The following is a 57,671-nucleotide window of genomic DNA, read 5'->3' as shown; positions in this document are numbered from 1 at the left end:
TCTTCAAATTTTAAGTAAAGCAGGAATCGGAATGCCCAAAACAGTGTTTACAAACTACTCTAGAGATGTTGAAGAAGTTGTCGCGCATGTTGGGGGAACGCCTTTAATTATAAAGCTATTAGAAGGAACGCAGGGTTTAGGTGTGGTTTTAGCTGAAACAAAAAATGCTGCCGAATCTGTTCTAGAAGCATTTAATGGCTTACAAGCCCGCGTAATTGTACAAGAGTTTATAAAAGAAGCAAAAGGTGCCGATTTAAGAGCTTTAGTCGTAGACGGGCAAGTTGTAGGCGCTATGAAACGCCAAGGAAAAGAAGGGGAATTTAGATCTAATTTACACCGTGGTGGATCGGCAAATATTATAAATTTAAATGATGCTGAGATTGCCGTGGCTATGAGAGCATCGAAAGCCTTAAAACTACCTGTTTGTGGTGTCGATATGTTACAATCTGCTCGTGGACCACTGTTATTAGAAGTGAATTCTACCCCTGGCTTAGAAGGTATTGAAGCCGCAACAGAAAAAAACATCGCTCTAAATATTATTAGCTATATTGAACAAAATCATATACAATAAATGAAGGAAAGCGGTACCGTTTTAAATATTCTTGGGGAATCTATTTACCCCGGTGAAAGCAGAGAAGCCGCGTTTAACATTGCTAAGCTGCACACGCAAACGCCTGTAGATGTTCCTGTAATTATAGAACGCTCTAAAAAACCAGGGCCCACAATTTTATTTACTGCAGGTATACATGGTGACGAGGTTAATGGTGTAGAAATAGTACGACAGCTTATCGCTAAAGGTATTAACAAACCCAAAAAAGGAACTATAATTTGTATTCCAGTTATTAATATTTTCGGCTTTATTAATATGAATCGGTCGTTTCCCGATGGTCGCGATTTAAACCGCGTGTTTCCAGGTGTAAAATCGGGATCGTTGGCAAGTCGTGTGGCCAACCAATTGATTACTGAGATTTTACCCCACATCGATTTTGTTTTAGATTTTCACACCGGTGGGGCTTTACGTTTTAATGCCCCTCAAATTCGCATTGCAAAAGGAAACCCCGATTACGACGCTATGGCCAAGGTATTTGGTGCTCCTTTTATTGTGTATACAAAAAACATAAGTCGCTCGTTTAGAAACACGTGTAACCAAATGGGCAAACCTATTTTGTTATACGAAGGAGGGAAATCGTTACATATAGACGCGAATGTTACGAACACCGGTGTCAATGGCGCAAAACGTGTTTTGCATCATTTCGGAATGCTTAGAAGTAATTTTAAAGTCTCTAAACCTAAAAAAGAACCGTTATACGTTAAAGAAAGTAAATGGATTCGCGCTACGTTTTCTGGGATGTTTAAGTCTACAACACATATTGAAAAGCTAGTAGAAAAAGGAGAGGTTTTGGGCCATATCACAGATCCCTACGGTAAATTTAATCATTTTGTAAAAGCGCCAAATGCAGGATATATTATCAATATAAATGATGCGCCTTTAATTTATCAAGGGGATGCATTGTTTCATATTTCGATAGAACACGATAAATAAGAGGGTTATGGTAAAAGCCGAATTAAGAAAAAAATATAAAGAACTTCGCAAAAATTTATCCGAAGACCAAAAAGAAGAATTCAGCTTAGCGATAGCAAATAATCTGCTATCACTTTCAATTTGGGAAAAGGACTTCTATCATATTTTTCTTTCGATTGAAACACAAAAGGAAATAAACACCGATTATATTTTAAATATTTTAGCTGGAAAAGATAAGAATATTGTAATTTCTAGAAGTAATTTTGATACGATTACCTTAGAAAATGTTTTGTTAACGGATAGTATTACAATTACGTTAAATGCCCATAATATCCCTGAGCCTATTGGTGGCATTCCAATACCCGCAAATAGTATAGATGTGGTGTTTATACCACTATTAGCCTTCGACGAGAAAGGTAACCGGGTTGGATATGGCAAAGGTTTTTATGATGCTTTTTTAGCGGATTGCACACCCGACACCTTAAAAATAGGCCTTTCGTTTTTTGATGCTGAGCCCGAAATTAAAGAGGTGTATTCTGGAGATATTCCTTTAGACTTTTGTGTAACGCCAAACAAAACGTACCGCTTTTAATACTATTTTAAGGGCATTAGCCTACACTAAATGTTTTATGACATACATTTTTAAAGTGTTTCTTACACCGTCTCTGGCTTAGGAAATGCTTGCTTATTGAAGAAGATTAAAAGCACAAAACCAATACTAATAGCGACATCGGCGATGTTAAAAACCGGTTCGAAAAAGGTAAAGAATTCTCCGCCATAGCCAGGAATCCATTCCGGTAAATAGCCTTTCCACAGTGGGAAATACAGCATATCTACTACCTTACCGTGAAATAAGCTATCGTAGCCGCCTGCTTGCGGTAAAAAAGTAGCCACTTGCGCATAGCTATTATCAAAAAACACACCGTAGAATACCGAGTCTATAATATTACCTAATGCCCCCGAGAAAATAAAAGCTAACGCTATAATAAGTACACGAGAGCCTTCTTTTTTAAGTGTTGAAATCAACCAATAGCCAATACCAAAAATGGCTGCTATTCTAAATAAGGTTAAGCTTAATTTCGCAACGCGATCACTTATAAAGGGAAAAATATCGCTTAATTTTGTGCCCCACGCCATACCATCATTCTCTATAAAATAAATTCTGAATTTATCGAAAACAGCAACACTTTCTCCCAGCTGAAAATGGGTTTTTATATAAACCTTACTTATTTGATCGATAATCAAGATGATAATTATAAGAAAAGAGGCTTTTTTAAGAGTCATAACAGGTATTTGAGGCAAAAATAGCGTTATTTTTCGATTTTTTTTAGATTAATATCGCCATTAATACTATTGATTTCGATGGTATTATCTCCATAGATTAAAGACTCTTTCGTTAGCGTTCCGTATTTTGTATGCGCTTTTACTTGGGCGTAATTAGTTTCAATAGTTACATTTCCGTTAATAGTATTAATAAGTCCACTTCCTATAAAATTATTTAAAAAGCAATTGCCTTGAGATAATTCGGCAGTAATAAAGGCATATTTCCCTTTAATCTTTGCTGAACCAATATCGCTTTTTAAATACACTTTTAAGCCCTCAGGAATTTCTAATACAATTTCTATAGACACCACTTTGTGAGCGCTTAACTTGTCGTTGTGTAAGGCAAAAGAGGGTCTAAAAACACTTCCTATATATAAGGTGCTATCTTTAATTTCATGCGCTACAGTTATTTCTGGCGTATACTCCCCTTCAATTTTTGTAATTAAATGAATGGAATTTGATCGTCGCGTTTGTAAATCAATTTTAAAAATATAATTCCCATTAATTACTACATTGTTTATTGCTGTCGCACTAAAAGTTTCTTCCACTTTCTTTTGAGCTGAAAGTTGAAGACTGATAAAAAGAAATAATAAGATAATTACGGGCTTCATTGCTAAATGAGAAATTTACGTTTTAAAAAGATAATCAAACACAAAACGCCTCAATAAAAGTTGAAGCGTTTTGTGATAAATAAATTTAAAAATGATGGTGTGTTTTACTTCTGCATATTTTTAGCTTCTATACTAAGCGTTGCATGTGGCACTAACTCCAATCGGTTTTTATTAATTAGTTTTCCCGTTACACGGCAAATACCGTAAGTTTTATTTTCAATTCTAATTAACGCATTTTTAAGATCGCGAATAAACTTTTCCTGTCTAATCGCTAATTGCGAATTAGATTCTTTACTGTTTACGGCACTACCCTCATCGAACGATTTAAAGGTTGGCGACGTGTCGTCGGTACCATTGTCTTGATCGTTAATGTAAGCACTTTTAATAAGATCTAAATCGCGTTTCGCTTTCTGGATTTTATCTAAGATTAATAGTTTAAATTCTGCTAAATCTTTATCTGAATATCTTGATGTATTTTGTGTTATCATAATTCTTAAATTTTTTGAATAAATAGCTTGGTCTGTACTGTATCGAATTCAATATCTATACCACTATTTAATTCGTCCATAATTTCAAGCTCATTGGTTAATGTTTCTGCTTTGATATAAGCTTCGTTGGTTTTAACCGCTTCGTTTACTTGATCGTTTTTTAATAACTTAACATTAATTCTATCTGTAACTTCAAAACCAGAGTCTTTTCTTAAATTCTGAATGCGGTTTACGAGCTCTCTTGCAACGCCTTCTTTACGTAATTCGCTAGATATTGTAACGTCTAAAGCTACTGTATAAACGCCTTCATTTGCGACTAGCCAACCTTCTATATCTTGTGAGGTAATCTCTACATCACTGACCTCTAAAGTAATAATTTTTCCGTTACAATTTACATCATGTTGTCCTTTTTGCTCAATATTTTTAATATCTTCGGCCGTCATTTTAAGTATCTCACTAGCAATCAGCTTCATATCTTTACCAAAACGGGGTCCTAAAGTTTTAAAATTAGGTTTCACCTGCTTAACTAAAATATCTGAAGCATCGTCTAAAAGCACAACTTCCTTAACATTAACCTCGTATTTTATTAAATCCGCAACCCCTAAAATTTCTTCTCTTTGCTGTTCGTTAACAATAGGAATCATAATCTTTTGCAGCGGCTGGCGTACTTTTATTTTTTCTTTCGCTCGCAGTGATAACACTAAGGAGGATATGGTTTGTGCTGCTTCCATTTTTCGCTCTAAAGCTTTATCTATAAAACTTGAATCGCTTTCAGGAAAATGTGCCAAATGTACACTTTCAAACCCTTCTGAATGTGTCGTATTTGTTAAGTCTAAGTACAATCTATCCATAAAAAACGGAGCGATAGGCGCACCTAATTTCGCAATGGTTAACATACAGGTATACAACGTTTGGTAAGCCGATATCTTATCTTTCTGATAATCGCCTTTCCAAAATCGTCTTCTACTTAAACGCACATACCAGTTACTAACATAATCTTGAGTGAAATTAGATATTGCTCGTGCTGCTTTTGTAGGTTCGTACTCGGCATAAAAAGTATCTACTTTTTTAATAAGCGTATGTAACTCTGAAAGAATCCAGCGATCAATTTCTGGTCTTTCTTCTAATGACACATCGGCTTCGGCGTAGGTAAACTTATCAATGTTTGTATACAATTGAAAAAACGAATAGGTATTGTATAACGTTCCGAAAAACTTTCGTTTCACCTCCTCTATACCATCTACATCGAACTTTAAATTATCCCACGGGTTTGCATTTCCAATCATATACCAACGCGTTGCATCCGCACCATAGGTGTTTAACGTTTCGAAAGGATCTGTGGCGTTACCTAAACGTTTCGACATTTTTTGTCCGTTTTTATCTAATACTAATCCGTTAGACACCACGTTTTTGTAAGCTACAGAATCGAAAACCATTGTTGCTATTGCGTGCAACGTGTAAAACCAACCGCGAGTTTGGTCTACCCCTTCCGCTATAAAATCGGCTGGAAATGATTTGTTTTCATCAATTTTATCTTTGTTCTCGAACGGGTAATGCCATTGTGCGTAAGGCATAGAACCTGAATCGAACCAGACATCTATTAGATCATTTTCGCGACGCATAGGTTTTCCTGATGGCGAAACTAATGTAATTTGATCCACAATATTTTTATGCAAGTCTAATTTCGCATAGTTTTCTTCGGTGTTATCACCCACCTGAAAATCTTCAAAAATATCTTTTTCTAAAACGCCAGCGTTAACCGCTTTGGTCATTTCGGCTTTTAACTCTTCAACCGAACCAATAAAGGTTTCTTCTTTACCATCTTCGGTCCTCCAAATTGGTAAGGGAACTCCCCAGTATCTTGAACGCGATAAATTCCAATCGTTTGCATTAGCTAACCAATTACCAAAACGGCCTTCACCTGTTGATTTAGGCTTCCAATTAATGGTTTTATTAAGCTCGTGCATACGGTCTTTAACATCGGTTACTTTTATGAACCACGAATCTAAGGGGTAATATAAAATGGGTTTATCGGTTCTCCAACAGTTTGGATAGCTGTGCTTGTATTTTTCGACTTTAAACGCTTTATTTTCTTCTTTCAATTGAATTGCAAGCTCAACATCTACCGAACGTTCTGGGGCTTCGCCCTCTTCATAGTATTCGTTTTTAACATATTTACCTGCATATTCTGCCATTTCTGGTCTAAATTTTCCCTGCAAATTTACTAAAGGCACTAAATTGCCATTTTCATCTTTTACAAGCAATGGTGGAATTTCTGGAATTGCTTGTTTTGAAACTAAGGCATCGTCTGCTCCAAAAGTAGGGGCTGTATGTACAATTCCTGTTCCGTCTTCAATAGTAACGAAATCTCCGGAGATTACTCTAAATGCATTTTCTGGGTTGTCGTATGGCAAGGCATACGGCAATAATTGTTCGTACTTGATACCAACAAGATCTTTTCCTATAAAATCTTTAACCACAAAATAAGGTATTTTTTTATCGCCATCCTTGTAGTCTAACAATTCCGCTTTTGTTTCTACACGCTTAAATTTACCATCAAATTGACTGTTAACTAATGGTTTCGCCAAAATCACATTCATTGGTTTAAATGTGTATTGGTTATACGTTTCTACTAAAACGTAATCTATTTTTAACCCTACCGTTAAGGCAGTATTACTTGGCAATGTCCACGGTGTCGTTGTCCAGGCTAAAAAGAAAATATCCCCTTCATTTTGTAAAAAGTCTGGCAATGTGCTTTCTATCGCTTTAAACTGAGCCACAACTGTAGTATCTGTAACATCTTGATACGTTCCTGGCTGATTTAACTCGTGAGAACTTAAACCTGTTCCCGCTTTTGGCGAGTACGGCTGTATTGTGTATCCTTTATAAATTAAGTTTTTATTGTAAATTTCTTTAAGCAACCACCAAACGGTTTCCATATATTTTGGATCGTAAGTAACGTATGGATTATCCATATCTACCCAATACCCCATTTTTTGGGTCAGGTCATTCCAAACATCGGTATAACGCATCACCGCTTTACGGCAAGTCGCATTATAATCTTCCACAGAAATGGTTTTACCAATATCTTCTTTGGTTATTCCTAGTTCTTTTTCTACACCAAGTTCTATCGGTAAACCGTGAGTATCCCAACCGGCTTTACGCTTTACTTGAAACCCTTTCATCGTTTTATAACGCGGAAAAATATCTTTTATAGCACGTGCTAAAACATGGTGTACGCCTGGCAATCCATTTGCAGATGGAGGGCCTTCAAAAAACACATAAGGGGTGTTACCTTCGCGAGCAGTAATACTCTTTTCAAAAATATTGTTTTCCTTCCAGTATGTTAGAATTTCTTCTGCTACATTTGGTAAGTTAAGTCCTTTATATTCAGGGAATCCTGTGCTCATTTTGTCTAATTTCTTATTCGAATTGCGAAATTAGGGAATTTTAAGAAAATAAGAAGTGTGTTCACACTTAAAAACAGCCTATTACCTAAATAATTTTAAGATCTCTAATGCGCCGATTTAAATTGCTTTTTAAACAATTTAGCTTTATTGATTAGTATTTTTTCTTGAATTTTGCCAATATTGACTCTTGAAATCACCTTCCCGTTTTTAATATATAGCTTTTTGGTATTACCAGAAGGCGATGTAGATGTAATTAAAACCAACTTATCGGCTTTAAAATAGTAGTTTTCTGTTAGCGTTTGATCTGTTTTTTCACTGTTTTTAATCTGAAATAACGCATGCTCATCCTGACTGAATTTTTCTTGATAGGTAAAGGTGCCAATATCTTTAAAACCCGACGCGTCAGTTAGCGCCCCTCTAGTCAAGGTCTGTTTTAGATCTGTATTCTTATTTATCTTTAGAGCGTAGGCGTCGGTACTTTTTATAAACGCATCGCTATTTAGTTTTGGTCCACAAGCAACCATAAACAGTGACATAACCGGCAATAAGAGAGCTTTCAATTTCATAATTGTTTTTTCATTTGCTCTAAAAATAACACCTTTTTAATTATTTTTTATTGGTATTAAGATAAACTTAAGGATTCTACACGTTAACTAATTAGTCTTAAAATAACTTTGGAGCGCCGTTAATTCAGTATTCCTATTAATAATTAAAGCATCCCATTTTAAAGACATTGAAAAAAGTGTTTCGGATTGTTTACTTATTTAGTATATTAAATCGCATTTACTCACATAATAAAATTACTTATGAACCTACTTATGGATGTTAATCAGGAATCCCATCAAACAGTTACCGACTCTTTTCTGTCTTTTTACGACCAACTTACGGCACAGCTTCCCGGTATAGGATTGGGGCTTTTAATTGTAATCTTTGGCACTTTAATAGCCACTTGGCTTGGTCAATTTGCCAGAAAACGGATTGCTTCTAGAACTAAAGACCCTTTAATGAGTCAGTTTTTAAGCAAGGCCTTAAAATACACCTTAATAATGATTGCTATTATTCTCGCCTTAAAAGCTGCAGGATTGGGCGCTATTGCAACCGGAATATTTACGGCCGCAGGAGCCAGTGCTGTTGTACTAGGATTTGCTTTTAAGGATATTGGACAGAATTTTATCGCTGGAATAATTTTAGCTTTTAGCAGACCGTACGATGTTGATGATACGGTTGAAATTGGTGAAAATTTTGGAAAAGTTAAAGCGTTAGAGTTTAGATATACCAAATTAAAAACCTTTGATGGCAAAGATGTCTATATCCCCAATAGTGATGTTTTAACGAAACCTGTAACCAACTATACCGAAGACGGTTTTTTTCGTTGGGATTTTATTGTGGGTATTGCTTACGAAAACAATATTAACGAAGCAAAGCACGTTATTTTAGAAACCTTAGAAAAAGAGCCCAATGTTATTGCCGATATCGACCATCAAAACTTTGTTATTGAAGACGAATTAGCGACAAGCACAGTGAATTTAAAAGTTTACTTCTGGGTAGACACGAAAGACTTTAGAAAAACGGCTTTAATTACAAAAGGATCTGTTGTTAGAAATGTAAAAGAAGCTCTTGAAAACGCTGGTTTTTATATGCCTGCCGATATACAAGAGGTCAAAATTTATGGTGCTGAAAAAGACTTTCCAATTCGTATTTCTAAACCTGAACCTGACAATAAAGAAAGCAATAAATAACTCGTGTTTGATAGGAAATCTCAAGTTAAAATAGTGTTTTTAACACTGAATTAAGACAGCAAATCTACTAAATCTTCAACCTTAGAAATTAATTGTATTTTTATATCCGTGTTTTTTAGTGAAATCTTATTGTATTTTGAGACAAAAATACTTGAGAAGCCTAATTTTTCGGCTTCTAAGATGCGTTGTTCCACACGCTGAACTGGCCTAATCTCACCCGACAAACCAACTTCGCCTGCAAAACAATAATCGCTTTGTAAAGCATCGTCTTCATTAGAAGATAAAATGGCGGCGACTACTGCCAAATCTATAGCAGGATCGTCTACAGTAATACCTCCTGTAATATTTAAAAAAACATCTTTTGCCCCTAACCGGAAACCTGCACGCTTCTCTAACACGGCCAATAACATGTTTAAACGCTTCGCATTAAAACCGGTTGCACTACGTTGTGGCGTACCATACACCGCGGTGCTTACCAAAGCTTGTACTTCAATCATTAAAGGGCGCATTCCTTCGAGTGTTGCGGCCACTGCATTACCAGAAAGTTCTTCGTCCTTTTTGGAAATTAAGATCTCGCTTGGGTTAGAGACCTCTCGTAAACCCGAACCTTGCATTTCGTAAATTCCCAATTCGTTGGTCGAACCGAAGCGGTTTTTATGCGCTCTTAAAATTCTAAAAACGTGATTGCGATCGCCTTCAAACTGAAGCACAGTATCTACCATATGTTCCAATATTTTTGGGCCAGCGATATTTCCGTCTTTAGTAATATGACCAATTAAAATAACCGGCGTTGCTGTTTCTTTAGCAAACTTAATTAGCTCGGTCGTACATTCTTTTATTTGGGAAATACTTCCGCTAGACGACTCTATATAATCGCTATGTAAGGTTTGTATAGAATCTATAATTACGATATCGGGTTCTAAAGCCTCAATCTGTTTAAAGATATTCTGCGTTTTAGTTTCGGTTAAAATGTAACAACTTTCGTTATTTGGGTTAATACGATCGGCACGCATTTTAATTTGTTTCTGACTTTCTTCACCTGAAACATATAAGGTTTTATATGGTAATTTTAACGAAATCTGCAACAATAGCGTGCTTTTACCTATTCCGGGTTCACCCCCCAAAAGCGTTAAAGATCCCGGCACAATTCCGCCACCCATTACACGGTTAAACTCACCATCGCGACTATCTAATCGCGCTTCTTGAGATGCATCAATATCTTTAATTCTTAAAGGTTTCGAAGCGCGTTTTGTTGTCTTGGTTGCTATTTTCCATTCACTTTTTTCTGGCACTTGAAGCACCTCTTCTACTACCGTGTTCCATTCTTTACACGCTGAGCATTGCCCTTGCCATTTAGAGTATTGTGTACCGCAACTCTGACAAAAAAAAGTTGTTTTTACTTTTGCCATATATTTTTATCCTCTTACCGATAATTATTTGTGTTAAAATCCAAAATCTATTTTTAACTGCTCTGCAAGCTCTAACACGTGGTCTTTAGTTATGCCCCCAATTTCTTGAAGTATATAAGCCGATTGATAAGTTTTCATTGCTTTTTTAGGATTACCCGTTTCTTCATAATAGCGCCCTAAATAGTAGTTTCCTAAAAGTGTATCGGGGTATTGTTTTCTGGCTAATTTCCCTAACGCTTCGAAATAGTCGAATTTTTCAGTCTTATTGATGGTCGCTGCCACTGCTCTAAAATCATTAATAGAGATTTGTTTTTTTATTCCGAATAAATCTTCGATGGTTTCATATTTTTCAGTCAAATATTCGACTGGTGACCCCTCAAGCTTTAACAGTGTGTTTTTATATTCGTCTTTAGAAATTGGCTGAAACACGAAAAAGATGCTTTCTAAAGCCTTCGGAATAGCATACGCTGGCAACGAATAATGTGTTGGTCCTTCAAAGTTATCGAAAGCTTTTAACACGTTTTTGTTATCGATACCATTTAACGCCGTTTGCAACCCTTCCGTTTTTTCTTTTAAACTTTTTACATCGTTGGACGCGGTTGCCAGATAGTAAAATATTTTAGATTCTACTGTCGCTAAACGCTCGCTTACAAAGGTCGTCATATCTGGAGCTAAATCCGGACTTAAGGTTATGTATGCTTGAAATAACGGGGCTTCCTTTAGTAAAAAGTAATTTATAAAGTTGGCCGTCTTATCATGACCAATAGCCACTTTAAAAGCCTCTGTTCTATACGTATTATTAAGGTAAGGCACCAATTCTTCGCCTACAAATCTAAAAAAAGCACCCCCTTTATCTATGGGTAAGGAATTTAACTCAGAAAAAGCGGTGTCGTCTTCACGTTTACCTAATTGATTAACACCTATAACAATACATTCTGGAATATCTTCCCAATAGGCATAGTAGTCGACATTTCCCGCGACCATTTCGAACAGATAATCACCGTCGAAAACAACAACTATAGGATAACTTTTATCGCTTTTATCGTAGCCCCTTGGCAATTGTATTTTAAGCTGTCTTGATTCGCCCAAAATCTGAGATTCGAAGTTTTTATAACTTATTTGAGCTGTTATTTGCTGAAAAGAAAATACAACTATAAAAAGGAGAATGAGTCTTCGCATTTTTAGTTAATGTTTAATTATGAATGCAAGGTACAAATTATTTCTTTCGGTTGTAGATAGGTAAATACAATAGCGATGCCCCTCCTAAAATAATAATCATTATGGTCTGGGAAGTCCACATAATCCAGCCAAAAGCGCGACTCGGATCTTCTGATAAACCAAACAGAACAAAAGCAATGACTACCGCTTCAGGATACGAACCAATACCTCCATTTGTCGCTGCAATACTAAACGTCGCTAAAATAAAACCGACTAAAATGGCCCCAATAGGTACGGCACTTAAACCAGAAACCGACAAACTTGTCACGTAAAACATTGACAAATACATTACCCATATAAAGAGGGTATGAAAGATAAACGCCCATTTTTTCTTCATCTTAAAAATGCTAAGCGCGCCTTCCATTAGACCGTTTACAAATTGCCTGATTTTTAACCCAATACCCGCTTTGCTTCGCTTAATTATAAAAAAGAATAGTAATACAAGAAGGACTACTACTGAAGCTCCTAAAATTAATTTTGAAGGATTAAATTTCTCTATAAAAAAGGAATAGATAAAATCGAATTGCATAAAAAGTGTTACAGCAATAATAAGTAATAACACAATTAAATCGGCTACACGTTCGGCTACAATAGACCCGAAACCCTTATCGAAAGGCACATTTTCGTAATTAGTTAAGATACTTGCTCTGGCGACTTCACCCGCTCTAGGAATGGTATAATTTATTAAATACGTCGCAAAAACGGCCATTATACTATTTCCTAACTTGACGTTATAGCCCATTGGTTCAAGCATAAACAACCAACGATAGGCACGAGAAATATGACTTAGTAGTCCTAAAAACAAACCTAATACAATGTAGGTATAATCGGCCGTTTTAAAATACCCCAATAGGTCTTGAAAAGATAATTTTGACAAGGAATACCCTATTAAAAAAACGCCCAAAAGAATTGGGAGTAGGATTTTTAGTATTTTTAATAGGCTTTTATTCACGTATTTAGTTCAATAAATTGGTGTTTTCGTTTGGAAATACCAACGATGGTTTAAACACTTTAGCGGCTTCAATATCCATAAAAGCATAAGTGATTAAAATTAGCACATCGCCTGGCGAAACTAAACGCGCTGCGGCACCATTTAAAGTGATTTCCCCAGAATTTCTTGGTCCAGGAATGGCGTAGGTTTCTAAACGGGCGCCGTTATTATTATTTACAATTTGAACTTTCTCACCTTGTATAATATTAGCGGCTTCCATTAAATCTTCATCAATAGTGATGCTACCAATATAGTTAAGATCGGCGCCTGTAACTTTTACTCTGTGAATTTTAGATTTGACTACTTGTATTTGCATAGTGCAAAGATAATTAATTAAGTGCTAAATTGTCTATTAATCTTATGTCGTCCGCATAAGCGGCAATAAAAGCACGATAGTTAGTATTTTTTTGTTGAGTTGTAATAGGTTTTAACGTTTTAACGTCTGCTATGATAAAGTATTCTAGTTTTAATAATTTATGATTAGCGAACTCGTTTTCAACCCATTCTACTATTTCTTTAGCATTTTTTATGCCAAACTGCGCTTTGGCAGCCTGTAGCGTTTTATAAATAAATGGGGCTTGTTTTTTATAGTTTGGTTTTAGCCGTTCATTTCTAGAACTCATTGCTAACCCAAAGGCATCCCGATAAATAGCGCACCCCACAATAGTTACTGGTAATTTATGCTTTTCGACCAATTTCTTAATAATAGCTAATTGCTGATAATCTTTCTCGCCAAAATACGCCCTATTTGGTGTTACAATTTCGAACAATCGCTTTACAATAGTGCCTACACCGTCAAAATGGCCGTCGCGAAACCGCCCTTCCATTTCGTGCTCTAAACCATCAAAATTGAATCTTTCAGCTGTGGTTTGGCCTTCATAAATATCATCTACACTAGGCGCGTAAACGATAATATCTTCAGATTGGGTTTGCAATAATTCAATATCGCGCTCTAAAGTTCTAGGGTATTTTTTTAAATCTGAAGCGTTATCAAATTGTGTAGGATTTACAAATATGCTAACCACGGCGAAATCGTTGTGTAATAGCGCCTCGTTAACCAAGGCCAAATGACCCTCGTGTAAAGCACCCATTGTGGGCACAAATCCAAACGTAAATCCTTCAGACTTAAGTTTCTTAATATGTTTCTGTATTTGTACTTTATTGTTGTAAACAGTCATTTTTAATATAAAATTAACGGGTGCAAACTTAATATATTAGTGGCACTCTGCATAAATTTTTGTACTTTTGCGTGTTTTTTATTTTGAATTCCTCAAAAACCCATACAATTATTATGAAAGATAAGAGAATATTATATGTATCGTCTGAAGTGGTACCTTATTTACCTGAAACAGAGATTTCTTCAATGTCGTTTGAAACGCCAAGAATGGTAAACCAGCAAGGGGGACAGATACGAATATTTATGCCGCGCTATGGTAACATTAACGAGAGAAGGCACCAACTTCACGAAGTTATCCGTTTATCCGGAATAAACTTAGTAATTAACGATCTTGATATGCCACTTATTATAAAAGTAGCCTCTATTCCAAAAGAACGTATTCAAGTTTATTTTATAGATAATGACGAGTATTTTAAAAGAAAAGCAACGCTAACAGACGAAGACGGAAAGCTATTTAGCGACAACGATGAGCGCGCTATATTTTTTGCAAAAGGCGTTATCGAAACTGTCAAGAAATTAAACTGGTCTCCCGATATTATTCACATTCACGGTTGGTTAGCATCGCTACTTCCTTTGTATTTAAAACAGTTTTACAAAGATGAACCTTTATTTAATGAAAGTAAAATTGTGACCTCGGTATACAATCAAAGTTTCGAAGAGACGTTAAATGTAGATATGATTAACAAGATTAAATTTGATAATATCGCCGACGACGCGATTAAAGTTCTTGAAAAACCAACGTATAACAACTTAATGAAAGTGGCTATAGACAATTCTGATGCTTTAATAATTGGCTCGGAAACTATACCTGATGAGTTAAAAGACTATTTAAAAGATTCGAAAAAACCTGTATTAGACTTTAAAGAAAAAGATGAGTTTGCAGAAGCTTATACTGAGTTCTATAATACTAGTGTTTTAGATTAATTCGACCTAAATTACATTATGAAAAAAACAAAATCAAGCTTAAAATCTATAGCCTTCTTAGGCCTTATCTTAGTGATATCTGTATCTTGCGATAGAGATTTCACCAATATAGAGAGTGGTTTAGAAGGCATTCAAAACTTTGATGGTTTAAGCAAAAAGTTCCCTTTAATTACGTACACGAAGACGGCAACCCCGTTCTCGACTACACCTGATGATTTAATTGGCGTGCAAACCAACGGATTGTCTAGTGGTTTTTTAGGGGTGTATTCAGATCCTAACTTAGCTGAATTTGGTAAAACTACAGCCTCTATGGTTGCGCAAATAGTTCCAAATCAATTCAATCCTGATTTTGGAACTAATCCTGTTATAGAATCGGTGGTATTAAACATTCCTTACTTTTCTACAGTTTTAGAAACTGGAGCAGATGGCAACAGCACTTACCAGTTAAATTCTGTTGTTGGTGATACTAACGTAACCTTTAAAGTCGCTGTTTATAAAAATAATTATTTACTGAGAGACTTAGATCCGTCTACAGATTTTGATGAGCCACAAGCTTATTATTCTAATCAAGAAGATTTATTTTATAGTCAAGAAGGCGCGTTATTATTCGAAGACGGTGCTTACGCTCCATCGGCTGAAGAGACTAGAATAACTGAAATAGATGAAGAAACCAACGAAACTGAAGTTGTTGGGCGCTTTGCGCCTTCTTTTAGAGCAGAACTTCATAATGCAACAGGTGCCAATAGCACCTTTTGGAATGATGCCATTTTAGCTATTGAAGGACAACCAGAGTTTAGCAACGCAAATAACTTTACGAATCATTTTAGAGGTTTAGTTATTAAAGTCGATCCAGAGTCTACTGCCGTAAATGGTAGCTTAGCACAATTAAATTTTGATCAAGCAACACTTATTGTAGATTATACTAATGATGAAGAAATAGCTGAAGAAAGCGAGGACACTACAAATTTAACCCAATTAGTTTTTAACCTAAAAGGGAATCGTGTTAACCTGTTAAAAACAGAAGATAACACTATCAATTTAAATGGAGACCCAACCGTTGGTGGTGATAATTTGTACCTTAAAGGAGGTGATGGCGCAATGGTTGTTGTTGATTTATTTAACGGATTAACCGAGAACGAAGAAGGCGATTTAACGCCTGGTTTCGAGTATTTTAAAAGCAAAAAAGGCAAATGGTTAATTAATGAAGTTAATTTAACCTTTTATGTCAACCAAGACGACAGTGATGGCGTAGCGGGTGACGAGCCAGACCGGGTGACGTTATATAATTTAAAAACCAATACACCTATAATTGATTATTCTTTAGATGGATCAATAAGCACAACATCGCCTATTAATTCTAAGACAAACTTCTCTCAAATTTTAAAGAGAGACAGTAACGGTAGAGGTATTAAGTACAGGTTTAGAATAACAGATTACGTTAATAACATTTTATTAAAGGATTCTACTAATGTTAAATTAGGGCTCTACATTGCCTCAAATATTAACAATATTAAGACGTCTAAAATTCAAGGAAGCGTTATCGATGAAGATGATGAAACTGTATTAACAGAAATACCATCAACATCAATACTATCTCCTAAAGGAACGGTGCTTCACGGAAGTAAATCTACTATTCCTGAAGGGCAACGTGCAGAATTTGAAATTTATTACACCCAACCAAATAATTAAAACAACGGTATTATGTGTGGAATAGTTGGATATATAGGTCATCGCGAAGCCTACCCTATCGTTCTTGAAGGACTAAAACGATTAGAATATAGAGGTTATGACAGTGCAGGAATTGCATTGTATAACGGCGAAAACATAGAACTTTGCAAAACCAAAGGAAAAGTTTCTGACCTAGAAGAAAAGGTTAAAGACGAAATAAACACGTCTGGAACTGTTGGAATTGGCCATACGAGATGGGCAACTCACGGTGTTCCTAACGATGTTAATTCGCATCCGCATTACTCTAATTCTGGTGATTTAGTTATTATCCATAACGGTATTATTGAGAATTATGCCTCTTTAAAGAAAGAGTTAATTTCTAGAGGGTATACTTTTAAATCAGATACAGATACTGAAGTCTTAATTAATCTAATTGAAGACGTACAGATAAACGAGAAAGTAAAACTTGGTAAGGCCGTACAAATCGCGCTAAACCAAGTAGTTGGCGCTTACGCTATTGCTGTTTTCGATAAAAAGAAACCCAACGAAATAGTTGTTGCTAAACTAGGTAGTCCATTGGCTATTGGTGTTGGTGACAATGAGTTTTTTATTGCTAGTGATGCCACTCCATTTTTAGAATATACTAAAAAAGCTATTTATTTAGAAGATGAGCAAATGGCTATTGTACGCCTTAAAAAAGGTGTCAAAATAAGAAAAATTAAAACCGATTCTTTAGTTGCTCCTTACGTTCAAGAATTACAAATGAATCTTGAGCAAATCGTAAAAGGTGGCTATGAGCATTTTATGCTTAAAGAAATCCATGAGCAACCGGATGCTATAAAAGACACGTATCGCGGCCGTCTTAACGCAAAGGAAGGGCTGATAAGAATGGCTGGTATAGACGATAATATTGAAAAATTTCTGAATGCCAATAGAATTGTTATTATTGCTTGCGGTACTTCTTGGCACGCAGGTTTAGTTGCCGAGTATATTTTTGAAGACTTAGTACGAATTCCTGTTGAAGTAGAATATGCTTCAGAATTTAGATACAGAAACCCAGTTATCACGGAGAACGATGTCGTAATTGCCATCTCGCAATCTGGAGAAACAGCCGATACTTTAGCCGCAATTAAACTGGCAAAATCTAAAGGAGCATTTGTTTTTGGTGTCTGCAACGTGGTGGGTTCTACAATCGCAAGAGAAACGCACGCTGGTGCTTATACGCACGCTGGACCAGAAATTGGTGTAGCGTCTACAAAAGCATTTACAACGCAAATTACCGTTTTAATGCTTATCGCTTTAAAATTAGCTAAAGAAAAAGGAAGCATTTCAAAATCGTCGTTTCATCATCATTTACAAGAATTAGAGTTAATTCCTGGCAAAGTAAAGAAAGCTCTTAAACAAGATGAACACATTAAAAAAATAGCTGAAATTTATAAAGACGCTAAAAACTGTTTATATTTAGGCAGAGGATATAACTTTCCTGTAGCCTTAGAAGGCGCCTTAAAACTTAAAGAGATTTCTTACATTCACGCTGAAGGGTATCCCGCAGCCGAAATGAAACATGGACCTATTGCTTTAATCGACGAGCATATGCCCGTTTTCGTTATAGCGACGAAGAAGGGACATTACGAAAAAGTTGTTAGTAATATTGAAGAAATAAAAGCTAGAAAAGGAAAAATTATTGGTATTGTAACCGAAGGCGACGAAGCCGTTAAAGGTCTCGCCGACCACGTTATTGAGGTTCCAGAAACTCTCGAATCATTATCACCTTTGTTAACGACAATTCCGTTACAACTTCTATCCTATCACATTGCCGTTTTATTAAATCGCAATGTAGACCAACCTAGAAATTTAGCGAAATCCGTTACCGTGGAATAAATATATCAAGATTTGTAATTTTTTTAAAAACCTATAATTAACTGTCTTTCAGATTGTTGATTATAGGTTTTTTTTGTTCGCAAGTATTATGCATGCATAATTTTATTAACTTTTTATTAAGATAGTGTTAAAAAACGTATATTGTTCTAACAAATTAACTCAATATATAACATGAAAACACTTCTATCACTTCTTTTGCTGCTTATCTGTGGAGTCGCCTATTCGCAAGTAACAATTACTGGAATTGTAACAGACAATAACAGTCAACCAATACCAGGGGCGAATGTTATCGTCGTTGGCACCTCCGTGGGAACAGTCAGTGATTTTGACGGCAACTTTGTTCTTAAAGTTCGTCAAGATCCCCCATTCACTGTTCAAATTAGTAGCGTTGGTTTCTCCACTGAAACCCTTGAAGCTACTTCCAATAATCAAAAACTAAACTTTGTTTTAAATGAAGGAAGCATTTTAGATGAAGTCGTAATCTCTGCATCGCGAACTCCCGAGCGTATTTTCGAATCGCCTGTCACCGTTGAAAGATTTGGATTAAAAGAAATTAAAAATACCGCTTCGGCCGATTTCTATGACGGATTAGAAAACCTTAAAGGTGTCGATGTTAATACTAATAGTTTAACATTTAAATCTATTAACACTCGTGGTTTTGCAACCTTTGCCAACTCTCGTTTTATGCAATTAGTAGATGGAATGGACAACTCTTCTCCTGCTCTTAACTTCCCTATTGGAAATCTTGTAGGTATGATAGAAACTGATGTTTTAAGTGTAGAACTCCTTCCCGGCGCATCGTCTGCTCTTTATGGTGCAAATGCTTTTAACGGTATCTTATTTATGAGAAGTAAAAATCCTTTCGACTACCAAGGAATTAGTGGGTTTGTAAAAAAAGGGATCACTTCCCAAGAAGCTGCTGGCGATAATGAATATACCGACGTAGGTATGAGAATGGCACATAAATTTACAGATAAATTTGCAGTAAAAGTAAACTTTGGTTACTTAAAGGGTACAGACTGGGCTGCTACTAGTGAAGTCGATAAATTTTCCCCAGGAAGAACGAGAGCCGCTTATAATTATGATGGAATTAACGTCTATGGTGATGAAGTATCCACAAACATTCGTTCGGCCTCAGGCTTAGGAATTATTCCCGATGTTGAAGTCTCAAGAACAGGATATAACGAAAACACTTTAACAGATTACAACGCTCAGAGCATAAAAGCAGATTGGGGTCTTTATTTTAGACCTATTACCGACAATAGTCTAGAACTCTCTTATGTAGGCAAGTATGGTACTGGTTCTACCATTTACCAAGGAACTAACCGATATAACCTCGATGGATTCTCGCAGCAACAACACAAAATTGAAATTAAAAATGATAATTTCACCGTTAGAGGTTACGTCGTTTCAGATAAAGCAGGAGATTCTTACGATATGGTGTTTACGGGTATTAATATTAATCGTGCTTGGAAAAGTGACAAGAACTGGTTTCAGGAATATATCGCAACATTCGCCGGTATTAACTTAGGTGGAAACCCTCAAGGGTTAACAGAGCAGCAAAAGCACGCTGCAGCTAGAGCCGTTGCCGACACAGGTCGTTATTTACCGGGGTCTTCAGAATTTAAAAATGCATTTAACAAAAGTATTACAGACTCCGATTTAGCAACGGGATCACGATTTCAAGATCAATCTAAATACTACCATGCAGATGGTAATTATAACTTTAGTCACATCATTGATTTTGCCGAAATTCAAGTAGGTGGTTCATATAGACGTTACAGTCTAAATTCATTCGGAACCATTTATACTGATAATGATGGCGCTATAGATTATTCTGAAGCGGGTATATACACTCAAATTCAGAAAGACATAGAGTTAAATGAAACTATGGATCTAAAACTAACTGGTTCTGTACGTTATGATAAATCAGAATTTTTTGATGGTTTTTTCTCTCCACGACTTTCTGCTGGTTTAACTGTTAATAGAGATCACAATATTAGAGCGTCGGTACAAACAGGATTTAGAAACCCAACAACCCAAGATTTATTTATTGGTTTAGATGTTGGTAGAGCAGTTCTTGTAGGATCGGCACCAGATAACTTAGACCGTTACACAAGATCGTACCCCGTAAGTGTAGATGGCCAAATGACGGTTGCCAATGGTGGTGCCGGACAACCATCAAGCATTGATCAAACAGGACGTGTTGCCTACGAAAACTCATACTCTGCGGCGTCTGTTCAAGCATTTGCTTTGTCAGAAAATCCTAACGATTTAAAAGTAGGAAATTCAAGCATCGTAAAACCAGAACAAGTAACGTCTATCGAAATAGGATACAGAGGGAAATTAAACAGAGTTGTTGTAGACTTCAGTGTGTATTATAATAAATACAAGAATTTTATTTCGGGTGAAAACGTAGTTGCACCATTATATGGTAATGTAGATGCAAACGGAGATGGTACTGTAGATTTAGATCCTTTAGCCTTTAAAGCGTTAAGAAACTCAGATTTTAAAGCCTACCAGACCTACACAAACTCTAAAGCAGATGTTAACTCTTACGGAGCATCTCTAGGATTATCGACTAAAGTTTTAGGAGATTTTGATTTATCGGGAAGTTACACCTATTCAAAATTAGATTTCGATGAAAACGCCTTTCCAGATTTCGAAACCAGCTTCAATACTCCAGAACATAAAGTAAAAGCGTCTTTTGGGCATACAAACGTGTTCGAAAACTTCGGTTTTAACGTCGCTTGGAGATGGAGTGATAACTATTTATGGCAAGCCACTTTTGGTGATGGAGAAATTCCTGCATACCATGTCGTAGATGCACAGATCAACTACAGAGTTCCTAGCTTAAAATCTACTTTTAAAGCCGGTGCAACCAATTTATTAGGAGACGAATACTACACGGCTTTCGGAACAGGTTTTATAGGTTCTCAGTATTACGTGTCTTGGACAATTAATAACTTATAATAGAAAATGATTATGAAAACTAAATATATATGGTTACTAGCAGGCTTAATTAGCTTTGCAGCTTGTGAGAGTGATGACGACTCTTCTTTTTCAGAACCGTTACCGGCATTAACGGCCGGAAGCGCCGATTTTTCAAACTTCGTTTCTTTAGGAAACTCTCTTACTGCAGGTTTCTCAGATGGTGCGCTATATAAAATAGCCCAACAGAATTCTACACCTCGTATTTTAGCTAATCAGTTTGTATTAGTTGGTGGCGGTGATTTTACACAGCCATTAATGAATGATAACGTTGGTGGCTTATTGGCCGGAGGAAATCCGCTACCCAATTTCGGTCCAAGATTAGTTTTTGACGGATCAGGTCCAGTACCAATAACAGATTTGAACCCTGGTGCGACTACAACTACAGATATTATTTTAAACAATCCTGCAGGCCCTTTTAATAATATGGGTGTCCCTGGCGCAAAGAGCTTTCACTTGTTAGCTCCTAATTATGGTGATTTGTCAGGTTTATTTGCATCACCACCAACAGCTAATCCTTATTTTGTAAGAATGGCAAGCTCGCCATCTACCTCTGTAATTAGCGATGCTATGGCACAAAATCCTTCTTTCTTTTCATTATGGATTGGAAATAACGATGTTTTAGGGTACGCTTTGTCTGGCGGAGATGGATCAAACCCCATTACCGATCAGGTAACCTTCGATTTTGCATATACCACATTAATTGGTACATTAACAACAGGAGAAACAAAAGGCGTTATTGCTAATATTCCAGATGTAACCTCTATCCCTCATTTTACAACGGTACCTTACAATCCAATTCCTTTAGATTTAGCTACGGCTAACGCCGTTAATAATGCTTATGCAACTTACAATGGAGGCTTATTACAGGCAGAGTCTTTTGCGCTAATTACTGCTGACGAAAGAGCCGCGAGAACAATTGTTTTTGCAGCCTCTCTAAATAACGCAGTAGTTATTGAAGATGAAAGTTTAACCGATTTATCTGGTTTAGGAATACCTAACTATAGACAAGCTACTGCTGGCGATTTATTTGTTTTACCAGCGTCTTCCTTTATTGGCACAGAAGCAGTTGAAGGAAATCCTTTAACAGTTAATGGCGTTGCTATTCCGTTAGCAGACAAGTGGGTTTTAATCCCTTCAGAACAAGCTGAGATTGCTGTAGCTACTGCAAGTTTTAATGCGACTATTCAAGCATCAGCCACTGGTTCTAATTTAGCTTTTGTAGATACTAACCGTATATTAAATCAATTAGCACTCACTGGAATTTCTTCTGGAGATTATATTTTAACGTCAGACTTAGTAACCGGTGGAGCATTCTCTTTAGATGGTGTTCACCCAACGTCTAGGGGCTATGCCTTAATAGCTAACGAATTTCTAAAAAGTATAGATGCGCAGTACAATTCTAACTTTGAAGCGTCTGGAAATTTAGTAAACATTGCCAATTACAATACAAACTATTCTGCTGGATTACAATAATTTAAACCAAATTAGCAGTATTCTAAAAGCCTTTAATAGTACAAAACTGTTAAAGGCTTTTTTAGCTTTCAAAAAAGGTTTAGAAACCACTTTAATTTTAAATTAAAACAACTATCTTTGCACGCGAAAACAAGTCGTGTTTTCTGTTAATTAAACAGCATAATATTAAATAGATAAGTAATGTCAAAAGTTACAGGTAAAGTTGCAAAAATAGTAGGTCCGGTTATCGATGTTGAATTCGAAGCAGGTTCTGAACTTCCAAAAATTTACGATTCATTAGAAATTATAAGACCTGACGGTTCTATTTTAGTACTAGAAGTACAGTCTCACATTGGTGAAGACACAGTACGTACTATTGCAATGGACTCTTCAGATGGTTTAAGTAGAGGTACCGACGTCAATACAACAGGTGCGCCAATACAAATGCCAATTGGAGACGATATTTATGGCCGTTTATTTAATGTTATTGGTGATGCCATTGATGGATTAGGTAATTTACCTAAATCTGGAGATAATGGTTTACCAATTCACAGACAAGCACCAAAATTCGAAGATTTATCAACTTCTACTGAAGTTTTATTCACGGGTATTAAAGTAATCGATTTAATCGAGCCGTATTCAAAAGGTGGTAAAATTGGTTTATTTGGTGGTGCTGGTGTAGGTAAAACAGTGTTAATTCAAGAGTTGATTAACAATATTGCAAAAGGACACGGAGGACTTTCTGTATTCGCAGGAGTAGGTGAAAGAACACGTGAAGGAAACGATTTACTTCGTGAGATGTTAGAGTCTGGAATTATCAAGTATGGTGACGACTTTATGCATTCTATGGAAGAAGGCGGATGGGATCTTCAAAAGGTTGATAAATCAATCATGAAAGAATCTAAAGCTACTTTCGTATTCGGACAAATGAACGAGCCACCTGGAGCACGTGCACGTGTAGCTTTATCTGGTTTAACCATTGCCGAATATTTCCGTGATGGCGCAGGTAAAGGGCAAGGAAAAGATGTTCTTTTCTTCGTCGATAATATCTTCCGTTTTACACAAGCTGGTTCTGAAGTTTCTGCATTATTAGGACGTATGCCTTCTGCTGTAGGTTACCAACCAACATTAGCAACCGAGATGGGAGCAATGCAAGAGCGTATTACTTCAACTAAAAAAGGATCTATTACTTCTGTGCAAGCGGTTTACGTACCTGCAGATGATTTAACCGATCCAGCTCCAGCAACAACCTTTGCACACTTAGATGCCACAACCGTATTAAATCGTAAAATTGCCGAGCTAGGTATTTACCCAGCAGTAGATCCGTTAGATTCTACTTCAAGAATTTTATCTGCAGATATTTTAGGTAATGAGCATTACGATTGTGCAACTCGTGTAAAAGAATTACTACAACGTTATAAAGAATTACAAGATATTATTGCCATCTTAGGTATGGAAGAATTATCTGAAGAAGATAAATTAGCTGTGAATAGAGCAAGACGTGTACAGCGTTTCTTATCACAACCATTCCACGTAGCTGAGCAATTTACTGGTATACCAGGAGTTTTAGTAGACATCAAGGAAACGATTAAAGGATTTAATATGATTATGGATGGTGAATTAGATCACTTACCAGAAGCAGCGTTTAACCTTAAAGGATCTATTGAAGAAGCTATCGAAGCTGGAGAAAAAATGTTAGCTGAAGCATAAATAGTAGTGAGAGATTAGTACCACGTAATGAGAATAATTATTTTCTCATTATTTAATAACTACTAATTGCTCAATACTCAATTAAAATAATAAGACTCCCTATTTTTAGGGAGTAGTAAAACAAGTTTTACTATGTATTTAGAAATTGTATCACCAGAAGCAACATTATTTAGCAGCGAAGTAGATTCTGTAACTGTACCAGGTATCGATGGCGAATTTCAGATGTTGAATAATCACGTTCCTATCGTATCGCTGTTAGCTCAAGGAACAATTAAGATTAGTACGCACTCTCAAAGTCATTTGGTATTTGATGAGTTGCACGCTACTGTTATTCCTCATAACGACGATAAAAAAGTGCTTACCGTAGCTATACAGTCGGGAACACTAGAAATGAAAGACAACAAGATTATTGTTTTAGTAGAATAATAATAGTCACTATAAAGTATAAAAAAACGCGAAGTTAAAAGCTTCGCGTTTTTTTATACTTTATATTTTTCTTATCATTACTAGTGCACTTTGTGATTACACCTTTTTTATTACATTAGTCACTATTCCCCAAATCACAAAATCGTTATCGTCTGTAATTTTAATAATGGGATAGTTAGGATTTTCTGGTTGTAACCACACCTCTCCTCTATCTACACGCAAACGCTTTACCGTAAACTCTCCATCGAGAAAACATACCGCAATTTTATTGTTTTCGGGCTGTAAACTACGGTCTATAACCAACAAATCGTTATCGTCTAATCCAGCACCAACCATAGATTGGCCACTAACCTTTGCATAGAAAGTGGTTTCTTTGTTTTTAACAAGCGTATCGTCTAGAGATAATCTATTCTCAACAAACTCATCTGCCACCGACGGGAAACCCGCGGAAATACCAGTCTCTACAAAATGAGCACCGTGACCATCAATATGTTCTGGAGCATAAAAAGTAAGGTATTGTGATTTGTGTACAATCATAAAAACAAGTGTTAAGGTTTAATAATAAATGCGGATCTCTCGCCTCTTTAAATTTACTCCATTTACATATAATAGAGTAAATGGCATACAAATATACGCCAAAAGTGCACAGGTTTGTAAGCAGATATAAAAGGTTCTAAACGGAAATTAATCGGCCTCAAATTCTAAAATATCACCGGGCTGACAATCTAAAGATTGACAGATTGCTTCAAGCGTTGAAAACCGAATGGCTTTCGCTTTACCTGTTTTTAAAATAGAAAGGTTTGCCGTTGTAATCCCAATACGTTCGGCTAACTCATAGCTCTTCATATTACGTTTTTCCAACATTAGGTTTAAGTTTACGAGTATGGACATAATTAAATTGTTAGTTGGTTTTCCTCCTTTGCTACTTTTGCGATTTTAAATAGCTCACTCAAAACTAAAAAGAATAAGCCCAAGCAAATAATAAATAAATTCGAAGTGAATCCAAATTGTAATTGGAGCTGACTCTTAACCAACAAATGAAATAAAAACGACAGTATAGCACTCAGAACCCCCGAAACAACTAACATATTACCAATCTTTTTATAACTAGTAATCACAAATTCATCGAAGGGCTTTACTTGTTGAAAGTAACGTAAGGTCTTTCTAAATAAGTAAAAACTATACACAAAAACAGAAAGCAATACCACAATTAAAAGTGTTACCACCTTTAAATACCACGGTGTAATTATAACGCCCTCTTCTAATACATTAAAAATTTTAAGAATATCCGGATCGAAAAACATATACACACTAAAAAATAGTGTTAATGGAATTAACGGCAAACACGTCACATACCAGATGAAATCTACTAAAGATTTTAAAATAACAAGCTTTCTCATAATTATATAGTTAGTTGGTTTTCTTGTTTAATTGTATTTCCATTTGCGATAAAATCGACCATAATAAGAAGCCCAAAACCAATCAATAACATTAAAATGTCGGAGCATATAGCACTCACCAAATGAATTGTACCCTTAGAATGAATGAGTAGAATAATGTCCCGTAGAAAACTTAACCCACCCGTCAATAAAAATAACAGACCTGCTACTTTGAATGTCGTTAAATTATTTTCATTAAAAAACCATTTTTTATAGTTAAGCGCAACCCTTTTTTTAAGAAGATCAAAGCTAAAAATACTATTAACGAAATAGGCAAGAAAACAAACTGTGTGTAATACCCTAAAATAAAATATTCATAAACTTCTTCTAAAAAATCCATAAAATCAGGAGTGAAAAATATCAGATATATATTTGTAATAAAATGAAATATATAAACGATTATTAAAAAAATAATAAACCAATGAAGTGTTTTTATTTTTTTCATAAAGAATTAATAGTATTGTTTAACGATAACAAATATACAAAAATTATTGAAAAACAATAATTTTTTAAACAAAATCTAAGTATTATAAAAGCACACCGTTGTCAGCAATTATTTATAAAAAACGATTTGCCACTTCATCGCTGTGTTATTTCAGGAAACAAACACGTTAAAGCCGCTACAAAATACCGAAAAGAAAACGGAGTTAGTATTTAACTTACTTTTGTTACCAACCATTCCAAAAGCCGATGAACGTCTGGATTTTTGTTGGCACACTTACAATTAGGAAGCAGAAAACCAATAAGTTATAGCCTTCTTAGCTACCTTTGCAAAGTAACCTTTCTAAATCAGCGTGTTACAAGACTAAAATACAATCTATTATGAGTGATCTTTTTAAAACTATAGCACGTTTTCAATACTCCTCGGAAGCCCAAATTATTAAGGGTAGACTGGAATATGAAGGCATTCAAGTATTTTTAAGTGACAGTTTAACTATCGACACCGACCCTCTAGTAAGTAACGCTATTGGTGGTGTTAAACTTAAAGTGTACGCCACGCAAGCACTCGAGGCGCAACATATTTTAGAAACGATAAGTAAATATTCTATAGACGACGAGGGCGACACTATTGTATGTCCCAATTGTAAAGGGGGGCATATTGAATTATTTTCGACTATTAAAGACGCCAAATCCTTTTTCTATTTCATTTTTGGATTTTTATTTGGAGCCCTTCCATTTTACACCAAACATAAATATAGGTGTGAAGATTGTAACACAGAATTCGATTTAAAATGAACACCTATTTTAAATCTGTTGTAAGACCTCATCAAAGGAGGTCTTTAAAATTTTAATAACGGTTTCCATCTCATCTATGTTTAAATGACCAAACCCCAGTCGTATTGCACAAATATCTTTATTTTGGTACAGTATCGTTTTAGGTAAAAACAAGTTGTTTTTTTTTGTTGTTTCTGCCAATTTAATAAGTGATATTGTAGGTTCAAAACACAACCAAACAGCTAAACCTCCTACAGGCACTTGCCAAGTTGCGTGTGCGTTAAAATGCCTCTGTAAACAGGCACACAAAAGATCGCGTCTTTGCTTATACACCGTACTGTTTTTTTTAATTAATCGATGTATTTCACCTTCAGAAATAAGCTCTTTAAGTATTTGCTTCTGAATTAAATCGCCTTGTTTATCCAGTATTTGTAAATAGTTTTTGGCTTCCTTAATAATGTTTTCTGGCGCCACTACAAACCCTATTTGAAAACTAGGAAAAAAAGACTGTCCCAACCTGCCTAGATAAATAACAACACCCTGACCGTCGGCACTCGCCATTGGTACCATAGCAGAACCATCAAACTGAAAGTCGTAATCGAAATCATCTTCTATTATGGCAAAACCGTAGGATTTCGCTAGTTTCAATAATTTTAATCGCCTTTCGGCTGAAAGTGTGACAGTTGTAGGATATTGCCTGTGAGCACATACATACACACAACGTATACTCTGTTTTGTAAAGTTCTGTTCAATAAAATCAACATCAATACCCTGCGTATCCACTGGAATGGTTATGATATTGGCTCCCGCTTGTTGAAAAATCATATTAGATTTGTAATGACTTAAATGACCAACAAGAACAACATCATTCTTTTGTATGAGAAGCTGCGACACGATGTATAAACTCATCTCTGTACTTCGAGTACTTACAATATTATACGGCTTTATATGAAAACCGCGCGTAGCATTTAAATAATTACATAACGCTGTACTAAAAGTGGTATACGATTGCTCTTGTCTTTGATTCCATTTAGAAATTAATGAGGTGCGTTTCATCGACGCACTGTACCATCGTGAAAATTGATGTGTAGGATGGAGTCTTAAATCGGGCTGGCCATCGTTAATCACATATTTACATACTGAAAATTCTTCAGTAGACGCCAAATTAATAGAGGGCTCAAACGGAAATCCTGCTGTTTTTGGGTACGCATTTAGTTTATCTAAACCTTGCGACGCCCCTTTTATAGCTGCTGTTTTCTTTTCTGGTTTTAACACAAAAGTCCCTTTGTTGGCTATAACATCTACCCAGCCTTGCGATGCAAGTTCTTCATAGACCGCAACTGCTGTGTTTCTATTTATAGAAAGTAGAGCACTAAATTTTCTCGTCCCTGGTAACACTGTACCTTCGGGTAAATAACCACGCTGTATGGCATTGATAATTTGTTGGGCTATTTGAATATAAATTGAAGTGCTTGGCGACTTTTCAAAATATATTAGTGCTTTCAGCATATCATTAACCGGACTATTCATTGTTTTAGAACTGGACTACTTTAGTGATCCGGAAAGTTACTAATTTTGTAGCTCAAAAAAACAAGAATACTTTTAATTATGAAATTTACCCCTTTATTTATTTTGCTTGTCCTCTTGTCTATGGCAACACAAGCACAGAATTTAGAACTTGAACACGTTTTAGACTCGGTAATTATTACCTCTACACGAATTGATTTACCGTTTTCAGAAAACTCTCGAACCATTACAGTAATTACTAAAGACGATATTAAAAAAAGTGCAACAAACAATGTTGCCGATTTATTACAACAATTTGCCGGAGTAGATGTAAGACGAAGAGGCGCTAGCGGTATGCAAGCAGATTTATACATTCGTGGTGGTGGTTTCGACCAAACGTTGTTATTAATAGACGGTATAAAAGTAGATGACGCACAAACAGGACATCACACTTTAAATATGGCTTTACCCATAGAACTTATTGAGCGCATAGAAATCATTAAAGGCCCTGCCGCTAGAGTTTTTGGACAAAACGCTTTTACAGGAGCCGTAAATATTGTCACCATAAAGAATACAGGAGATCAAGTGTCGATAAACGCTCAAGCGGGTTCTTATGGTCAGCTTCACGGCTCTGTTTTAGTGGCTAGTCAGTATGAAAACTCCTCACATATTGTGCAGGTTTCTAGAAACACTTCCGAAGGTTACAGATATAACACAGATTATGACAATCAGAATTATTTTATTAAAAGTTCCTTTAACACAAAAAATACGCCTATTGACGTGATCGCTTCATTTCAAGAAAGGAAATTTGGTGCCAACGGATTCTATTCAAGCCCCTCTGCTATTAATCAATACCAAGAAACCCAAGCGAGTTTAGTAGGTGTTTCGACTGAAATAAGAACCGAAAAACTAACTCTAAAACCAAAACTATATTGGAGAAGAAATCAAGACACCTACGTTTTTGTAAGAGAAAATCCTTCCATATATAGAAACCTACATCAAACTAATAACGTAGGTGCTGCCGTAAATGCTTCGTATACCTCTAAAATGGGGGTTACCGGTTTTGGTGTGGATGTCGCAAAAGTGTATTTATCAAGTAATAATTTAGGAGATAGAAACCGGTTTACAACAACGCTATTTTTAGAACACCGATTCAAGCTATTAAATAATAAATTAGATATTACTCCTGGGGTTGCCGTCAACTATTTTTCTGATTTTAAATTCCACGCCTTCCCAGGTTTAGATTTAGGTTATAAATTAAATGACGATTTAAAAATCTACGGAAACATTGGTTATACCTATAGAATTCCAACTTACACCGATTTATATTATAGTGATCCTACCACATTAGGGAACGAAGATTTAGATCCAGAAGAAGCTATTGCTGAAGAATTAGGGTTAAAATTCAACACCGGAAGATTCAACGCTTCACTTGCTCTTTTTAATAGAGATTCTAAAAAATTAATAGACTATGTTAAGGAAAACGAAACCGATTTATGGGTAGCCACCAATATTAGGGATTTAAACACAAAAGGCGTTGAATTTAATACTACTTATGGTTTTACACTTGGAGGTTTCAACCAAAATATTAAAGGGGGTTACACCTTTTTAAAAGATAATTTAAAAGAAGTAAGCAACTTTTCTAAATATTCTATCAATTCCTTAAAACACCACGCAACAGCAGGTTTACAAACGCAGTTTCTAAAAAACCTTTCTCAAAATATTATTTATAAATATGCCGAAAGAACTTCTGGGGAAAGCTATACTGTGGTAGATGCTAGTGTAAATTACAAACTAAAAACTATGGAATTTTCTATACTTGCCAATAACATTTTTAATACGGACTATACCGAAACTAACTTGGTGCCTATGCCAAAAGGAAACCTACTCTTTGGTCTAAAATATAAATTTAAATAAGAAATAAATTCTTAATTGAAGCACCAATTTTAAAGCCCCAACGTTTTAGAAACTGTAGACTTTAAAAACCAACGCTATTGAACCTGAATATTGAAAACATTCTTCCTGTAAAAACTATCGCAAAAGAGGGCTTTTAAAATACAAAAACTTCTCTTATAACAAAAACTCAGCATACTTCAACTCCTATGAGCGAGATAAAACACAATTGGACAACACAAGAGATTCTAAACATTTATAAGAAACCTATGATGGAGTTGCTTTACGAAGCGGCCACCATTCACCGTTTACATCACGACCCAAATACCGTACAAGTAAGCACATTATTATCTATTAAAACCGGAGGCTGCTCTGAAGATTGCGGGTATTGCCCGCAAGCGGCACGTTACCACACCAATGTGGAAGGTAATGACTTAATGACGGTACAACACGTGAAAGCACAAGCTTTACGCGCAAAATCTGGAGGAAGCTCTCGTGTTTGTATGGGGGCTGCCTGGAGAAATGTTAAAGATGGTGAAGAATTTGATCAAGTTTTAGAAATGGTTCGTACCATTAACAAACTAGATATGGAAGTATGTTGCACCTTAGGAATGGTGACAGAAAACCAAGCAAAGCGTTTAGCCGAAGCAGGTTTATATGCCTACAACCACAACTTAGATTCGTCAGAAGACTATTATAAAAAAGTTATTTCTACTCGCGGTTTCGAAGACCGCTTAAAAACCATAGATAACGTACGTAAAACTAATGTTACCGTATGTTCTGGTGGTATTATTGGTATGGGCGAAAAAGTAGAAGACCGGGCAGGAATGCTCGTTGCTTTATCCACTTTAAATCCGCAACCAGAATCGACACCAATTAATGCTTTGGTTGCTGTTGAAGGCACACCACTAGAAGACCAACAGCCTATTGAGATTTGGGATATGATTAGAATGGTCGCAACGACTAGAATTGTAATGCCAGAAACACAAGTGCGTTTAAGTGCCGGACGAACACAAATGACGAGCGAAGGGCAAGCGCTATGCTTTTTTGCCGGTGCAAACTCTATTTTTGCAGGAGATAAATTACTAACCACACCCAACCCAGAGGTCAGTGAAGACCTGAAAATGTTTGAAACCTTAGGATTAAATCCCCAAAAGCCCTTTACAAAAAAGGGGCAACCACAAACAGTTGAAGCAGCAGATTCTAAAATTGAAGCTTTAGGAGAAAAACCAAAATGGACACGCCCTGAGCACAAAATTGAACGAAATGAATTGGCCAAACAAAACAGAAAATTATCACAATAGTTAAAATATTATTATAAGATTTCTAGTTTACTAACGTTTTCTTAACTTTGTAAGCTAAAATCTTAAACCATTTGAAACTGAACCTTAGCAATATACCCCGTGTAAAAACCATTTCGAAAGAAGACTTTATACGTCAATATTTTAAGCCTCAGAAACCTGTAGTTATTGAGCGTTTTATAGAGGATTGGCCAGCCTATTCTAAATGGAATTTAGCATATATTAAAAAAGTGGCCGGCGAAAAAACGGTGCCACTTTACGATGATAGACCTGTAGACTATAAAGATGGTTTTAACGAGCCACACGCTACAATGAAAATGAACGATTATATCGATTTATTAAATCGAGAGCCTACAAAATTTAGAATATTTTTATGGAATGTCTTAAAAGAGGCGCCAATACTCCAAAAAGATTTTTCGTATCCAGACTTTGGTTTGCGATTAATGAAGGGCTTACCAATGCTTTTTTTTGGAGGGAAAGACGCGTATACATTTATGCATTACGATATTGATTTGGCTAACATATTTCATTTTCATTTTGAAGGTAAAAAAGAAATTATTCTATTCGACCAAGCGCAGAACAAGTATTTATATAAAGTTCCGCATTCTTTAATTACTAGAGAGGATATTAACTTTTCGGATCCAGATTTCGAAAAATGGCCCGATTTAAAAAAAGCAAGAGGGTGGTATTGCGAATTAAATCACGGAGAAGTGCTATATATGCCAGAAGGCTATTGGCACTATATGCGTTATATTACCCCTGGTTTTTCAATGAGTTTACGAGCTATTGCTAGACGCCCTAAAAATTTAGGAAAAGCGATATATAATATAATTGTAATGCGTAATTTTGATAATATTATGAGACGTTTAAAAGGTCAGGAATGGATAGACTGGAAAAACGAAAAAGCAGTAACTAAAACAAAAAATACATAATTTAGATATGAAAAAATTACTATTAGTAGCCGTGCTATTATCTGCCTTTTTAGCAAATAGCCAATCGTTTTCTGGTAAAGGTGATCAGAAATTTTTTATAGGTGCAAATATTCAAGACAATGCTTCGGGTCTTAATGTTGGTTACGATTACGGATTGGGAGAAAACTTCTCTATTGGTGTAAATTCTACCTATGCTATAAACGTAAATAACGGCGTAGAAAAGGCATTTGCCGATCGTTTCGATTTAAAAGCCCGGTTTAATGCGAATTTAGGAAATGTAGTAAACATAAGCGAAAACTTCGATATTTACCCTGGAGTAAGTGTGAGTTTAAAGAATTTTGGCGGACATTTGGGTATGCGTTACTTTTTTACTAATGGCTTCGGAATTTATTCAGAATTTGGAACCGCTTTAGCAAAATACAACTCAGATTGGCTAACACCCTCAGAGAAAATCCATAACCAATTTACAGTAAATGTAGGCGCTATTTTCAACTTATAGAAATAAACACGCAACATACATTTTATAAAAAAGTCTTTCAAGATAATCCTGAAAGACTTTTTTTTATGTTTTATTTTATCGACTCGTTAACTTTATCATACACCAAATAAGATTCCCAACCGCGATATAATAAATAATCAATTAACTTCTTCTTTTTTTTATAAATGTCCTTCTCTTTTAATAAAAGCGCTTTTTTTTCGGCTAAATAGTTGAAAACTTCGATGTACTCATCATTTTCAATTTCCATAAGTGCTTGATTTACATTATATTTAGAGATATCCTTTCTCTTAAGTTCACGAGTTAAGCGATGCTTGCCCCATTTTTTAATATTGAACTTACCACGTACAAATGTTTTGGCAAAACGTTCTTCGTTGAGAAAGTTATGCTCCAAAAGATGAACGATAATGACATCTGATGCTTCAGGTATCATATTCATACTTTTTAACTTTTGTCGCACCTCTTGGTGACACCGTTCTTGATAGGCACAGTAATACTCAAGCTTTTTTTTAGCTTCATCTACTGTAAATGTTTTAACGTTTTGAAACATAGATCAAAAATAAACAAATAATGTACAACAATAAACAGCACGATTATGAAAATCAAATTACTTTTTATCACTCTTCTTTTTAGCTGTTTAGGTATTAGTCAAACCACTATCTACACTGAAAATTTTACAAACCAGCTAAATAAAGGAGCTACTTACAACGCCGCCACGGGGTTAACCGAAATAGACCTCTCTGGCGTAACATGGTCTATAGATGTTAGCGCAATAAGCTTAAACGAGACAAGCGACTGGTTTAAAGTTAATGACGACACAGAATTTATAGAAGGAAGAGATTTAGACGGCACGGCCATTTGGTTTTCGCCCGTAATTGATATTAGCAACTTTACAAATATTCAATTTTCAATAGATGCAAGTGAGAGCTCTCCTACAGAAGATAATCTTGAAAATAACGACACTTTTATTACCGAATTTAGTTTAGATGGCGGCTTATGGACGCTAGCAGGAAATAATGGTTCTATCCAAAATGATTTTGTAGACACCGCAGTATCACATAACACATTTTTAAATGGTTCTACTCTAGAATTACGCGTCAGTATTTCAACTAATGCTAATGATGAGCGCATACGACTAGACACTATTATTATAGAAGGTATAGCCCCAACGTCTCCAACAATCATCATAAATCCAAATTCTAATAGCGTTACGGGATTAACAAATGTGGAAGGTAATGTGCCTTTAACTTATGAAACCTTTACCGTTCAAGGCTCTGCACTTACTAACGATATCACTCTTAATGCTCCTGCAAATTTCCTAATTTCAGACACATTTAATGGCCCCTATCAACCTAGCATAACTTTAATACCGACTGCTGGAGAAGTTTTTACAAGCACAATCTATACCCAGTTAAATTTTTCTGCTGTTGTTGGAACACACAATGAGATTATAAATATTTCAAGTACTGGTGCTCCAACTAAAACCGTTGGTGTTTCGGGAGAAGTATTCCCGTATATACCGTCAGGAGATTGTACGGAATTATTTATTTCAGAATATCACGAAGCAGCAACTGGAACACCTAACGAACAATATTTAGAACTTTACAACCCTACAAATACAAGTATAGACCTGACTAATTATCAACTCGCTCGTTTTAAAAATGGACTAACCAACACGCCGCCGCTTATAAGAACACTAAACGGAAACATAGCCCCCTACACCACCTATTTAATCGCTAGAAACAACTCTATACTTTGCGGCAGCGGAACACCAGATTACTGTACAGGAAGCACAGTAATGAACTTTGACGGTAATGATGTAATTACCCTTCAAAATAGTGCTGGAATTAATATAGATACCGTTGGAGATTTAGGTGTAAATAATATGTTTGGGCAAAACGTAGATTTAGCCCGAAATACAAATATACAGACACCAACAACAACTTATTCTCCTTCAGATTGGACCTCTTCCCCTTCAAATAATACTACCAATTTGGGATATTATTTTAACGATTGTCAGTGTTCGGGAATCACTATTTGGGACGGTTTAAATTGGTCTATTACTCCAGACAGTAATACTAGCGCCATTTTAAATGCAAATTACACTACTGGAATTGCAGGCCAACCAAGCTTTTCAGCGTGCCGATTAACCATTAGTAGTGGTGTAAGTTTAACCATTCAGGATAATACCTCTGTAAAAATTAATAATGTGGTCATTAATAAAGGGAGTTTAGTAATTCATGACAAAGGAAGTTTTGTACAAGAAAACAACTCGGCACCTTTTATAAATAATACCAGCAGCGCCTCTCCGGTTATGGTACATAAACGAACGGCGCCGGTAAACTATTGGTATGAGTACACCTATTGGAGCTCACCTGTTCCAGAAGAAACTTTAGAAACTTTTTTACCAGACACTTCACCATCTCGTAAATTCAAATTTAATGGTAGCGCATTTGCAGACGTTTATGCAGAAACTCTAAACAATAACGACACAAGCACTCTAGGACAAGACGATGTAGACGACGATGGAAACGATTGGGAATACGCATCAGGCTTTATGATTCCTGGAAAAGGTTATGCGGCAACTTTAAGTCCTATAGATTTAACTGGCCCAAGTGGTGGCACCAATGGAATTTTAAAAACGTTTAAAGGAAACACCTTAAACACAGGAACCATCGGTATTCCCGTAAACAGAAATGATACGATAACAGAAGATAATAACTGGAACCTTATTGGAAACCCTTATCCCTCGGCTATCGATATTAATTTATTTTTTGCTGAAAACCAATATGGATTAGGCCCTAACGGCGTGTTAGAAGGTGCTATCTATTATTGGTCGCAAAACGCACCGCCATCGAGTACAAACAACGGAAATCAAGTTTTAAATTTTGACACTATGGACTACGCCATTTACAATGGCTCTGGAGCCCATATTGCAGGAGAACTCCACCCCAGTTCTGTCCAATACATACCTAATGATTATATTCCGTCTGGGCAAGCCTTTTTTGTGTTGTATGACGATGATGCGGCCTCAAATAATGGAAATGTTATATTTAGAAACAGTATGCGAGTACCCGAAAATAACGAACAATTCTATAGAGCACATTCAACAAACCAAGCTAACAGACTGTGGTTAAATCTTAGTAATACTACTATATTTAGCCAGACGGCGATAGCGTATATCGATAATGCTACCAATGGCGATGATGGTGCTATTTACGATGCTCCACGCTATTTTAACGGTAGTTCTGCGATGCTGGTCTCTTTTGCCGAAAACAGCAATAAACCTCTAGCTATTCAAGGTAAGCAGACCAATGCTTTAAATTTGAATGAAGTTATTTCACTAGGTTTTACAACCGCTATTGATTCGTTAACATCTTACACTATTGGAATCGATCATTTTGAAGGCGCCTTTTTAACAGCCAATGCTATTTATCTAAGAGATAATGAACTTAATATTTTTCACGACTTAACAACAGAAAGCTATACCTTTAACTCTGAGAAAGGACAGTTCAATACTAGATTTGAAGTTGTTTTTACGCAACCTAGCCTAGCCACAGAATCGTTTATTGTTTCTGAAAACTTCCTAATCATCTTTGAAGATAGAAATAACGAGACCACATTTAAGGTTGCTAATAACCACAACATCGATAGCGTTAAAATCTACGATGTCTACGGCCGCCTTTTATATGACTTAAAAGGTGTCAATAATTCTGAAACATATCATTTATCTCAAGTAAACAGTGCTGCGTATATTGCCAAAGTAACACTACGAAACGGACAAATAATTACAAAAAAAGCACTAAAGAAATAATAATTTAAATTCAATGGCTTTTAAGATGTTTTTCTACAACGTATATTTTAAAGACACAATAAGATTTCTACCTGGAGCAGCAATACCAGAAGAGTAGGTTTTATAACGTCTATCAGTTATGTTTTCTAAACTAGATGTAAGCACTACAGCGTTATTAAATTGGTACTGGATTCTAAAATTTAAAGTACTCCACGCTGGCGAATAAGGTTGCCCATTAGCGTCTACAGCGTAGAGATACGCTTTTTTTGTTTCGGATGGTGCTAACTTATAAAAAGATAATTCGCTATTGTATTTTAAATAAGCGTCCGCACTTAATTTGTTATTTTGCCAAATGAAATGCGTATTTCCAAAATGTGGTGCCACGTGTCGTACCGGAACTTCAATAGTATTTGTAGTTTCTGAGCCACCAATAACCGAATATTGCGAAGTAAGCTTAAATTCTTCGGTAAACTTTATTTCTGTTCCCAGCTCGAAACCATACACACGTGCCTCAGAGGCATTTTGAAGCGATTGCACCGTACTCAACTCGCCAATATACATAATCGCCGTTTCTCCGTTTAAATCGCCATCTTTTCGCACCAATGCATTATCTAAATAAGTGTAATAGGTGGCCGCGTCCAACACTACTGTATTATTAAAATTTAAAGTCACACCCAACTCTCCCCCGTACGCGTATTCCGGTTTTAAGTTAGTATTGGGCACTACCACTGCGCCTGGTTCCGAGTCAAAAACCTTACCTATATCATCAATATTTGGCGCTCTAAAGGCCGTTGACAAATTAAATCGCCAATGAATAATATTATTAGGCAACCAACTTATTCCCGCTGACCCTGTTAAGGCATCTGCTGTATTTTTAGACGTTGTAAATGGTAAATCTAAATAAACATTATTTTCTTCGAAATCGGCAAAAGAGGTTATATAATTGTAACGCAAACCCATTTGAAAAACAAATTTTTGATTCGGCTTATATTTTATACTGGAATATAAAGCAGCCGATTGCCATCGTGAACCATTAGGATATCTGGATACTATATTTTCTGTGACGCCAGTAATACGATTCTCTTTCTTGGCTATAGACGACACATGGTTATAAACGTACTCTGCACCGTAATGAAAGATTGTGTTATCACTTAACTTTTTCTCTAAATCTAAATTAAAAGACACTGCCGCGACAGACTCTTCTTTTATAGATCGTGAGAGGGACTGAAAATTTCTATCTATTCTACTTTCTTGAAAATTCTGAAAGGCTACCGTTGCCTGAATCTTATCGTATAAATTAGAACTACTACTTAATTTAGTTACATTTACATTGGTCATAAACCAGCGTTGCGGACCGTAATACCATTCTGCTGATTTTAAAACAGCGTCATCATAGCGAATTAATCGATCGTATCGTGGTGTATTAGAAGTTGTAGTGTAATACAAACCAAGATCGAAACTTAAATTTTCTTTAGGTTCAAAACGCACTTTCTGCATCGCATTAATCTGGTCGTAACCCGTGTGCTTTTGGAGTTTTGGTTTATCATTTTTCACCATTACATCGACGCCCGCAGTAGTTACGACGTAATTTGGTCGTAAATAGTCGTCCGGGCCATTTTTACCCATTCGCAAATCGTCGAAATAGGTATACGTTACATGCGATAAAAACGCCCATTTTTCTAAGCCGAAATTCACATCAAAATGGGCTGTTTTTTCTTGATTAGCACTAGCATACCTTACCACTGCTTGAGCTTTTGTGTACAAAACATCTGAATAAGAAAGCTGAGGTTTCTGTGTGTAAAAACTCATTACGCCACCAATAGCATCGCTACCATAAATAATAGAACCGGCTCCTAAAGTCACCTCTGTTTTTTGTATCGAAAAGGGATCGATAGCAATTACATTTTGAAGGTTTCCGCCTCTAAAAATAGCATTATTCATACGCACACCATCTACAGTAATCAACAATCTATTAGTCGAAAAACCTCTAATTAAAGGACTTCCTCCACCTAACTGACTTTTCTGAATAAAGACCTGCCCTGTATTCTCTAAAGCATCGGCACTAGTTTGCGGGTTGCTAAAGGCTATAGATTTCGCATTAAAACTGATGATTTTATTAGGAATATCTTTTCTGTTTTGTTTAAATCGTGAAGCAGAAATAACAATTTCGCCTAATGCTTCATTGTTTGCTTTAAGAACGATTCTCGAGTTTTTAATTGCTGATTTCTTTATTTTTTTAAGCTGAAACGCTAAATGTTTAAAATATATTTTTTCATCGAATGGAAAGCGCTTCAAATTTACTTCTCCATTAAAATCGCTAATCTCGCTTACCGTTTTGTCTTTATTAAACACAGCAACGCCAACAATAGGTGCGCTTAACTCTTCTTCTACTATTTGAATCGTTTGAGCCCTCGATGCAAAAGAAAATAACGCAAAAAACAGAACACTAAAAATTACTTTATTCGCACAATTAGTTAAATACTTCATTAAAGACTTGTAGAGATTTTGGTTTTTTAAAGGCTCCTAAATGCAACTCAAAATACAACAACATAATCCCTAAAAAGGCTTGCCTTTGAGTCCCATTTATTTTCACTGCTTCTAAAGTATCAAAATTTGTGCCCAACAGCTGTTTTAATAAGACTAAATTTTCTGATGAAATAGCATACCTACTTTCTTTCTCAAATTGAAATTCGCCATCGTTTAAGTTAAAGTAAGGCGCATCAATTTCTGTTTTATCGGGATAAAAACCGAGATGTTTCGAAAGATTTAAAAGAAAAAGCAGATGAAAATTCGCGTACGTTTCGTTGGTATCTAACCACTGCAATGTGGCTTCCAAATAATTAAAAAGCGTGTCGTTTTGTTCCTCTTCTTGTAGCGCACTAGAAAGTACTTCAGCTAAAAATATAACAACAGCACTTTTTAAAACGTTGGTGTGTAAGGTCGCATAGAGGTAACTAATTTTTACTTCTTTAATGTATTGCAATCCTCTTTTCTCTTTATAATCGGTTACCAAATGAAGTTGCGACAACTCTTGAAAATAAGCTACTTTAGAATATGCTTTTCTAGATTTAAATACACCACGCAAAAGATAGCTAACAATTCCGTCATTTTGGGTGTAGCATTTTACAATTAAATCGCTGTCTCTATACTTGATTTTAGAAAGCACTATGGCTTTTGTCTCCGTAAACATTAACGTACCACCATTACTTTTAGCACTTTAGTTTCGAAGCTATCTAAATCGGATAATAATATTAAATACACCCCAGACGCCACCGTTCTACCTGCTAAATTTTTACCATTCCATAAGGCTGTTCCGCCATCGACCTCTAAATTATACCCTTTAAATTTTGTATTGGTTTGCGATTCGGCTTCTGTTACCAAATTACCTTCGATATCTGTGATTTTTATATTTACATTCTCCGTCAGCCCTTTTATTTTTACTTTTTCTTGATTAAGGTTAAACGATGGTCGCACCGGATTTGGATACACGTAAGCATCTTCTAAGCTTTCTTGGGTTTTCGACGTGTCGCTTCTAAATGAAACCACGCCTTTATCGGTGGCCATATACACAATTCCGTTAACCTCATCTAGAGCCACATCGACAACGTTATTTGAAGGTAGCGGAGAATTATCCATTGTAAAATGATAAATCGTTTTTTGACCGTCTGATGAAAAATAATAAACACCGGTTCCTAAAGTAGCTATCCATTTATTATTAGAGCCATCGACATTGATACTCGTAATAAATTGCTGGTATAGTAATTCACTTGGAGTGCCATTATCTAGAACAATAATTGAAGACACATTAAAGCTGGGATTACTAAAAAACTCTGCCCCACTATAAATTACGCGCAGCCCTTTACCTGTACCAATCCATACTGTATTACTTTTATCTACAGCCACACTGTACACCGCTGCTATTGGCATATTATAATCGTCAGATGAAATACTTTTTAATAAGGTTTCCGGTCCTGTATTATCAAAACCAATAATTCCTTTTTTATAGCCTCCCAACCATTTTACGCCGTTGTCATCAACAGCCAAAGAACTATAACCAAACTCGGAGTTTGCAGTTGGAAGAATAGCACTAAAATTATAACTATCCCAAACCCCCGTACTAATATTAAAAGATTTTAGTGGACTAGCTGTTTTCGCATTTGTGCACCATAAAACACCGTCATTATCGATTACAGAAGCACTATTTCTTATATCGATTCCCGCAGAACTAGACGATTGAAAACTACTATTATTAACACCATACAGCACCGCGGGGATGTCGTTATTAACCTCTAATAAACCATGCAAAAAAGAGTTGATAAAGACCTGATTATAATTTAAAGGATTAACATTTATCGTGTTCAAATTTACTGCTCCCAAAACACTGTCGAACGGCACATTCACCCAAGACTCTTGTTTTAAATGACTAAAACCTCTTTGCCTTAAGGGATAAGGGTTAAAGGTTACCGAATAATCTCCATACGTTACCCACAGGTTTTTATCTGCTGCCGCAATAGCAAATGCGGTATTAGAGATAGGGCTGTCTGGATGGATTTCTTCATACTCTAAAGGCGCTTCAAAAGGTGCTTTTAAAATACCGAAACCAATACGCCCACTATTAAAATCACCTTTAGTGCCGATATAAACAGCATCGTTTACACTGGTTCCTGAAGTGAAATCTGTATTAAATTCGCTTATAACTCCCGAAGAAGCTAGTAATGTTAAATTTTCATCGTAAACAAAAAATTGCTTTAAAGTTGTAACTTGCAATCGGTTTTCTTCTGATTTAATTTGAACAGATGCGGTATTATAAGACGCACGCTCTACAAAATTAGTAGTTACCAGTTCGTACAATTTATTTACATTTCGCAAAGCATACACCGTATTATTTATAGCTTCTACACCCACCCAGTTGAAAGCGTTAATAAGTTGCCACTCTTGAAAATTCACAAGGTTAGGACTCGAAGCATCTGCCTTTCGCATTCCTGTAGTTGTCGCTGCGTAAATAAAACCATTGTTAATAGTAGTTTGATTTACTTTTAACTGCCCTCCGCCAGAACCTATAAAATAAGTGTCTCCAAATTCTAAATTTTGAATATCGTATAACGAAATACCATAATCTGTAGCGATATACGCAAAACCGTTAGACACCATAAAATGATTTATTTTTTTATCTACCGGAGGAATGGAAGGTTTATTTAAGATATCTACAACAGTTGTAATTTTCTTAGTCGATTCACTATATACTTGCATTAATCCAGTATCGAAGCCTATTAATAACACGCCACTTGCTTCATCATATTGTATAGTAGAAATAGGCTCCCCAGACAAACCGTTTATGGTAGATAGCTTCTCCATTTCTCGCGTTTGTACATTGTAAATAAAAACGGCATTCTCTGCCGCACCAAACACTCGATTTGTGCCTTGAGAAATATCTTTTATATCTAAATAACTAAAATACCCTTGCCACGAATTTGTAAAATCTTGAGCAGAGTTTAGCACGGGAATTAAAAGTAATAGTATAAATAAAGCTTTTATTTTCATTTGTTTAATTTTCGATATTTCTTTATAACGTTAATTATTACAAAAGTATATACAAAAAACAATAAAGCCCCTAAGTAGGAGCTTTTTATTACGCGATGTAGGTTTTGCTTAAACGACACCTTGAGCAAGCATCGCATCGGCAACTTTTACAAATCCAGCAATGTTTGCTCCTTTTACATAATCAATTTCCCCGGCATCGTTCTTTCCATAAGCTTCGCAGGAGGCGTGAATATGGTACATTATTTCTCGTAATTTTTCATCGACCTTTTCCTTTTTCCAGCTATATCGTAATGCGTTTTGGCTCATCTCTAACCCTGAGGTTGCCACACCTCCTGCATTCGCGGCTTTCCCCGGAGCAAATAACACATTTGCTTGTTGCAAAATTTCAATTGCCTTAGGTGTTGTTGGCATATTTGCACCTTCGGCAACAACCAGCACCTTATTTTTTACTAATTCTTCTGCTTCTCCTTTATTTAATTCATTTTGAGTTGCACACGGAATAGCAATATCACACGCAACCCCCCAAGGACGTTGGCCTTCAAAAAACTGTGCATTTTTATAAGTATCCAGATACTCTTGAATGCGTCCTCTATTTTCATTTTTAATCGTCATAATAACCTGAAGCTTTTCAGCATCTATTCCCTTCTCATCATAAATATATCCAGTAGAATCGGACATCGCGACAACCTTACCACCTAACTCTGTTATTTTTTGGCAAGCATATTGTGCCACGTTTCCAGATCCAGAAATAACCACTTTTTTATTTTTTATGGAATCGTTTTTGGTCTTTAACATACTCTGTATAAAATACACACAACCGTAGCCCGTAGCCTCAGGGCGAATTAAAGAACCTCCATAAGACAAGTCTTTACCAGTTAAAACACCCGTAAATTCATTTTTTATTTTTTTATAATAACCAAATAAATAGCCTATTTCGCGACTACCAACGCCAATATCTCCCGCAGGAACATCGGTATCTGCACCAATATGCCTAAATAACTCTCCCATAAACGACTGGCAAAAACGCATCACTTCATTATCGCTTTTCCCTTTAGGATTAAAATCGCTACCCCCTTTACCACCACCCAAAGGCAATGTCGTTAAGCTATTTTTAAACACTTGTTCAAATCCTAAAAACTTTAAAATACTAAGATTAACCGAAGGATGAAATCTTAAGCCGCCTTTGTAAGGCCCAATTGCAGAATTAAACTCTACTCTAAACCCACGATTTACTTGAACCTTTCCAGAATCGTCTAGCCAAGGCACTCTAAAAATAATAGCTCGTTCTGGTTCGACTATACGTTCTAAAAGCATTTTGTTTTGATACTTCGGATGGGCTTCTATAAAAGGAATAATAATTTCTGCTACTTCGTAAACGGCTTGAAGAAATTCCTTTTCATTGCTGTTTTTTTCTTTTACTGAATTAAAAAAAGCTTCAATTTTGGTTTGCATTACATTCTAAGAGATAAAATCATTATTATTAAAGATTACTAGCAACACGACCGTTATAGATAAAAAATTAACTTTTTTGTGATACATTTCGCTACATAGCAATTTATGATTTTTATTATAAAAAATTATACCTTTACGAAGTTTTCTGTATTTTTTATATATTGCTTGATAGTTAATCGCGATTTGATATATTTGTTGAATGAGAGGCTCTAAAATTGTCCTAATTATGCTAACAGCAAAACAATTATCCTTACTGTTTTTTATATTTTTTATTTCTAAGTCTGCTTTTTCTCAATTGGGCTTTTCTCACGAAATAGGAATTATTGCAGGTCCTGTTGCATTTAAATCTGACTATGGATTACGAACTAATTTAACTACCAATGCAGGAAATACTGGAGTAGGAATAGGTATCGTACATTTTTTAGATCTGGCCTATAGATCTAATCGTTATTCGTACTCAATAGATAACTTTATTTACGATCACTTTAAACTAAGAACAGAAATATCATACAACAAAACAAAGCTAGAACACTTTGGCAAGTATGTCGACCCTTCTAGAACTAGCGATGAAGCTCAACGGTTAAGAGATCATACGGGAGAAGCTAATAATCTTGATGTTGGGATGCAAATTGAATTTTATCCCTTTAGTATTAGAGATTTTCAAAATTTCTCAAGTCGATGGGCACCATTTATTAGCGCTGGCGCACATTTTGTAGCGTTCAATCCTAAAGTAAGCACCGCGTACTTAGGCGAAGGAGATCCTGGAAATATTAAAAATCTTAATAATTTCTACACACCCTGGTCCTCTCCTTATTTACCAGATCCTATCGATGCAAGCCCAGGAACAACGTGGTCTGTAGTTAGTAGTGTGGGTGTGCGATACAAGTTGAATGTAATGTCGGACTTAATGCTAGATTTACGCGGGCAATACTATTTTAATGACTGGATAGACGGATTAAATCACGGCTTACCAGATAATAAATATAATGATTGGATGGTATGGCTTAACTTCGGCTATATCTATTACTTAGAGTAATCGTTGCAAATTTGACCTAAAAAAAGAGAACTAAGAGTTACCGCTCTTTATACGCTAGCATGCAACCCAAAGCTTGTTTTAAATAGCTGTCAAACAACATATAAAAGTCACACTGTGTTTTACACATCTGCTACTTGTTAACTACTAGTTAAGAACTTTTATACCATGTAACGCGTTCAATGACCGCTTTATGAATAGTCCTGCACTGTATCGTCCAACGCAGTTGTTTTCAAGGATCTTACTTTAATATTTTAGTAGCATTCCCGTCGTCTACCCCGGGTTACTGAATAGTTTAACGCGAATTATTTTTATATTAAATTTCATCCAAATATTTTTTGATTAGAACTAAAATAACGCTTAATTAGCTCTATTCAAATCCAAGCACCACTTTAAACTATGTTTAACAGTTTCTCCATAAAGGCGTTAAAAACTATTTTAATCCTTGTTATTTCAGTCACCGTTTTTAGTTGTAAAAAAGAAACAACACTTACGTTTTCTACCACTTCCATTCTTACAGACAATGAAACGGTTGTGGAAGTTAATATCCCTAAAGCCGAAGGCAATACAGAAGCAGCACAAGCTATTAACAGAACCTTAGAAAACTACACTAATATGGCGTTAACCGTAGATTCTGCAAACACAATGCAACCAACAATCGAAGACAACATTACCGCGTTTAATGCGTCTTACAGCACTTTTAAAACTGAAATAGGGAAAACACTTTTAACCGATTTACCGTCGTGGGAGGCATTAGTAGATGGAGAAATTTCATTCCAAAACGAATCTATAATTTGTATTGTAATGAACTCGAGTATTAATACTGGCGGCGCACAAGGGATTTTTAATATAAAATTCTTCAACTTTGATGCCACGACAGGAGAAGAGTTACAAACAAAAGATTTAATTACCGATGTCGAAGCTTTTACAACCCTTGTTAAAAAACACTACGACAAAGAATTAGAAACGGGCTACGAAGCTAGCAACCTAGAGCCAAACGACGCGCCGTTTTCATTCCCCGAAAATCTGGGTTTTAGTGAAGACGGTGTTATTATATTTTACGACCGTTCTAGCAGCTTGTCTAACGACCCTCTAGAATTCACAATTTCTTATACGATTGCAAATAAATATTTAAAATTTTAGAGTGATTTTTTAAGCGCTAGAATATACCCCAAGTGAATGCCTTCGTGAAAATTATTAAACGCAATAGCGTGCTCCACATTACGTAAAATATTACCAGTAGTTACCGTATATTCTGTGTAATTTTTAAATAAGTTGTTATTGTAATCTTCTTCCATTTTTTCTACCGTTGAAAACAGCAACCCTTTAACCTCATCTACTTCTATTTGGGAAACAAAATGCTCAGCTTTTGTTCCTTTTCTATAGCTTGCTACCATTTTATCAGAGACATTCATTGGTATCCCAGATAAATTATAAACAAGTAATTGTTGGGTAACGATGGTATGTGCCACATTCCATATAATAGTGTTACTAAAACCTTCAGGTACTTTATTTAACTGTTCTAAGCTATAGTGTTCTAAAAAGCTTTTTAATAAGATCCTATTTTTTAAGGTGGTTTCGAAGGCGAAATTCATAAATATAATTTTAGATAAAAGTAACCTTTTTTTGCGAAATTAAATTTATTTTGCAATCACAAAACTCTTGTAAAATGACTAAAGTATACTATTTAAAAACGTGTAGCACCTGTTCTAGAATTTTAAAAGAATTAGATCTGCCTTCAAATGTTGTTTTACAGGATATTAAAAGCGATCCTATTACGCCACAACAATTAGAAGAAATGAGGGCGCTATCTGAAAGCTACGAAGCTTTATTTAACAAGCGCGCAACGTTATATAAAACGATGGATTTAAAAAATAAATCACTTACCGAAAAGGATTATAAACACTATATTTTAGAACATTACACATTTCTAAGTCGTCCTGTCTTTATTATTAATAAGGCCATTTACATAGGGAATTCTAAGAAAAACGTTGAAGCTGTTAAACACGTCTTAAATGAAGTTTAGAATCTGGGCACTAATTGCTGCTTTTGTAGTACAGTTACTCTATGGTTTAAACTTTACGCTGGCTAAAGATGTTATTGCAGGCGGTTTTGTCACACCGTTTGCTTTTATAATTTTTAGAGTAGCAGGTGCGACGTTATTATTTTGGGTATTTAGCGGTATGGGACCCCAAGAAAAAATAGCACCAAAAGATTTTATTACGCTGTTTTTCGCTGCCATTTTTGGAGTCGCAACCAATATGCTTATGTTTTTTAAAGGGCTAGAATATACCTCACCTATTCACGCGGCCGTAATAACAACAATAGTTCCTATTATAGTGCTTATTCTTTCTACCTTTTATTTGAAAGAACGGTTTACAACACTTAAAGTTGTAGGTGTTGTTTTGGCATTTTCTGGCGCGATTGTTTTAACGCTTTACGGCAAATCTTCACGCGTTGGAGATAATGTGCCTTTAGGAAATTTATTAGTATTAATTAACGCCATTTCCTATAGTATTTATATTATAATTCTAAAAAAACTAACTGATAAATACCATCCGTTTACGTTTATAAAATGGGTGTTTTTATTCGGCTTATTCTTAGTTATGCCATTTGGCATTAACGATTTTATCGCTATAGATTACACCTCTTTTACACCTTATATTTACTTCTCAATTGCGTTTGTTATTGTTGGCGCTACGTTTGGCACGTATACTTTAAATCCTTTAGCATTGCGCCATTTAAAAGCATCTACAGTAAGTATTTTTATTTATATCCAGCCGGTAATTGCAGGAATATTTGCCATTATAATGGGAAGCGACAGTTTAAGTAGTGTAAAACTTATCGCTTCCGCATTAATATTTACAGGGGTGTATTTAGTGACTAAAAAGCCAAAAGCACCCGCGGTACAGCTTTAAATTACAGATTTAAATTTACTGGTTTTCGGCCTTTCGCTCGTGCGTCTTCTTTTGTTAAGACCTTATAGTCTTCCGTTTTCGGGAATTCATCAGCGATATCTAATAACTCTTTTGGAAGCGCTGTTATTTTGCGTTCTTTTAAATCTATCCAAGCGCCAAACATTTCGCAAAATGCTAGATTTTCACCTTTATGATTATAGAAATTATGATCGAATTTAAAAAACGAACCCTCTTCACTCAACCCAGAAACCTCTAAACTTACAGTAATGGGTTGCCCCATAAACACTTCCTTAAAATAAGACATATGCTCGTAAAAGACTACCGGGCCAATGTTGTGCAGTGCCAATTCTTTCATAGTAAAACCTTGTTCTATTAAAAAGGCCATACGCGTATGACTCATAAAATTAGTAAAAGCAGAATTCGCCAAATGCCTGTTAGCATCGACATCACTCCAACGTATTTCAAATTGTTTTGTGTACATATTCTTAATTGTTTTACTTCAAAATTACATAATATTGTTGTGCACGCATAAAAAATTAAAAGGTTTTCTAAACACACGCTTTTCATTACCTTTGCACAACTTTATATAGAAAGCTTATGATACATTCAATGACAGGTTATGGTAAATCTGTAGTACAGTTACCAACAAAAAAGATATCGATAGAACTAAAATCGTTAAATAGTAAAAACCTGGATTTAAACGCCAGAATGCCTTCTATTTATAGAGAAAAAGAATTACCGCTTCGCAAATTAATTGCAAAAGAACTAGATCGCGGTAAAGTCGATTTCTCAATTTATGTTGAAACGACTGCTGAAGATACATCGGCAAAGATTAACACTCCCGTTGTTAAACAATATATCGAGCAATTAAGGGCGGTTGTAGATGGTGATGAAGTAGAACTGTTAAAAATGGCGGTGCGTTTTCCTGATGCTTTAAATACAGAGCGTGAAGAAATTGACGAAAACGAATGGCAAATCATAGAAACTGAAATTAAAAATGCCATTGAAAGCATTAAAACCTACAGATTAGACGAAGGTAAAGTACTGGAAACCGATTTTAAAAATCGCGTTGCTATAATAAGTGATTTACTAGAACAAATAATCGCAATGGACCCGGAGCGTATTGATGGCGTTAAAGACCGTTTAAAAAAGGGGGTTGAAGAACTTAAGGAAAAATACGACGAAAACCGTTTTGAGCAAGAACTCGTTTATTACATTGAAAAATTTGATATCACCGAAGAGAAAGTACGCTTAAAAAATCACTTAGATTACTTTTTAGACGCTTTACATTCTGAAGATTCTAACGGAAAGAAATTAGGTTTTATCTCTCAAGAAATGGGAAGAGAAATCAATACCATAGGCTCTAAAAGCAACTATGCACCAATGCAACAACTGGTCGTACAAATGAAAGACGAGTTAGAAAAAATTAAAGAACAATTACTAAACGTACTGTAATTAGCGCGTAACCAAAATATATATTTGTGACCACAGTATCCACTAAAAAACAAGGTAAACTTATCGTGTTTTCTGCACCTTCCGGCTCAGGAAAAACAACCATTGTAAGACATTTATTAAAAAACGAAGCGCTTAATTTGGCGTTTTCAATTTCGGCAACTTCTCGAGAAAAGCGCGGCGAAGAGATAGACCTAGAAGACTACTACTTTTTATCAGCTAAAGAATTTAAAAACAAAATTAAAGGCGATGAATTCTTAGAATGGGAAGAAGTGTATCGCGATAATTTTTATGGGACTTTAAAGACGGAAGTCGACAGGCTTTGGGCGTTAGGAAAGCACGTTCTTTTCGATATTGATGTGTCTGGGGGTTTGCGTATTAAACGAAAGTTTCCTGAACAAACTTTAGCTGTTTTTGTTAAACCACCAAGTATCGACGAGCTAAAAATTAGACTTAAAAACAGAAAAACAGAGACCGACGACAAAATAAATATGCGCGTTGCAAAAGCCTCGGCAGAATTAGCCACTGCCCCACTGTTTGATATTATTATAGAAAATGATAATTTAGAAAAAGCGCTTGCCGAAGCAGAAACTACGGTAGCTAATTTTTTAAACGCCGATAATTAACACGCTAGTATTATGAATATAGGTCTATTTTTTGGTTCTTTTAACCCCATCCACGTTGGGCATTTAATTATAGCACACCAAATGGCAGAAAACAGCGATTTAGACCAAGTCTGGTTTGTAGTGACACCACACAGTCCCTTTAAAAAGAAAACTTCACTTCTGGATAACTACGACCGTTTAGAAATGGTACATTTAGCCACCAAAGACTACGATAATTTAATGCCTAGCGCTATCGAGTTTAATTTGCCGCAGCCTAATTACACCATAAATACACTCGCCTATTTAAAAGAAAAACATCCTAATAATCAGTTTTCATTGATTATGGGTGAAGACAATTTAAAAGGGTTTCATAAATGGAAAAACTACGCACTTATTTTAGAGCATCATAATATCTATGTGTACCCGAGAATTGCCGAAGGCACTACTGATACGTCACTTAGCGATCATCCACAAATTCACAAGGTTGAAGCTCCCATTATGCAATTGTCATCAACCTATATTCGTAAAGCAATTAAAGAAGGTAAAAACATCAGGCCATTATTACCAGAACACGTTTGGAAGTACGTCGATGATATGCATTTTTACAGCTAATTTGAGAATTATTTATTATAATTTATAAGACTTAAGACGAAATGTTAACGGCATCTTTCAGCCGAATAATAAGAGTTCGTGAACCGCTTAAACTAAATCTAAAATGAGAACGAAGTTACATGTTTTTAAAACCGTTGCTTATCATTTAAGTTTTACCAAAGCTGCCGAGCAATTGTATATTTCTCAGCCTGCCGTTTCTAAAGCCGTTAGAAATTTAGAAGACGATTACAAAACTACGTTTTTCCTAAGACACCGCAACTCGATAGAGCTCACCGATAACGGAAAAGTGTTTTTGGAGTACGTAAATAAGATTTTAAACATTTTTTCTGAAATCGATAATCAGTTTTTAAATGAAAAAGAGGCGCTTCCTAAAGACATCACTTTTGGAGTAAGCAGCACACTAGCAACTTATATTATTCCTAAAATTATAGCCAATTTTAGAGTACACTATCCTGAAACGCGGTTTAAAATAAAAAGCGGCAATTCGGAGGATATTGAAGTGCTTCTGCTTAACCAGCACTTAGATTTTGGGATTACAGAAGGCAAAGAATCACATAAAAAGCTTCAGTTTAAACCGTTTCTAAAAGACGAAATTGTATTGGTTACCAATGCTAATAATACCGCGTTTAAAAACGGTGTTATTACTCTAGAAATATTACAACAGTTACCAATTATTGAACGCGAATTTGGTTCGGGAACACGTAATATTATATATGAATTTTTAAATAAAAAAGGGATTACTGCGTTAAATACGGTCGTGACTTTAAACAGTACGGAGGCTATAAAAAACTATCTTTATAATTCGGACAATTACGCGCTAATATCGATTAATGCGGTAAGTGAAGACTTAAAAAACAACAAGCTTAGAATTATAGATATTTCAGATTTAACAATGGAGCGCTGGTTTCATTTTGTGTGCCGCACGGGGTATCAATCTAAAGTAATGGATAGCGTCGAAAAGTTTATTAGAAACAACTACTCATAACTTTTAGTTATATACAATAGCTTTTTAATGTGCTTAACAGTTATATCTCTGCCGTAACTTTGCGCCTATATTACAACAGTTATGAAAACGCAGATACCAAAAGTTATTTTTTTCCTCCTTGGAATTGTAACATTATCAGGACTAGTAGAGAGCCCAATTGCTTTATTATTGGGATTTGTATTCACCTTAATTTGTAAGAATCCTTTTAAAGCTGAAAGTCAGAAAGTAATAAGTTATTTATTAAAAATAGCAGTAGTAGGTTTAGGTTTCGGGATGTTTTTAAAAGAAACCATAGAAACCAGTAGAGACGGACTAGCGCTTACTTTTTACTCTATAGTTTTAACGGTAACCCTAGGTATATTCTTAACGCGTGCTTTTAAAATAGACAAAAAACTGGGGCATTTAATTACTTCAGGCACTTCTATTTGCGGTGGTAGTGCCATTGCAGCGATTGCCCCCGTAATAAAAGCAAAAAGTGAGATTATTAGTATTGCATTAGGTATCATTTTCTTGCTAAACTCTATCGCTTTACTTGTTTTCCCTCCACTAGGGCATTTATTTCAATTAACACAAGAACAATTTGGTTTATGGTGCGCTATAGCTATTCACGACACGAGCTCGGTAGTTGGTGCTGCTTTAAGTTATGGAGACGATGCGCTCCGTATTGCAACCACGGTTAAACTATCGAGAACACTTTGGATAATTCCATTATCGATTTTCTCAATGTTTATGTTTAAAACAAAAGGCGAAAAAATTAAAATCCCTTATTTTATTTTACTGTTTATTGGAGCTATAGTCATTAACAGCTTCCATATTCTTCCTGAGACTATCACTGGCAGTATTGTTGTAATTTCTAAGCGTCTTTTAATTCTAACATTATTTTTAGTCGGCTCTACAATTTCAATTAAAGATTTAAAATCAACGGGAATTAAACCCATAGTATTGGCCGTATCATTATGGCTGTTTATTGCAATCTTCTCATTACTTTACATTCTAAACTAAAGGTCTATTATTTAAACATTTTTTAACACGCGTTGATTTTGACACATCGAAAAAAAAACCGAGATTCGGCAATGGATTTAAACACAAAAAAAAACAAGTGTAAAAGATGGGGTTTCTGATTTAAAAAATGAAAACGCAACGCATAAAAATAAGTAAATTAAAACTAGTAGCCCTTCCGTTACTAGCTTTGCTGTTATTACTTTCGCCCTGCTCGGTGAAAGGCGCACTACAAAATGCTCTAGAAGTTGACGTTTCAAAATCACTTCACAAAAGTAAATCGGCAGCACCTCAATTAAATATTTGTAATATTTGGGAGCACCAAGCACAAACAGAAACAAAACAAGCGACGAAAAAAGACATTAAAAAAACTCTTTCTACATCTTTTTCACATCGTTTATTCAACACTAACACAAAACGTAAAGCCTCATTTTGGGTGGAGCATCCTGTTGGTCTTAACGTACAACCCCCACTATACATTTTATATAAAAGACTTAAAATTTACGATTTAGACGCTTTTACCTTCGTTTAAATCACTATTCTTTTACTATAAAATTTATTAAAATGCAAGATCAAAAAATACTACAGTCGTATAATATGGCTGGTCTTTTTACTATATCCCTACGTTTAGTTGTAGGATGGACTTATTTTTCAGCCTTCTGGCGTCGTCTCATTTTAGACAACAAACTAGACCCTGAAACCGCTGGTTATATTGGAGAAAAATTTAATCACTTTTTACCAAACGCACTTGGTATAAAACCTATCATTGAATATTTAGTAACACACCCGGAAGCCTTATGGTGGGCTATGGCAAGTTTTACTATTGTTGAGGCTATCGTTGGCCTATGTATGATGCTTGGACTGTTTACACGCCTTATGAGTATTGGCGTATTTGGCCTCGCTATGGGTATTTTATTAGGCTCCGGCTGGATTGGTACCACGTGCTTAGATGAGTGGCAAATTGGAGTATTAGGTATCGCAACTGGATTTACTATTTTCCTTTCGGGAAGTGGTAAGTACTCGTTAGATTATTTATTACTTAAAAACAAATCTAAAATAACCACGTCGAAAGCCTTTAACTGGTTAGGCTCTGGAGTTTTACCAATTAAATTGAACGTATTACATAAAATAGTATTTGCTGGCTCGTTTTTAATTTTAGGCCTTACGCTATTTACAAACCAATATTTTCACGGCGGTGTTTGGGGAACGTTACACAATAAATCTGTTAAGCCTAAAATAGAACTTAGCCAAGGAGTCATAAACGACAACACGCTATCTTTTCAAGTATTTAGAGTTGAGGGTGTAGATGTATATGGTTCTTTTTTAATTCAAATAGATTTAAAAAATAAGGCCGGCGAAACACTTATAAAATTAGATGGTGCGCGCTTATCGCAATTCCCTAAAGAAAGTATTAATAACGTCTATGTTACCAAAGTAAAACCAGGAAAACACAGTATGATTATTCCTTTAGGCGCAAAAGCGACGCTATCTATTAAAGACAACGCATTAGCAAATTTACCGTCTGGCGACTACACCGTGTCCCTTACCGATATTAGCGGTACTGTTTGGAATGAAACTATTACTATTTCGAATTAATTTTTATACTATAATAAAAGCCCAACGCATCTACGTTGGGCTTTTTTGATTATTCTTCTTTTTAAAAAGTAGGGTTTTTCATACAATTACGGTTTTTGCCGTAATGAAAAAGCATAAAAAAGACGTGTTTTAGACAAACGGCAGAAAAAACCGATTAACAGCACTATTAACCCTTTCCAATCCGATAGCTTTGCACAAAATTAATAGATATGAAAGCAGTAAACCCCTTAACTTTACTACTTATATTTGCATCTTTAATTGGATATATCGCCCTTAGTATTTGGTTTGTATTCAAAAACGAGCAAAAAAAATTAAACAGAATAATATGGATTTGCCTTATTTTAGGTCTGCCATTTTTAGGCTCTACAATTTATTTTTTAAAGTACTTTATAGACAGCGGCAGTACAGAAATAAGCCCAAAAAATACACCCTAATTTTTATTCTATGATACTGATTAACACAAAAATAAATTAACACACATCCAACCCACTTAAAAGGCCTTAATACACAAGAGAGCAAACGCTAAGGCATTATTAAAGACCACATTTAAGCCATTCACTTTAAATATTACGAGAGTCCTCACTACCTATAAAAGCGTAGCGTTATTTACTTATATTTTTAAGAGTTATAATATGGGGCTTAGCCAAAAAAACAATATACAGAACCGTTTCCGCTCCAAACACGCGCTTATACTTAGACATTGAGAATATGTGATAAAGTTGACACGCCTCCTATTTTTCATAAAAAATATAAAAATGCCGGAAGCTAACAAAAGTCATCTTCTAGCACGTTATTATGTTATAATTTTGAATAAAATATAAAAACTATGACGCAGTGAACCCAATACCCTTACTACTGATATTTACATCTTTAATTGGCTACATTACCCTTAGCATATGGTTTGTAAACAAAAACGAGCAAAAAAAACTAAACAGAACAATCTGGATTTGCATTATCTTAGGCATTCCATTTATAGGTTCTACATTCTGTTTTTTACAGGTACTTAATAAACAGTAATCGTATAAAAACTTCCCTCGATAAATATTCTTATTACATAATAATCAAAAAAAAAGCCAACTCTATTAGAGATGACTTTTTTTTATTCGTGTTTTAAGAACTAATCCAAAGCAGGAATACGTAATACTTGACCTGGATAAATTTTGTCTGGATCGCTAAGCATTGGTTTATTTGCTTCAAAAATTACTGGATATTTCATTGCGTTAGCATAATATTTTTTCGCTATTTTACCTAGCGTATCACCACTAACCACAGTATAAAACTGCGCTTCTGGCTCTTTATGCTCTACCGTCATTTGGTCGTCTACTGTCGCTATTCCATCACTATTACCCACTACTAAAATCACTTTTTCGCGCGTCGATTGGTCTGCCGCTTTACCAGATAGTGTCGCTTTATCGTCATCAATTAAAATAGTAAGTCCTTCGACCTTTAAATCGAGATCTTGCACTGTCTCTTTTAATTTTATAGCAGCCATTTCCTCTAATTTTAATTCTGCTGCTTCCGCTTCGGCTTGTTCTTCTTTATCTGTTTTTCCTATTCCAAATACTTTGGCTCCTGCATTTTTAATAAATGAAAATAATCCCATAATGTTTATTGATTTTATCGTTAATAATTCGTGTGCTTGCTTGTTGTAAAGTTTAAAAAAATCTTTTTCAATTCCTATTATTAAGAGGAATTAATAGCGACTAAACAACAAAAAAAACTACTTAACCATTTTAGGCTGAGTAGTTTTAGGTTTATCTAATTAATAAAAAATTATTAATTTCTTGTACTGTTACGCGCATTTTCTTTTTTAATTGTGCGCTGCTTTCTTTTTTTATCTCCCGAGGTTTTAGTGGTATTTATAGTCGTGCCCTCTTTTAAATACTGAATATATCCGCGACCTTTAAATCTATAAAGCGTTCCAGAATCGGCATGAAAAAGTTCTATAGTTTGGTCGTTTTTAACATCCAACTCAAAAAATTCATTATCGAAATAATCATAATCGAGAGTTAGCGTTTTTAAGTACCTATTCCCCACTACATCTCCAACGCCATAAACTCCTGTATAATCCCAATATAATGAGTTTTGAGGTGTGTTAGCCACGTCTTGAGAGCTTCTAAAGGTTACATCGTTACCTCCTGCTAAAAACTGTAAATAGTTTTCATCATCAAAAGCATTTAATGCACCATAATTACTAGTAAATGTTTTCTCCCAAGCTTCATATTCTTGTAAAAAATAATGAATATTATCATAAAACACATAATCATAATCAAATGTTGCACGCTGCGATCCGTTTAAAAAATAAGACGTATCCGTATACGGGTTATATAATTCAATGGTATTATAATCTATTTGATACACATCAAAAGTATCAAAACCGTCAATGTCATGATCGGTATCTAAAATTCTATTATACGCGTCGTAATACCCTATCGCAATACCAAAGCCGTTGCCTTGACTGCCAATACCCACTAAATTATTATTTGCATACAATACGCCATTTCTAAACGATACGGTAAATGCGATTTGTAAAAACGGTGTTTCTCCATACCCTATAGTTTCATTAATATCTACATACCAAAGCTCGTAAGAATTTAATACTTGATTTAAAGATAACGGCGGTGGCGTCGTTTGTACATAATCGTCTTGAACAATTACATCGGTTTGGCAAGACGTTACTACTAGTGCCAAAAGCACTACACCAAGAATTCGTTTTAATTGTTTCATAACTGTCGTTTTTATGGATTGCTATTTAACGTTTTTCAAAAGTTGTGCCAGAAATAGAAAAGCTATTGCAACAAGGGTTTAGCTATCATTAATATTTTTGTATTTTTGAAGCTTACTTTAAAGACACCATAGGTTTTAAAAAGAGAATATGAGCAACGAATTAAAATATGCCGTTTTTGGATCTGGAAGTTGGGCCACTGCAATAGTAAAAATGTTATGCGAGAACCAAGCCG

At 35.4% G+C, this 57,671-nt stretch carries 54 protein-coding genes (2 of these 54 cut by a window edge); 30 read left to right on the top strand and 24 right to left on the bottom strand.

What is annotated here, in order from left to right; genetic code table 11:
• The 3 genes in view from rimK to ES677_RS07180 are tightly spaced (at most 7 nt apart) and all read left to right on the top strand, a layout consistent with a single transcriptional unit that may run on beyond the window.
• Positions 1–571: the 3' portion of a 30S ribosomal protein S6--L-glutamate ligase gene (rimK, locus tag ES677_RS07190; RefSeq protein ID WP_148369363.1), read on the top strand. It extends 308 nt beyond the left edge of the window; 571 of the gene's 879 nt are visible here — the last part of the coding sequence; its start codon lies off the left edge, out of view; it ends in the stop codon at positions 569–571.
• Positions 572–1,543 (top strand): succinylglutamate desuccinylase/aspartoacylase family protein, encoded by a 972-nt coding sequence (locus ES677_RS07185; protein ID WP_148369362.1) that lies wholly within the window; start codon positions 572–574, stop codon positions 1,541–1,543.
• Positions 1,544–1,550: 7 nt separating this feature from the next.
• Complete coding sequence (locus ES677_RS07180; RefSeq protein WP_148380883.1) at positions 1,551–2,114, top strand: 5-formyltetrahydrofolate cyclo-ligase; 564 nt, start codon at positions 1,551–1,553, stop codon at positions 2,112–2,114.
• 62 nt (positions 2,115–2,176) lie between these two features.
• On the opposite strand, the gene ES677_RS07175 is transcribed toward ES677_RS07180, so the two are convergent.
• From ES677_RS07175 to ES677_RS07155, 5 genes are all read right to left on the bottom strand, one after another.
• Entirely contained in the window at positions 2,177–2,806 is a 630-nt protein-coding gene (locus ES677_RS07175) for a lipoprotein signal peptidase (RefSeq protein WP_148369360.1), read from the bottom strand.
• A 26-nt stretch (positions 2,807–2,832) separates the two neighbouring features.
• Positions 2,833–3,456, bottom strand: a complete 624-nt coding sequence (locus ES677_RS07170; protein WP_148369358.1) for a DUF4097 family beta strand repeat-containing protein — start codon at positions 3,454–3,456, stop codon at positions 2,833–2,835.
• A gap of 104 nt (positions 3,457–3,560) precedes the next feature.
• Entirely contained in the window at positions 3,561–3,944 is a 384-nt protein-coding gene (locus tag ES677_RS07165; protein ID WP_148369356.1) for a TraR/DksA family transcriptional regulator, read from the bottom strand.
• Positions 3,945–3,949: 5 nt separating this feature from the next.
• The gene (gene ileS, locus ES677_RS07160) at positions 3,950–7,354 is read right to left on the bottom strand and encodes an isoleucine--tRNA ligase (RefSeq protein ID WP_148380882.1); all 3,405 of its coding nucleotides are present in this window, start codon (positions 7,352–7,354) and stop codon (positions 3,950–3,952) included.
• Between the two features lie 104 nt (positions 7,355–7,458).
• Positions 7,459–7,920, bottom strand: a complete 462-nt coding sequence (locus ES677_RS07155; RefSeq protein WP_148380881.1) for a hypothetical protein — start codon at positions 7,918–7,920, stop codon at positions 7,459–7,461.
• Between the two features lie 240 nt (positions 7,921–8,160).
• Between ES677_RS07155 and ES677_RS07150 the strand changes: the two genes are divergently transcribed.
• On the top strand, positions 8,161–9,093 hold the full coding sequence (locus tag ES677_RS07150; protein WP_246124395.1) for a mechanosensitive ion channel family protein: 933 nt from the start codon (positions 8,161–8,163) through the stop codon (positions 9,091–9,093).
• 50 nt (positions 9,094–9,143) lie between these two features.
• On the opposite strand, the gene radA is transcribed toward ES677_RS07150, so the two are convergent.
• The 5 genes from radA to panC are packed head-to-tail and all read right to left on the bottom strand — an operon-like array spanning position 9,144 to position 13,889.
• On the bottom strand, positions 9,144–10,502 hold the full coding sequence (radA, locus tag ES677_RS07145; RefSeq protein WP_148369351.1) for a DNA repair protein RadA: 1,359 nt from the start codon (positions 10,500–10,502) through the stop codon (positions 9,144–9,146).
• Positions 10,503–10,535: 33 nt separating this feature from the next.
• Positions 10,536–11,681: an alpha/beta hydrolase gene (locus tag ES677_RS07140; RefSeq protein WP_148380880.1), complete on the bottom strand. Its 1,146-nt coding sequence runs from the start codon at positions 11,679–11,681 to the stop codon at positions 10,536–10,538.
• Positions 11,682–11,718: 37 nt separating this feature from the next.
• A complete protein-coding gene (locus tag ES677_RS07135) occupies positions 11,719–12,672 on the bottom strand; it encodes a lysylphosphatidylglycerol synthase transmembrane domain-containing protein (RefSeq protein WP_148380879.1) in 954 nt (317 codons plus the stop codon).
• Between the two features lie 4 nt (positions 12,673–12,676).
• Positions 12,677–13,027: an aspartate 1-decarboxylase gene (panD, locus tag ES677_RS07130; protein WP_148369346.1), complete on the bottom strand. Its 351-nt coding sequence runs from the start codon at positions 13,025–13,027 to the stop codon at positions 12,677–12,679.
• 13 nt (positions 13,028–13,040) lie between these two features.
• Positions 13,041–13,889 carry a pantoate--beta-alanine ligase gene (gene panC / locus ES677_RS07125; protein ID WP_148369344.1) on the bottom strand — a complete coding sequence of 283 codons (849 nt, stop codon included), beginning with the start codon at positions 13,887–13,889 and terminating at the stop codon, positions 13,041–13,043.
• A 113-nt stretch (positions 13,890–14,002) separates the two neighbouring features.
• Between panC and ES677_RS07120 the strand changes: the two genes are divergently transcribed.
• The 7 genes from ES677_RS07120 (at position 14,003) to ES677_RS07090 (ending at position 24,943) form a co-directional block, all read left to right on the top strand.
• On the top strand, positions 14,003–14,812 hold the full coding sequence (locus ES677_RS07120) for a glycogen/starch synthase (RefSeq protein WP_148369343.1): 810 nt from the start codon (positions 14,003–14,005) through the stop codon (positions 14,810–14,812).
• Between the two features lie 18 nt (positions 14,813–14,830).
• On the top strand, positions 14,831–16,501 hold the full coding sequence (locus tag ES677_RS07115; RefSeq protein WP_148380878.1) for a DUF4270 domain-containing protein: 1,671 nt from the start codon (positions 14,831–14,833) through the stop codon (positions 16,499–16,501).
• 12 nt (positions 16,502–16,513) lie between these two features.
• Positions 16,514–18,361, top strand: a complete 1,848-nt coding sequence (glmS, locus tag ES677_RS07110) for a glutamine--fructose-6-phosphate transaminase (isomerizing) (RefSeq protein WP_148369339.1) — start codon at positions 16,514–16,516, stop codon at positions 18,359–18,361.
• 171 nt (positions 18,362–18,532) lie between these two features.
• Entirely contained in the window at positions 18,533–21,334 is a 2,802-nt protein-coding gene (locus ES677_RS07105; RefSeq protein ID WP_148380877.1) for a TonB-dependent receptor, read from the top strand.
• A 12-nt stretch (positions 21,335–21,346) separates the two neighbouring features.
• The gene (locus ES677_RS07100; protein WP_148369335.1) at positions 21,347–22,828 is read left to right on the top strand and encodes an SGNH/GDSL hydrolase family protein; all 1,482 of its coding nucleotides are present in this window, start codon (positions 21,347–21,349) and stop codon (positions 22,826–22,828) included.
• 180 nt (positions 22,829–23,008) lie between these two features.
• Positions 23,009–24,517, top strand: coding sequence for a F0F1 ATP synthase subunit beta (gene atpD / locus ES677_RS07095; protein ID WP_148369332.1), 1,509 nt, complete (start codon positions 23,009–23,011; stop codon positions 24,515–24,517).
• Positions 24,518–24,649: 132 nt separating this feature from the next.
• Positions 24,650–24,943, top strand: a complete 294-nt coding sequence (locus tag ES677_RS07090) for a F0F1 ATP synthase subunit epsilon (RefSeq protein ID WP_148369331.1) — start codon at positions 24,650–24,652, stop codon at positions 24,941–24,943.
• 96 nt (positions 24,944–25,039) lie between these two features.
• Here the strand turns inward: ES677_RS07090 and ES677_RS07085 are convergent, their stop codons facing one another.
• The 4 genes from ES677_RS07085 to ES677_RS07070 all read right to left on the bottom strand — a co-directional run bounded on the left by ES677_RS07085 (position 25,040) and on the right by ES677_RS07070 (position 26,827).
• On the bottom strand, positions 25,040–25,480 hold the full coding sequence (locus ES677_RS07085; protein WP_148369329.1) for a LexA family protein: 441 nt from the start codon (positions 25,478–25,480) through the stop codon (positions 25,040–25,042).
• A 147-nt stretch (positions 25,481–25,627) separates the two neighbouring features.
• Positions 25,628–25,834 carry a helix-turn-helix domain-containing protein gene (locus tag ES677_RS07080; RefSeq protein ID WP_148369327.1) on the bottom strand — a complete coding sequence of 69 codons (207 nt, stop codon included), beginning with the start codon at positions 25,832–25,834 and terminating at the stop codon, positions 25,628–25,630.
• A gap of 2 nt (positions 25,835–25,836) precedes the next feature.
• A complete protein-coding gene (locus ES677_RS07075) occupies positions 25,837–26,343 on the bottom strand; it encodes a DUF2975 domain-containing protein (protein WP_148369325.1) in 507 nt (168 codons plus the stop codon).
• 220 nt (positions 26,344–26,563) lie between these two features.
• Positions 26,564–26,827 carry a hypothetical protein gene (locus ES677_RS07070; protein WP_148369323.1) on the bottom strand — a complete coding sequence of 88 codons (264 nt, stop codon included), beginning with the start codon at positions 26,825–26,827 and terminating at the stop codon, positions 26,564–26,566.
• A gap of 377 nt (positions 26,828–27,204) precedes the next feature.
• Between ES677_RS07070 and ES677_RS07065 the strand changes: the two genes are divergently transcribed.
• Positions 27,205–27,618 carry a putative signal transducing protein gene (locus tag ES677_RS07065; RefSeq protein ID WP_148380876.1) on the top strand — a complete coding sequence of 138 codons (414 nt, stop codon included), beginning with the start codon at positions 27,205–27,207 and terminating at the stop codon, positions 27,616–27,618.
• Positions 27,619–27,627: 9 nt separating this feature from the next.
• Here the strand turns inward: ES677_RS07065 and ES677_RS07060 are convergent, their stop codons facing one another.
• Complete coding sequence (locus ES677_RS07060) at positions 27,628–29,127, bottom strand: aminotransferase-like domain-containing protein (protein WP_148380875.1); 1,500 nt, start codon at positions 29,125–29,127, stop codon at positions 27,628–27,630.
• A 78-nt stretch (positions 29,128–29,205) separates the two neighbouring features.
• Here ES677_RS07060 and ES677_RS07055 point away from each other — a divergent pair, with 78 nt between their 5' ends.
• From ES677_RS07055 to ES677_RS07040, 4 genes are all read left to right on the top strand, one after another.
• A complete protein-coding gene (locus tag ES677_RS07055) occupies positions 29,206–31,020 on the top strand; it encodes a TonB-dependent receptor (RefSeq protein ID WP_148380874.1) in 1,815 nt (604 codons plus the stop codon).
• A gap of 185 nt (positions 31,021–31,205) precedes the next feature.
• Positions 31,206–32,300, top strand: coding sequence for a biotin synthase BioB (gene bioB, locus ES677_RS07050; RefSeq protein ID WP_148380873.1), 1,095 nt, complete (start codon positions 31,206–31,208; stop codon positions 32,298–32,300).
• 71 nt (positions 32,301–32,371) lie between these two features.
• Positions 32,372–33,229 carry a cupin-like domain-containing protein gene (locus tag ES677_RS07045; protein WP_148380872.1) on the top strand — a complete coding sequence of 286 codons (858 nt, stop codon included), beginning with the start codon at positions 32,372–32,374 and terminating at the stop codon, positions 33,227–33,229.
• Between the two features lie 7 nt (positions 33,230–33,236).
• On the top strand, positions 33,237–33,728 hold the full coding sequence (locus ES677_RS07040) for a DUF6646 family protein (RefSeq protein ID WP_148369311.1): 492 nt from the start codon (positions 33,237–33,239) through the stop codon (positions 33,726–33,728).
• A 70-nt stretch (positions 33,729–33,798) separates the two neighbouring features.
• Here the strand turns inward: ES677_RS07040 and ES677_RS07035 are convergent, their stop codons facing one another.
• Positions 33,799–34,275 carry a regulatory protein RecX gene (locus ES677_RS07035; protein ID WP_148380871.1) on the bottom strand — a complete coding sequence of 159 codons (477 nt, stop codon included), beginning with the start codon at positions 34,273–34,275 and terminating at the stop codon, positions 33,799–33,801.
• A gap of 45 nt (positions 34,276–34,320) precedes the next feature.
• Here ES677_RS07035 and ES677_RS07030 point away from each other — a divergent pair, with 45 nt between their 5' ends.
• The gene (locus ES677_RS07030) at positions 34,321–37,539 is read left to right on the top strand and encodes a lamin tail domain-containing protein (RefSeq protein WP_148380870.1); all 3,219 of its coding nucleotides are present in this window, start codon (positions 34,321–34,323) and stop codon (positions 37,537–37,539) included.
• 33 nt (positions 37,540–37,572) lie between these two features.
• On the opposite strand, the gene ES677_RS07025 is transcribed toward ES677_RS07030, so the two are convergent.
• From ES677_RS07025 to gdhA, 4 genes are all read right to left on the bottom strand, one after another.
• Positions 37,573–40,005, bottom strand: a complete 2,433-nt coding sequence (locus ES677_RS07025) for a TonB-dependent receptor plug domain-containing protein (RefSeq protein ID WP_148380869.1) — start codon at positions 40,003–40,005, stop codon at positions 37,573–37,575.
• A complete protein-coding gene (gene recO / locus ES677_RS07020; RefSeq protein ID WP_148369303.1) occupies positions 39,989–40,708 on the bottom strand; it encodes a DNA repair protein RecO in 720 nt (239 codons plus the stop codon). The genes ES677_RS07025 and recO overlap by 17 nt, the downstream gene beginning before the upstream one ends.
• Entirely contained in the window at positions 40,708–43,059 is a 2,352-nt protein-coding gene (porZ, locus tag ES677_RS07015; protein WP_148380868.1) for a type IX secretion system anionic LPS delivery protein PorZ, read from the bottom strand. The genes recO and porZ overlap by 1 nt, the downstream gene beginning before the upstream one ends.
• Before the next feature lie 108 nt (positions 43,060–43,167).
• Complete coding sequence (gdhA, locus tag ES677_RS07010) at positions 43,168–44,511, bottom strand: NADP-specific glutamate dehydrogenase (protein ID WP_148369299.1); 1,344 nt, start codon at positions 44,509–44,511, stop codon at positions 43,168–43,170.
• A 226-nt stretch (positions 44,512–44,737) separates the two neighbouring features.
• On the opposite strand from gdhA, the gene ES677_RS07005 reads away from it, so the two are divergent.
• Positions 44,738–45,547 carry a THC0290_0291 family protein gene (locus ES677_RS07005; protein WP_148369296.1) on the top strand — a complete coding sequence of 270 codons (810 nt, stop codon included), beginning with the start codon at positions 44,738–44,740 and terminating at the stop codon, positions 45,545–45,547.
• A 396-nt stretch (positions 45,548–45,943) separates the two neighbouring features.
• Complete coding sequence (locus ES677_RS07000; protein ID WP_148369295.1) at positions 45,944–46,687, top strand: PdaC/SigV domain-containing protein; 744 nt, start codon at positions 45,944–45,946, stop codon at positions 46,685–46,687.
• Here ES677_RS07000 and ES677_RS06995 read toward each other — a convergent pair.
• Entirely contained in the window at positions 46,684–47,139 is a 456-nt protein-coding gene (locus tag ES677_RS06995; RefSeq protein WP_148380867.1) for a DinB family protein, read from the bottom strand. The two genes, ES677_RS07000 and ES677_RS06995, sit on opposite strands and share 4 nt — an antisense overlap.
• Before the next feature lie 74 nt (positions 47,140–47,213).
• Here ES677_RS06995 and ES677_RS06990 point away from each other — a divergent pair, with 74 nt between their 5' ends.
• Both ES677_RS06990 and ES677_RS06985 read left to right on the top strand, forming a co-directional pair.
• Complete coding sequence (locus ES677_RS06990; protein WP_148380866.1) at positions 47,214–47,570, top strand: arsenate reductase family protein; 357 nt, start codon at positions 47,214–47,216, stop codon at positions 47,568–47,570.
• Positions 47,560–48,462, top strand: coding sequence for a DMT family transporter (locus ES677_RS06985; protein ID WP_148380865.1), 903 nt, complete (start codon positions 47,560–47,562; stop codon positions 48,460–48,462). The genes ES677_RS06990 and ES677_RS06985 overlap by 11 nt, the downstream gene beginning before the upstream one ends.
• A 1-nt stretch (position 48,463) precedes the next feature.
• Here the strand turns inward: ES677_RS06985 and ES677_RS06980 are convergent, their stop codons facing one another.
• The gene (locus tag ES677_RS06980) at positions 48,464–48,952 is read right to left on the bottom strand and encodes an acyl-CoA thioesterase (RefSeq protein WP_394348788.1); all 489 of its coding nucleotides are present in this window, start codon (positions 48,950–48,952) and stop codon (positions 48,464–48,466) included.
• A gap of 107 nt (positions 48,953–49,059) precedes the next feature.
• Between ES677_RS06980 and ES677_RS06975 the strand changes: the two genes are divergently transcribed.
• From ES677_RS06975 to ES677_RS15870, 8 genes are all read left to right on the top strand, one after another.
• Positions 49,060–49,917, top strand: a complete 858-nt coding sequence (locus tag ES677_RS06975; protein WP_148369285.1) for a YicC/YloC family endoribonuclease — start codon at positions 49,060–49,062, stop codon at positions 49,915–49,917.
• A gap of 26 nt (positions 49,918–49,943) precedes the next feature.
• Positions 49,944–50,540, top strand: a complete 597-nt coding sequence (gmk, locus tag ES677_RS06970) for a guanylate kinase (RefSeq protein ID WP_148380864.1) — start codon at positions 49,944–49,946, stop codon at positions 50,538–50,540.
• 12 nt (positions 50,541–50,552) lie between these two features.
• Positions 50,553–51,131, top strand: coding sequence for a nicotinate (nicotinamide) nucleotide adenylyltransferase (nadD, locus tag ES677_RS06965; protein ID WP_148369281.1), 579 nt, complete (start codon positions 50,553–50,555; stop codon positions 51,129–51,131).
• Between the two features lie 103 nt (positions 51,132–51,234).
• Positions 51,235–52,116, top strand: a complete 882-nt coding sequence (locus ES677_RS06960; protein WP_148380863.1) for a LysR family transcriptional regulator — start codon at positions 51,235–51,237, stop codon at positions 52,114–52,116.
• Between the two features lie 81 nt (positions 52,117–52,197).
• Positions 52,198–53,118 (top strand): YeiH family protein, encoded by a 921-nt coding sequence (locus ES677_RS06955; RefSeq protein WP_148380862.1) that lies wholly within the window; start codon positions 52,198–52,200, stop codon positions 53,116–53,118.
• A gap of 127 nt (positions 53,119–53,245) precedes the next feature.
• Positions 53,246–53,647 carry a hypothetical protein gene (locus ES677_RS06950; protein WP_148380861.1) on the top strand — a complete coding sequence of 134 codons (402 nt, stop codon included), beginning with the start codon at positions 53,246–53,248 and terminating at the stop codon, positions 53,645–53,647.
• A gap of 32 nt (positions 53,648–53,679) precedes the next feature.
• Complete coding sequence (locus tag ES677_RS06945; protein ID WP_148380860.1) at positions 53,680–54,711, top strand: TQO small subunit DoxD; 1,032 nt, start codon at positions 53,680–53,682, stop codon at positions 54,709–54,711.
• Positions 54,712–54,920: 209 nt separating this feature from the next.
• Positions 54,921–55,145, top strand: a complete 225-nt coding sequence (locus ES677_RS15870; RefSeq protein ID WP_148380859.1) for a PLDc N-terminal domain-containing protein — start codon at positions 54,921–54,923, stop codon at positions 55,143–55,145.
• A 683-nt stretch (positions 55,146–55,828) separates the two neighbouring features.
• On the opposite strand, the gene lysM is transcribed toward ES677_RS15870, so the two are convergent.
• On the bottom strand, positions 55,829–56,314 hold the full coding sequence (gene lysM / locus ES677_RS06935; RefSeq protein ID WP_148380858.1) for a peptidoglycan-binding protein LysM: 486 nt from the start codon (positions 56,312–56,314) through the stop codon (positions 55,829–55,831).
• 173 nt (positions 56,315–56,487) lie between these two features.
• A complete protein-coding gene (locus ES677_RS06930) occupies positions 56,488–57,438 on the bottom strand; it encodes a nicotinic acid mononucleotide adenyltransferase (RefSeq protein WP_148380857.1) in 951 nt (316 codons plus the stop codon).
• 148 nt (positions 57,439–57,586) lie between these two features.
• Between ES677_RS06930 and ES677_RS06925 the strand changes: the two genes are divergently transcribed.
• Positions 57,587–57,671, top strand: the start of a protein-coding gene (locus ES677_RS06925) for an NAD(P)H-dependent glycerol-3-phosphate dehydrogenase (RefSeq protein ID WP_148380856.1). It continues 917 nt past the right edge of the window; only the first 85 of its 1,002 coding nucleotides appear in the window; its start codon is at positions 57,587–57,589; its stop codon lies off the right edge, out of view.

It is taken from the genome of Bizionia gelidisalsuginis (genome assembly GCF_008086185.1).
GTDB lineage: Bacteria > Bacteroidota > Bacteroidia > Flavobacteriales > Flavobacteriaceae > Bizionia > Bizionia saleffrena.
The sequence above is the reverse complement of the archived record's forward strand: the minus strand, read 5'-3'. Positions and strand labels throughout refer to the sequence as shown.

What these genes read in the sequence shown, in the direction of transcription:
- ES677_RS07185 (WP_148369362.1), top strand. Translation starts at nt 572, where the DNA reads ATGAAGGAAAGCGGTACCGTTTTAAATATTCTTGGGGAATCTATTTAC.
- ES677_RS07180 (WP_148380883.1), top strand. Translation starts at nt 1,551, where the DNA reads ATGGTAAAAGCCGAATTAAGAAAAAAATATAAAGAACTTCGCAAAAAT.
- ES677_RS07175 (WP_148369360.1), bottom strand. Translation starts at nt 2,806, where the DNA reads ATGACTCTTAAAAAAGCCTCTTTTCTTATAATTATCATCTTGATTATC.
- ES677_RS07170 (WP_148369358.1), bottom strand. Translation starts at nt 3,456, where the DNA reads ATGAAGCCCGTAATTATCTTATTATTTCTTTTTATCAGTCTTCAACTT.
- ES677_RS07165 (WP_148369356.1), bottom strand. Translation starts at nt 3,944, where the DNA reads ATGATAACACAAAATACATCAAGATATTCAGATAAAGATTTAGCAGAA.
- ileS (WP_148380882.1), bottom strand. Translation starts at nt 7,354, where the DNA reads ATGAGCACAGGATTCCCTGAATATAAAGGACTTAACTTACCAAATGTA.
- ES677_RS07155 (WP_148380881.1), bottom strand. Translation starts at nt 7,920, where the DNA reads ATGAAATTGAAAGCTCTCTTATTGCCGGTTATGTCACTGTTTATGGTT.
- ES677_RS07150 (WP_246124395.1), top strand. Translation starts at nt 8,161, where the DNA reads ATGAACCTACTTATGGATGTTAATCAGGAATCCCATCAAACAGTTACC.
- radA (WP_148369351.1), bottom strand. Translation starts at nt 10,502, where the DNA reads ATGGCAAAAGTAAAAACAACTTTTTTTTGTCAGAGTTGCGGTACACAA.
- ES677_RS07140 (WP_148380880.1), bottom strand. Translation starts at nt 11,681, where the DNA reads ATGCGAAGACTCATTCTCCTTTTTATAGTTGTATTTTCTTTTCAGCAA.
- panD (WP_148369346.1), bottom strand. Translation starts at nt 13,027, where the DNA reads ATGCAAATACAAGTAGTCAAATCTAAAATTCACAGAGTAAAAGTTACA.
- panC (WP_148369344.1), bottom strand. Translation starts at nt 13,889, where the DNA reads ATGACTGTTTACAACAATAAAGTACAAATACAGAAACATATTAAGAAA.
- ES677_RS07120 (WP_148369343.1), top strand. Translation starts at nt 14,003, where the DNA reads ATGAAAGATAAGAGAATATTATATGTATCGTCTGAAGTGGTACCTTAT.
- ES677_RS07115 (WP_148380878.1), top strand. Translation starts at nt 14,831, where the DNA reads ATGAAAAAAACAAAATCAAGCTTAAAATCTATAGCCTTCTTAGGCCTT.
- glmS (WP_148369339.1), top strand. Translation starts at nt 16,514, where the DNA reads ATGTGTGGAATAGTTGGATATATAGGTCATCGCGAAGCCTACCCTATC.
- ES677_RS07105 (WP_148380877.1), top strand. Translation starts at nt 18,533, where the DNA reads ATGAAAACACTTCTATCACTTCTTTTGCTGCTTATCTGTGGAGTCGCC.
- ES677_RS07100 (WP_148369335.1), top strand. Translation starts at nt 21,347, where the DNA reads ATGAAAACTAAATATATATGGTTACTAGCAGGCTTAATTAGCTTTGCA.
- atpD (WP_148369332.1), top strand. Translation starts at nt 23,009, where the DNA reads ATGTCAAAAGTTACAGGTAAAGTTGCAAAAATAGTAGGTCCGGTTATC.
- ES677_RS07090 (WP_148369331.1), top strand. Translation starts at nt 24,650, where the DNA reads ATGTATTTAGAAATTGTATCACCAGAAGCAACATTATTTAGCAGCGAA.
- ES677_RS07085 (WP_148369329.1), bottom strand. Translation starts at nt 25,480, where the DNA reads ATGATTGTACACAAATCACAATACCTTACTTTTTATGCTCCAGAACAT.
- ES677_RS07080 (WP_148369327.1), bottom strand. Translation starts at nt 25,834, where the DNA reads ATGTCCATACTCGTAAACTTAAACCTAATGTTGGAAAAACGTAATATG.
- ES677_RS07075 (WP_148369325.1), bottom strand. Translation starts at nt 26,343, where the DNA reads ATGAGAAAGCTTGTTATTTTAAAATCTTTAGTAGATTTCATCTGGTAT.
- ES677_RS07070 (WP_148369323.1), bottom strand. Translation starts at nt 26,827, where the DNA reads ATGAAAAAAATAAAAACACTTCATTGGTTTATTATTTTTTTAATAATC.
- ES677_RS07065 (WP_148380876.1), top strand. Translation starts at nt 27,205, where the DNA reads ATGAGTGATCTTTTTAAAACTATAGCACGTTTTCAATACTCCTCGGAA.
- ES677_RS07060 (WP_148380875.1), bottom strand. Translation starts at nt 29,127, where the DNA reads ATGAATAGTCCGGTTAATGATATGCTGAAAGCACTAATATATTTTGAA.
- ES677_RS07055 (WP_148380874.1), top strand. Translation starts at nt 29,206, where the DNA reads ATGAAATTTACCCCTTTATTTATTTTGCTTGTCCTCTTGTCTATGGCA.
- bioB (WP_148380873.1), top strand. Translation starts at nt 31,206, where the DNA reads ATGAGCGAGATAAAACACAATTGGACAACACAAGAGATTCTAAACATT.
- ES677_RS07040 (WP_148369311.1), top strand. Translation starts at nt 33,237, where the DNA reads ATGAAAAAATTACTATTAGTAGCCGTGCTATTATCTGCCTTTTTAGCA.
- ES677_RS07035 (WP_148380871.1), bottom strand. Translation starts at nt 34,275, where the DNA reads ATGTTTCAAAACGTTAAAACATTTACAGTAGATGAAGCTAAAAAAAAG.
- ES677_RS07030 (WP_148380870.1), top strand. Translation starts at nt 34,321, where the DNA reads ATGAAAATCAAATTACTTTTTATCACTCTTCTTTTTAGCTGTTTAGGT.
- ES677_RS07025 (WP_148380869.1), bottom strand. Translation starts at nt 40,005, where the DNA reads ATGAAGTATTTAACTAATTGTGCGAATAAAGTAATTTTTAGTGTTCTG.
- recO (WP_148369303.1), bottom strand. Translation starts at nt 40,708, where the DNA reads ATGTTTACGGAGACAAAAGCCATAGTGCTTTCTAAAATCAAGTATAGA.
- porZ (WP_148380868.1), bottom strand. Translation starts at nt 43,059, where the DNA reads ATGAAAATAAAAGCTTTATTTATACTATTACTTTTAATTCCCGTGCTA.
- gdhA (WP_148369299.1), bottom strand. Translation starts at nt 44,511, where the DNA reads ATGCAAACCAAAATTGAAGCTTTTTTTAATTCAGTAAAAGAAAAAAAC.
- ES677_RS07005 (WP_148369296.1), top strand. Translation starts at nt 44,738, where the DNA reads ATGCTAACAGCAAAACAATTATCCTTACTGTTTTTTATATTTTTTATT.
- ES677_RS07000 (WP_148369295.1), top strand. Translation starts at nt 45,944, where the DNA reads ATGTTTAACAGTTTCTCCATAAAGGCGTTAAAAACTATTTTAATCCTT.
- ES677_RS06995 (WP_148380867.1), bottom strand. Translation starts at nt 47,139, where the DNA reads ATGAATTTCGCCTTCGAAACCACCTTAAAAAATAGGATCTTATTAAAA.
- ES677_RS06990 (WP_148380866.1), top strand. Translation starts at nt 47,214, where the DNA reads ATGACTAAAGTATACTATTTAAAAACGTGTAGCACCTGTTCTAGAATT.
- ES677_RS06985 (WP_148380865.1), top strand. Translation starts at nt 47,560, where the DNA reads ATGAAGTTTAGAATCTGGGCACTAATTGCTGCTTTTGTAGTACAGTTA.
- ES677_RS06975 (WP_148369285.1), top strand. Translation starts at nt 49,060, where the DNA reads ATGATACATTCAATGACAGGTTATGGTAAATCTGTAGTACAGTTACCA.
- nadD (WP_148369281.1), top strand. Translation starts at nt 50,553, where the DNA reads ATGAATATAGGTCTATTTTTTGGTTCTTTTAACCCCATCCACGTTGGG.
- ES677_RS06960 (WP_148380863.1), top strand. Translation starts at nt 51,235, where the DNA reads ATGAGAACGAAGTTACATGTTTTTAAAACCGTTGCTTATCATTTAAGT.
- ES677_RS06955 (WP_148380862.1), top strand. Translation starts at nt 52,198, where the DNA reads ATGAAAACGCAGATACCAAAAGTTATTTTTTTCCTCCTTGGAATTGTA.
- ES677_RS06950 (WP_148380861.1), top strand. Translation starts at nt 53,246, where the DNA reads ATGAAAACGCAACGCATAAAAATAAGTAAATTAAAACTAGTAGCCCTT.
- ES677_RS06945 (WP_148380860.1), top strand. Translation starts at nt 53,680, where the DNA reads ATGCAAGATCAAAAAATACTACAGTCGTATAATATGGCTGGTCTTTTT.
- ES677_RS15870 (WP_148380859.1), top strand. Translation starts at nt 54,921, where the DNA reads ATGAAAGCAGTAAACCCCTTAACTTTACTACTTATATTTGCATCTTTA.
- lysM (WP_148380858.1), bottom strand. Translation starts at nt 56,314, where the DNA reads ATGGGATTATTTTCATTTATTAAAAATGCAGGAGCCAAAGTATTTGGA.
- ES677_RS06930 (WP_148380857.1), bottom strand. Translation starts at nt 57,438, where the DNA reads ATGAAACAATTAAAACGAATTCTTGGTGTAGTGCTTTTGGCACTAGTA.